Source organism: Paenibacillus eucommiae, from assembly GCF_017874215.1.
Classification (GTDB): Bacteria; Bacillota; Bacilli; order Paenibacillales; family NBRC-103111; genus Paenibacillus_AI; species Paenibacillus_AI eucommiae.
The window spans coordinates 115,344-173,014 of the sequence record NZ_JAGGLB010000021.1 but is presented as its reverse complement, the minus strand read 5'-3'; the positions used below and the strand labels follow the sequence as shown (position 1 = coordinate 173,014).

Sequence of the window (57,671 nt, the reverse complement as noted above, 5' to 3'; positions counted from 1 at the left end):
GTGATCCGATCAGACAAGTGAAAAATTTCATCGAATTTGTGAGAAATGTAGATAACGGTCATCCCGCTCTGCTTCAGCCGGCCTACAATCTCATACAGCTTCGCAACCTCGCTGGCCGTTAAGGGAGCTGTGGGCTCATCCATGATCAGCACCTTCGCATGGGCCGAAATCGATTTGGCAATTTCAACGATTTGCTGGAATCCAACGCTCAGCTCCTTCACAATGCTTTGTGGAGGAATATGCACACCAAGCTGGCTAAGTATACGCTCCGCTTGCTGATTCATTTCCCGTCTGTTCAAGAAAAAGCGGCCGCTTATTTCTCGTCCATAGAAAATATTTTCAGCAACCGTAAGACTGGGGATTAAATTGAACTCCTGGTAAATCGCGCTAATCCCTTCTTTTAGGGCAAAAATAGGGTTTACGCTTTGCATTTCCTTACCCTGGTATACAATAGTTCCCGATGTAGGTTCAATCGCCCCTGTTATCGTCTTGATTAAAGTGGATTTGCCTGCGCCATTCTCGCCGACAATCGAGTGCACTTCCCCACGTTTAAATTCAATCGACACCTGATCCAGTGCCTGGACACCCGGATAGCTTTTACTAATGTTTTTCAGTGTTAAAATGGACTCATCCAACAGCCTGACCTCCCTGAAAGCGGAATTCCTCTGTCATTATTCTTTGATGAAATCCGCGGCATTATCGATCGTTACCGTTTTCATATTGACTGCGATAGGTTCAGCGATGGGTCCGTCTTGCATCACTTTAACGGCTGTATCGACAATTTGCTTACCCATTCCATTGGGATCAATGTCTATCGTGGCGCGATAAATCGTATCTTCCTTAATTTTTTGCAAGGCTTCCTGCGTGGCATCCAATCCGCCAATGAAAAAATCAGGAGTGTCCTTTTTTGCCGCTTTCACGACTTCATACACACCCAGCGCGCCCGCGTCATTCACGGCGGCTACGACCTTAACGTTTGGATGAGCCTGGAGAATCGTTTCCATAGCTTTCATACCTTTTTCCACTGTGTTTGCAGATTGATTGGCAACGATTTTCGCATTGGGCGCATGCTTGATAATAGCCTCGCGAATGCCGTCAGCACGTTCAATAATCGATTTCAGCTCAGGAAAATCAATAATAGCGACTTCCGCCTCACCATTCAGCTTCTCAGCAATCCATTTACCCGCGACTTCGCCAATAGCCGAGCCATAGCCATGTTCAGGAACAGTCAGAAAGGCATCGGAGCCGACAATATTCTGATTCGAGCTAATCACCACGATATTCGCTTTTTTCGCTTCTTTCACAGCTGGTTCAAGCGCTTTCTCATCCACCGGACTAATGACGATTACATCCATTTTCTGCGTAATAAAGTTTTCTACAGCGCTTACTTGATTGGCCGCATCGCCTTTTCCATCATGAACGGTTACGGTGTATCCGAGTTCTTGCGCCCTGGTTTTCACACCCTCTGACAAGTCTACAAAATAAGTATTGGCCAAATTAGCTACGGTAAATCCAATTTTCAATTTTTTCTCAGCATTCGGTGTTTCCGTTTTAGTACCATTAGGTGTATTTCCCGGAGTACTGGTTGAATTTCCGCCGTTTCCACTTGAACAAGCTGCTAGCGCCAGTGCCATTACGATAATAAGTAGCGAAAATACGCTTTTTCTAATATTTCTCATGTTTACCATATGAACCTCCAATGTAATAGTCCGATTAATAATCTGAATTTTCAAATAATAACAACTAAAATGTGACCTTACTTTTCCCTTGCTGCTTCGCTTCTATCGTATTTAACGCAGGTTAATCACCCCCTTCATTTAATGCACTTTGAAAATAGCATGGAGTGAGAATGAAACAAGGCGGTAGCGGCCTTTGAAACTGTATGGTTACCGCCTCATCCATTCATTTAGAAAATTAGCTCATTTTAAAATAACTTTGTATTTATATTTGTCACGATTGACTACCCGGTAATTAAACTCAATGGGAAGTTCATTGAAATAAGTGATACGCTTAATTAATAAACCCGGCGAATTTTTCTTGATTTCCAGAAGATCGGCTTCCTCTTTATGAATCAGTATGGCGTCAATCACTTCTTCCGCGATATTAGGTGCGATATGGTAGTGCCCCTTCAAGGTTTCATAAAGAGAAACTTGGCCAAAATCAAACTGATCCAGGCCAGCAAACAGCTTGCAGGGCAAGTAGGAGCGATCTACTACTATTTTCTCATTGTTAGCCATTCGCAATCTTTTAATCAAATACACCTTATCTTCTTCGTTCAGCTTTAGCGCCAGGCGCACTTCTTCTTCGGGAGTAATCGTTTCCATAGCCAGCACGGCTGAAGAAGGTGTAAAACCTCTTCGCTTCACCTCATCGGTAAAGCTATAGAAACGAAACAGCTCCTGATTGATGCCAGAAAACTTAACAAACGTACCTTTTCCTGATTTACGCTCAATAACGCCTTCGTGCTCCAGCTCCGCTAACGCCCTTCTGGCAGTAATGCGGCTCACCTCATATTGCTCACACAGCTCCGCTTCTGAAGGAAGCTTGTCTCTTACCTTCCATTCTCCAGCCTCTATTTTATTTAAAAGAATTTGTTTCAATTGATGATACAATGATAATGGGTTATTTTTATCAATCATCTTATCAATCCTTCCACCCTTCAACCTGTTATAACATTATAATATTATAAATTTCAAAAAAGTCAACATTTTTTCGAAAGACCTCTTGTGGCGTCCTTTGAGGAGCGTGTTCGTCGCTTGAGTGCGTTGCGGAGGGAATGGCTGTGGGCTCCAGCCGCTGTTAAAGATTTGTTCCCTGAATGGGATGGATGAGGAGGTAGGAACAAATCTTTAAAGGCGGACGCTACCGCTCTTCCACCCACAGCCATTCCCTCTCTTTAGCTACAATCGCACGAACACCAAGCTCAAACGGACAGCCATCAAGAGTTTCTCTCTTGATTAGAGGAGACTTCCTAGCGGGCGCAGCGCTGGGAATGAAGAGCGCACAGCTGAGCAGGCTCTGCTAATTTAACGATGTTTTTCATCGTTAAAAGCATACGTTCCGCTCCAATCCTTACTTTAACGATGAAAATCATCGTTAAAATCCCTTTTTAACCACCCTGAGAGGCCATCCGGCCTCTTTTAACGATGAAAATCATCATTAACGTGACCGATTGACCTGGAACACTTGCTTTAAAGATGAAAAACATCGCTAAGCGGAGAACACGCTCATTTCGGCGGAGGGCGGGCTGCTGCTAACGCTCAAAAGGACTGCCAATAGAGGTTTGCTTTCTGAGGGAAGGGGATAATGGCGATAGGGAAACCTGTGCTTCCAGTAGAGTAGAGAACTGGAATTCATTGGAGGTCGAAACCATCTTTTTACTTTTCCAGCTCCCCCTGCATCAAACCGTACGTGAGGTTTTCCCTCATACGGCTTTCCGATGTTCTTCTTTCTTCCGCGTTACGGTACTTTCCTAGCCTACAAGTTTCTTTAATCCTGAATACTGTGCAACGATGCCTGCTAATCTGGAGTTACTATGCTTTTTACGACGATTGCGTTTCTTGTTCCAAAACAGCATCAGTCCTTTTCGAATATACCAGTCGCTTCGGATTTTCCTTGGCTTCAACCTTAGAATCTCTCCACCAGTTGCCTGTCAGCTACGAGACGACTTGGCTCTTACCTCGATTGATCTTTCATCAATTAGTTGTACCTAGCTTTGCTAGGCGCGCAAATCAAAAAAAGAGCCACTTGGGCTCTCCTAGCAATTAAATTTGAACGATATGAACATCTTGTCATCACTGCCGATTAACACCTTTTTAACACCTGCGTTTACACAATGAATCAGCCCTTTACCGCACCAGCCGTAACACCTTCGATAAATTTTTCTCTCGCAAACAAGAACACAACGAAGAGCGGAATAAATGAAAGAAACGTTGCTGCCATCATTTCCCCTGATGTGACCTGTCCAAATGATCGCATTCCCGCTATAGCGACAGGAAGTGTCTTCATCTTTTCTTCAGTCGTTATAATCAACGGCCACAGTAAGCTGCCCCAATTCAAAATGAAATGAAAAATGGCCAGTACCCCAAGCGAAGGCTGAATGATCGGCAGCACGATCCGGAAGAACATCCCATACTCACCGCATCCGTCCAGTTTGGCTGACTCTAGAAGCTCCCCTGGTAATACCCGAATAAATTGCATCATCATAAAAACGCCAAAAGCATTCGGTATAGTCGGCAAAATCAAACCTAGGTACGAATTCGTCCATCCCAGCTTATCCACAATCAGAAAGCTTGGAATCAGCGTCACAATGCCCGGAATCATCGTCGTCGCCAAGATCAAAGCAATTAATAATTGTTTTCCTGCAAATTGCTTTTTGGCGAAAGCGTAGCCGGCCATGGAGCAAAAGAGAAGCATGAACACCGCGCCCACGCCGCATACAACCGCGCTGTTCAAAAACCACCTGCCAAAGTGGTAGGTATTCCCCGTAAAAAGATTGATATAGTTAGAAAAGTCTCCGTCATCCGGCCACAATTTGGGCGGGTAGCTCAATAAATTTGTCGTCTGCCGGAATGAAGATACCAACAACAGCCATACAGGTAATAAAATGCCTAAGGCACTTACGATTAGAAATGCAAACCTAGCTATTTCACGCACCAGGCGATCACTCACCATCCGAGTTCCTCCTTCCTTACAAATCATTCAATATTCCGTATCCGATCTTAATGTCCTCATTTGAATTAGAGAGATCAGAAGTATAAAAGCCATAAAAATTAATGACATCGCAGCTCCAATACCAATCCTGTCATCCAATAATGTCACACGATAAATGAAAAATACGACACTCTCGCTTCCCCGCACTGGCCCTCCGTTAGTTAGAATAAAAATCGAATCAAAAATTTGCCCTATGAAAATGGTAGTCATAACAACGTTCAGCAGAATGGCGTTTTTAATCATCGGCAGCGTAATCCGCCAAATTTCCTGCCACCAAGAGCAGCCATCGATCTTGGCCGCATCCGAATATTCGGATGGAATACCACGCAGTGCAGCTACATAAATAAACGTAAAAAAGGTTGCACCCTTCCAGATTTCCAGGATACACACAGCCAGTTTTGCCATGAATGGGTTACCAAACCAATCCACTGCCGGCAAGCCAATTGTCATCAGCAAATAATTTAATGGGCCGTTCTGGGAAAGAACATAGGCGAATATCACCCCGCCTGCAACCATCGAAATAATTAAGGGCATGAAGAAGACCGTCTCAAAGACCGCATTCGTCCTGCTTTTTCTGCGAATCAAGAAAGCCAGCAGAAGAGACACGAATTGGCCTAAGGGAATGATGATGGCAATGTAGAGCAACGTGTTCAGAAATCCCCTCAAGTATATATTGGCATTGGAAAAGACTTTGAGGAAATTATCGAATCCGATCCACTCCATCGCCTTGAGATTCAGCAAACTGCCCTGAGTAAAGCTCAGGCAGACGATAAGGATCATGGGGAGAATGGAAAACAGCGCAGCCAGCGATAAATACGGCAGCACGAAGGAATAGGACACCAGCGTCTGCTTCCATTTCACTTTCATCGTTGACATATCAGCCCTCCTTAAATGCGTGACAAGCGAAGATAAATCCTGCTTCCCCGCTTGTCGAGTTTTCATGTATGCTATCGTTTAATTTTCATATTCTTTTATAGCATCCTTAATAGCCTGCTCCGGCGTTTTGCTTCCTAACAGGACGGCGTCCTTCATATTGCGTATGATGTCAAAGACTGTGCTGAATCGGTCGTTAGGCGGATATAACTGCAGATTTTTGATCGATTCTTTGACAACATCCATGATTTCGTCTCCCTCATACATGTCTTCGTTGATTTCAGGCAGCGGTGAAAGGAAATTCGCTTTCTCCAAATACAGGCCTGCATTTTCTTTGGAGGTCAAGAATTGGATAAATGTCCAAGCTTCGTCCTTATGCTTCGATTTTTCTGCAATCGCCAGCATACCAAGACCGCCGTAAGCTTCCCTCTGTTTATTCGGATCGCCGGCCGGACCCGCTGGATTCAAGAACGCACCAAGCGGAAAGTCAGGGGCATTGGTTCTAACTGTAGATATGTAACCAGCTTGAGCCATGATCATAGCTATTTTATTTTCTTTATAAAACGCCTGTCCCATTTGATCGTCGTTCGTAAACACAGTCGGCTTTGGCGCGACTTCGTATTTCAGCACCAAATCCGCCAAATACTGCAGCCCCTTGATGCCCTCCGGTGTATGGAAGCCCAACTTGCTCACATCCTTGTTCCCATCGCCGTACAAAAATGCTCCAGCCTGCCCCATCCAGGCAATCACGTTCTGCTCAGATATTCCGGCGACAGCATAGCGTCCGTCTGTGGCCAGCTTCTGTGACACTTCGACCATCTCCTCCCACGTTTGTGGAGGTTGAACATTCGCCTCTTTGAACAAATCTTTGTTATACAGCACGACAGAGCTGGCTGCGATATACGGCATTGTATAGATTTTTCCATTTATCCTCATATAATCAATGATGCTCTGCGAATATTTAGCCTGTTCTTCTTCAGAAAAATAGGTGCTCAGATCAGCTAATTGCCCATTTTTGGCGAATTTCACAAAGTATTCAGGCATATACGAAAGATCAGGCGGGTTTTGTCCGGCAAAAGCGGCGGTATACTTTTGATCCCAACCATCCCACGGCGTTTCTAGAAACTCAATATGAATGTTCGGATTCTCCGTTTCGAACTTTTGGATAATCGTGGCCCATACATCCTTCTCGTTAGCAAAATGAGGCGCTTTCCAGAAGGTGAGCGTCACCTTCTCTGCGGATGGTTCTCCCTCTTTTTCTTTGTCACTATTACTGCAAGCGGTAAATAGCATCATAACTAAGATACAAACAACAACCAGAAACCCCTTTTTAGTTTTCATAACCTACTTCCTTCCCCCATCATGATTTGGATTTTTTGCAGATGTTTCCGGCCAGCAGACGCTTGGCGTTTAATCCCAGAATATCGAGCTTCACGGAATCGGGAATTTTGGCAAACGCAACATGGCCGATTTCCCAACAAATATTGTTGAACATCGTGTCGCTGGAAAAAAGAATTTTGGCAGTATCCGCTCTCTGTACGATGTTCTCCAGCCAAATTCTCGAATAAATGAAGGCCCCATTCAAATCTAGATATATGTTGTCAAACTGGTTAGCCAATTGAATGGCAACAGAGATTTCGGGCTCCCTGCCGCCGCAATGGCCGAGTAAAATCTTCGTATTTGTATAGGTGGCAGCAATTTCCCGAAACATGGATGGTTCCGAATGGGCCCCCCAGGCATGTGCCAGTACGATCAGACCTTTGTCATTGGCATATTCCCACATGGGTATGTAGTTCTGGTCCGTGATCGGATAACGGTTAATCTCCGGGTGTACTTTGATGCCGATGTATTGTTTGGACAAAGCGAAACAGCGTTCTGCCACATCAAGGCTCTCGTTAACCAGGGATGGAATATACGTCACCCACCCCAGAAGCTTTTCATCGTTTTGCATATAGTTGTAGAGATCCAGGTTAGACCCCAATATCCCGCTTGCCAACCCTCTTAGCATAGAAATCGCCGAATAATTGACGCCCACACTCTCCATCGTCTTGTTGTATTGAATGATCTGCTCATCCTCGTCCAGATAGGGAATATACAAATTGTTATAAGCTCCGATATGACAATGCATGTCAATCAGCATGATTTCTTGAAGCGGGAGCCCGTTTCTCGCTAAATCTCTAATGTTCATTTCATTCCCTCCCCATCAGACGCTGCAGATTTTTATAGGAGATGTTAGCTTTATCGGTTTCTGAAATATCGGCATAAGCCAACATTGTGATGGAAGGACCAGGATGATTGAATGGCATGTTGCTTCCCAAAAGCAGCCTCTCGGAACCAAATAACCTAACGGTTTGCTCATAAGTCAACCAATTGTCGTTAGTTGACATTTCCACATACACATTGGGATGCTGTTCCAGATAGCTGTACCACATCATATTCCGCAAGTGGGGAGCTTCAGTCAAAATAAACCGTACATCTCTATACCTGCGGCAAAGCTCTTCGAAGTAAGGATTTTCTTCCCCGCTTTCTTGATAGATCATATTGTAACTCAACATAACGTTAAGATTCAGCTTGCGGGCTATATCCAGCATTTCTGTTACATGAACGGAAGTAAGCGTATATCCATGTTCTTTAGGGAATAACCTAACGAAGCGGACATCGTTTTCCATCAATAATTGCTCCATGAATATCCAGCCTTTATCGTACTTATAATGCGGAGAGATCACAAAGCACGGTTCGATAAAAGAGTGGTTTCGGCAAATGTCCAATAGCTTTACATTTCCAAATACAGGATTCAGGGAACGGGCGTCAGCATGGTATGCTAGCGTTTTTTCGATACCAATCTCCGATGCCAATTGAACAAATTCTTCTACCCCGTGAATGGGAACGTGTTCTCTTACATAAGTGCCGATCATGCAGTTCGCATCGTAAATCTTCACTTCTGAAGAACCTCCTTATGATTTTCCAGTTTAAAAAGTCGTGATACTGTATCGAATCCTTCCTTCTCCTGACGATCAATCGTTACCACCCCATACGGCCCATACGGCGAGTTCCACATAACCTCTCCATCGCCAATGAAACTCCTGCGATGATAATAGTCTGCCCAACACCAAACTACTCCTCCCTGCACACCGGAATGAATTACTGCAGTCCACACCTGTTCCAAATAGGCCGCTTGGTAAGTTTCTGAAAACCGGGTATTTCCCTTCAACCCCAAAATGCCGTGCGTTCCAAACTCCGTTAAGACAACAGGCTTCCCAGGGTATTCCTCCGCTGTCTCTTTGAGATGCTTTTCGGTCGGCTTCCTTACGAGCTCCTCAAGTTCCGAGATTTCCAAGGCTAACTTCTGATGGAACAAACCATAATAAAGATTGATACAGACAAGATCGGCTTCCTCGAACGCATCATGTCCCTTTGAACCTATCGTCACAAAAGTTACCAGTCGTGAAGGATCGAGTTCCTTGGCTCTTCTCATCAGTCTGCGTACAGATGCATCCCCGTCTTCCGAGTTCGTTCCAGACTCGTTGCACATACTCCAGGCAATGACGCATGGGTGATTCCAATCACGGCGGATCATCTCTTCAAGCGCCTTTTCTGCCAAGTCAACGACTTCAGGAATAAACGTTCTGTCCGCTCCTTCACTAAGCCACCAGTTCAAAGGAACTTCCTCCATAAACAGCAGTCCGATTTCATCCATAATATCCAGATGAACCGGAGCCTGCGGGTAATGAACCCGGACCAGGTTTGCACCCGTGCTCTTAATTTTCAGAAGATCTTCCCGGATTACGCTTTCCGGCACGTTAGGGCCATACTCAGCATATTCATCATAGCGGTTAAATCCTTTTATCATGATAGGCTTTCCATTCAACAAAATCTGGTTGCCCACACTTTCGATTGTTCGAATTCCGAACCGTTGACTAACCTCATCGAGAATCATTTGTCCACTAGTAAGCTTGACCCCCAACGTATATAGATAAGGGCTCTCTAAACTCCAAAGCTCGGCATTAGAGACCTCTATTTCAAACTGAACAATAGTACTCTCATTCGGTCCGCATTGTACGGCATGTTCGGATATTATCGTCTGCTTTTCTTCTGGAAGCTCTAGCTGTACAATTCCTTCCAGCGAAGTATCAGTGCGGTTCGCAATCTCCATTTCGCAAATGACGACCGCTTTATCAGCTTCCCCCATAGCTGTACGTATTTGGAGCGAGGAAACATGTTGAAAACCGATAGAATCTATCGTAACTTTTTGCAAGATGCCCCCATACTGAACCCATTCCACGACCGGTCCGCCTGGAAGCCACTCTTCCCGATGCCGGTTATCCACACGCATAACGATTTCATTCTTCCCATTCTGCTCTAAATAAGGGGTTATCCAAAATTCAAATGGTAAATAGGTGCCGTAATGCTCGCCTAAATAAGTACCGTTGATCCAAACCCGGGCATGGCCACTAACGCTGTTAAATACGATTTTCTGCAAGGAATTCAGATCTACCAGGTCTGTTGTAACTTCAGCCGCGTACCAACCTATCCCTTCGTAGCTCCAGAAAGCTTTCTCGTAATAGTCCCTTGGTTGTGGAGCTTCCACTTTAAGCCATCCGGATTTATCCCATTCGGGCTGGAACCAACCTCTTGTCTCTCCCAGATTGTCCTGATCAACTTGATATTGCCATTCCCTTAATTCAACTTGATTTCGTTTCATATTAGTTCCCTTCTCTTGCTGTTTTAATGGTAGCGCTTGCAATTGGTATCTCGTGATCATTGGCTTTCAGTACCCAATGTTCTGGTTAACCAACTCGGATGAAGCATTCTCGCTTTACAATTTCCAAAAAAATGATTCACTCAGTAATGTATTTATTTAACCCCTATAACATGTATAAAATAATGAAATCACTTCCTCTACGAAACAAAATAAATAATCATTTAAATAATATCTATATAATTGATTCACTTGATTAATCAATTATATTATCAAAAAATATAAATGTAAACCCCTTTTATCGATCAAATTTTCATTAGTGAAATGGTTTTCTTCAACATAAAGCTGTATAATTAATTCAACAAATCAATTCTTGAAAGGATACAGATATGAATCTTACCGAAACGCAGCTTTCTATACTCAAATTGATTAACTTGCATCGCGAGATTTCGCGGAAGGAGCTCTCTTTTCGTTCGGGACTATCTCAAGCAGCAGTTACAAATATTACAAAAGAACTAATCGAACAGAAGTATATTGTAGAAGGAAGAGAAAGGATCAGCAGCGGACCCGGGCGAAAGGAAGTTTTTTTGCATTCCAATCCGGACCGATTCCGTTACTTGGGTATTGATATCGGCGGCTACCGGGTTCGTTTCGCCATATCCGATAACAATTTAAACCTTCTGTATCAATTAGATGCCCCCATGGCCGACTATCTGCATGAACCTAATAAACTGGAAGCTCTAGTCAGTCGGATTAACGATTTCCTGCAGCAAAATGGTGTTTCCCCCCATTCCCTCGATGCTATTGGAGTTGGTGTCACAGGAATTGTAAATACGGAGCAAACGCGAATTCTGGATATTCCGAATGTTGCTTTCTGGGATGATTTACCTATTGTTTCCACACTGCAGCAAGCTTACGGCTGCCCCGTTTTTCTGGAAGAAGGCGGACGGACGATGGCGCTTGCTGAAAGACTTGTAGGACAGGCCAAAGATGTAGACAATTTTATGGTCGTTCACTTTGGTAAAGGCATCGTCGCCGGAATGATGATAAACGGGCATTTAATTAGGGGTGCCAGCAATGTTGGAGGCCTTCTGGGTCATATAACCGTAGACGAGAAAGGCCCTCGATGTATGTGTGGCAACTACGGCTGTCTGGAAATGTATGGGCCCTTTCAAATTATTGAAGAAAAATATCTGGAACTGGACAGCACCTATACTTCTCTTGTAGAAGCCTACGAACAAAACAATAAAATCGCCCTGGACGTTTGCATCGAAGCTGGCAACTCCATTGGTATAGCTTTGAGCAACGTCGTAAATCTATTCAACCCGCAATGCATTTATTTGGGTGGCCATTTGTTCGATAGCCTGCCTCTTGTACTAGATGAACTCAAAAGAACGGTCCGCAGGCGTGCCAATCGATTTGCGAATGTTATTCTCGAAATAGAAATGAACACTTTCGGTGATTTGGAAGGTATATACGGAGCCCTGACTCTGGCTAAATCAAAGCTGATCTCCTGAATTTCAGGATATATCATACCTTCCAGGTATGATATATAAATAAAATAGATATTTTATATATATAGAAATGAATGATAGTATTCAATTATTATAGAATCAAGGTCGTTATTTAAGATGATTAATTAGGAGTGATAGTCAGAATGGTGAACCCTTTGGAAATAAAAGTAGAGAGAAATAAACATAAGAAAACAAAGCCACCTCAGGATCAGCTTGGTTTCGGGGTTCATTTTACCGATCATATGTTTGTGATGGATTACGCTCAGGAGAAAGGCTGGTATCATCCCCGTATTGTTCCTTATCAGCCGATTGTGCTCGACCCTGCAGCCAAAGTGTTTCATTATGGACAAACCATTTTCGAAGGGCTCAAGGCCTATAGAACCGGGGATGGGAGAACACTGCTATTCAGGCCTCAAAAAAATATCGAGCGAATGAACCGCTCCAATGAACGATTAAGTGTGCCACAGCTGGATGAAGCTCTCTTTCTTTCAGCCTTGCAGCAATTGATTGCGGCCGATCAGGACTGGATCCCATCGGGGGCCGGGACTTCGTTGTATATCCGCCCTTTTGTGATCGCTACTCAACCTGCGTTAGGCGTATCTCCTTCTGAGCATTATCAATTTATCATCATCATGTCGCCGGTTGGCGCCTATTATCCTGAAGGGATAAATCCGGTTAAAATCTTTGTAGAGGCCGAGTACGTTCGTGCCGTTATTGGGGGAGTTGGCGAGGCCAAAACAGCGGGCAATTATGCAGCAGGTCTAAAAGCACAAGAAGCAGCCAAAGAGCTGGGTTATTCCCAAGTCTTATGGCTGGATGGCGTTCATCGGACTTATATTGAGGAAGTGGGCAGCATGAATGTGTTTTTTAAAATTAATGGCACCGTCCTGACACCAGCGCTGAATGGAAGTATTCTGGACGGCATCACCCGCAGCTCCATGATCCAGCTGTTAAAGCATTTGGATATTCCCATCGAAGAGAGAATGATTTCTATTGAGGAATTATACGAAGCTGGTAGAAACGGCACTTTAGAAGAAGCTTTCGGCACAGGAACAGCAGCCGTAATTTCGCCGATTGGCGAACTAAGCTGGAAGGGAGAAAAGCTTGTCATCCAGGACGGTCAAACAGGTGAGCTTTCCAAAAAACTCTACGATACCTTAACCGGCATTCAAAAAGGAAGCCTTGCTGATCCGTTTGGCTGGATGGTTGAAGTAAGTGAAACGCCTAGCGGCGTCCTTTGAGGAGTGTATTCGTGACGTTGGTGCGTTGCGGAGGAAATGGCTGTGGGCTCCAGCCGCTGTTAAAGATTTGTTCCCTTGAATGGAATGGATGAGAAGGTTGGAACAAATCTTTAAAGGCGGACGCTACCTCTCTTCCGCCCACAGCCATCCCCTCTTCTCTGCTACAATCGCACGAATCACACGAATACCAAGCTCAAACGGACTGCCAGCAAGGGTTCTTCACTTGGTTGGAGAGCTTTCCTGGCGGGCAAAGGCGCTGGGGATGAGGAGCGCCCCCGCAGCTGCGTGCGAGCATGTAACTGTGAAGGACCTGGTGCTTTTAACGATGATTTCATCGCTAAAAGCACCAGGTCCTCTCCACATCCTTGCTCCTACAAGAGCTTGTTTTACACGATTCTCCAGCGGTCGCTCTCTAATTGTTCAGCAAGGAACTGCATAAATTGTGCTCCGTCTGCCCCATCGAGTGGTCGATGATCAAACGATCCGTTCATTTTCATCATGGTTACAAGCTCAATCGAATCGCCTACTGCAACAGGTATTTTCTTGGCTCTGCCGATAGCCAGAATACCTGCCTCAGGAGGATTGATTAGAGCTACAAACTCGTCAACATCAAATGAAGCCAAGCTTGAAATAGTAAAGGTGCCTCCCTTGGTATCTTCCGCTTTCAGCTTACCAGATCTTGCATCCGACACAAGCTCATGACGGCGCTTTGCAATTTCTAACAAAGACAACTTATCCGCGTTATGAATGACAGGCACGACAAGCCCATCGGGCAGGGAAACCGCCAAGCCGATATTAATTTCAGTATGTTCCAAAATATAAGGATCACCGGCATCCGTCCGGAAGGATACATTTACCTTAGGGACCTGCTTTAGCGCTTTGGCAGCAGCCTGAATAATGAAATCCAGGACGGACAAGCGAATACCAGCCGTTTGCTCGACGCTGTTAACTAACGTTTCGCGAATTTTTAGGACGTTCGTCATGTCCGCACTGTTTTTCACTTGGAATTGGGGAATTTCACGAAAGCTGTAAGTTAATCTTTCTGAAATGACTTTTCTCATCGTACTCAGTGGCTTCTGGGAAGCTTGATTTTCCTGACGGCTTGGTTGATTAGCTTGACTGGCTTGGCCAGCTTGGTTCGCTTGACTAGTCTGAGTAGGTTGAATAATGGCGCCGGTTTTGATAGACTCGCTCGCTGGTTTGGACGGCTGAACTGCCGTCTGCTCAGCTTGATCGGGGCTAGCCATAATATCCCGCAGCAAAATTCTGCCTTGGGGACCGGTACCCGAAATGTGGTGAAGATCCAATCCCTTGCTTCTCGCCAGCTTTCTTGCCGCCGGTGAAATGCGGATTCTCTCCTGCCCTGTTTCTTGGATCGTTTCTTTGACCAATTCCTGAACTGATTCCTGGGCCGTTTCCTGATGTGCAGCATCAGAAAGGTAGCCCAGAATGCCCCCAACAGCAATTACATCGCCAGGCTTCACACTCTGTTCTGTCAAATACCCGTTTGCGGCTGCTTCGACTTCCATGGTTGCCTTATCGGTCTCCACGGTCATGATGACCTCACCCGCTTGGACGTTATCACCGATCTGCTTCTCCCAAGTGGCAATTGTCGCTTCTTCCATCGTTAAGCCCAATTTCGGTAACTTGATTTCGGTTTTCAAATCTTTCACCTCTCTTTACGCAATCATTTAAGTATGAATGGCATGCCCTGACACAGCATGGGCAGCTTCGCCGAAAATTTCCGCAACGGTAGGATGGGGATATACGTTCATTCCCAGTTCCCAGGCCGTACCCTCGAGGAAAATAGCCAGGCTGGATAGCGAAATTAACTCCGTAGCGCCGTCTCCGATCATATGTGCTCCAAGCAGCATATCATTTGCTTCATCCACGACCAGCTTGATAAAGCCTTCCGCTTCACCATGAATAAGCGCCCGTCCGTTGGCCTTCATTGGAAATTTTCCGATTTTAATCGAGTATCCTGCCTGTTTGGCCTGCTCCTCTGTCATTCCGATACTCGCAATTTCCGGATGGGCATATGTACAGCGGGGCACTCTATGCGATTGATAGGGCTCGATGTCCTGACCGCAAATCGTATCAACAGCTATAATCGCTTGCTGGCTGGCCACATGTGCCAACTGAAAGCTGCCTGCGATATCGCCAACTGCGTACAAACCTGATACTTCAGTCTGCATGTATTCGTTGGTCTTAATATAGCGCTCCCCATCATTAAGGCCCACACTTTGCAAGCCCAGTCCAGAAGTATTGTTCCTCCTGCCCATAGCGAGCAGCAATGCCTCCGTGCTATGCTTAGTTTCTTCGCCTGAAGCAGTCCGAAGCGTATATTCAAGCTTATCCGGTTCCACTTGCTTGATATCTTCAAATAGCAAATGACAGCCGGTTATCGTTTCAATCCCTTTGTTTTCAAATGAGCGCCTGATTTCTTTGGATATTTCCTCGTCCTCAAGCGGAAGCAGACGATGCTCTCTTTCAACAAGACGGACCGCACAGCCCATTCCCCGGAAATAGCAGGCAAATTCCACACCGATCGCACCAGAACCAACAATCGTAATATGGCTGGGCTTAATAGGTTTGGATAAAATTTCGTCACTGGTAAACACGCGAGACCCATCCACATGAATGCCAGGGGGCACACTAGGCTTGGATCCGGTAGCCAAAATCACATGAGACGCGCGGATCGTCTGTGCTTCCTTAGTGTCCCCTTCGGCTTCTATTCGAATAAGAAACTCCGATAAATGAGCAGGATCAACTTGCTCTACTGGATGAGCCTGCTGAGTAATTTGACCTTGTGGACCTTGCTGGCCTGCAAGCTGCCCTTTTCCCTTAAAAACCTCAACTTTATTTTTTTTCATTAAATATTGAATGCCTTGGTGAAGCTGATCCACAATTGATTTTTTTCTTAGAAATGCTTTTTCCACATTAAAATGTACAGAGTCCCCTTGAAGCTCAATACCAAACGCGTCCGCATGGAGAATTCGTTCGTACAGCTTGGAGCTTTCCAGGAGTGCTTTCGTCGGAATGCAGCCTTGATGCAGACAAGTACCGCCCAAAAGCTTGCTTTCCACGATCGCCACTTTTTTACCATGCTGTGCGGCCCGGATTGCAGCGACATAGCCTCCAGTGCCTCCGCCAATGATTACGATATCGTAAAGCTTGGCATTTTGTGCATCCAGCATCGCTGTTTCCCCCTAACCCTCTACGACTATTCTGCGAATCGCCGAGACGATATCGGATACCTGCGGCAGCATTTCTTTTTCCAGGTTTAGATTGTAAGGGATTGGCGTATTCTCTGCTGCTACGCGAACAATCGGTGAATCGAGTTCATCGAAAGCTTCCTCCTGAACACGGGCCAGTACCTCTGCCCCCCAGCCATATGTTCTTGTCGCTTCATGGACGATGATCAATCGATGGGTCTTTTTCACGGACTGAATGACCGTTTCCACATCCAAGGGCACAATCGTCCGCAAATCGATAATTTCCGCTTCAATACCTTCCTCACTCAGCAGCTCTGCCGCTTCCAGCGAAAATGAAACCATTCTGGACAAACAAACGACGGTTACATCTTTTCCCTCACGTTTCACATCCGCCACACCTAAAGGAATCAGATACTCTTCATCGGGTACGCTGCCTTTTTTGTTATACAGCATTTTGTGCTCGATAAAAATAACAGGACTGCCTTCCCGTACTGCTGATTTCAGCAGCCCCTTGGCATCATAAGGTGTACTTGGCACTATAACTTTCAAACCAGGAATGTGGGCGAACATCGTTTCCAGGCTTTGAGAATGCTGGGCGCCGTTGCCTCTTCCGCCACCGCCTTGCGTGCGTATGACGAGAGGAACCTTCGTCTGTCCACCCGACATGTACGTCATCTTGGCTGCCTGGTTAATAATTTGATCCATGGCAACCAGTGTGAAGTCGATCCACATGATTTCTACGATCGGCTTCATTCCGGTCATCGCTGCTCCAACTCCGGCTCCGATAAAGCCGGTTTCGGAAATCGGCATATCAAGGACTCTTTCAGGTCCGAATTCATCGTAAAGGCCTTTCGTTACTTTGAAGACGCCCCCGTAGGAACCAATGTCTTCCCCTAGCAATATAACATCCGCGTCCCGGCTCATTTCTTCGCGTAAAGCACTGTTAACTGCTTCCGCATAGGTCATCATTTGCTCAGTAGACATCCGTGAATATCTCCTCCATTTCCGGCTCGGCAGAGCGTTTGGCCTGCTCACAAGCTTCCGCGATTTGCTCCCGGACTTCTGCTGCGATTGCTGTGAGACGCTCTTCGCTCAGCAGCTTATGTTCCTTACATATTTGCTTGAAGCGAAGCAGTGGATCTCTGGTACGCCACTCCTCTACCTCGGAACGCTCACGGTAGGTTTCCGAATCGCCGAACATATGTCCAACCAAGCGGTACGTTTTGGCCTCGATGAATGTAGGGCCTTCACCAGCTTTTGCTCTGGCAACCGCTTCTTTACCGGCTTCATAAACAGCGCGCACATCATTGCCATCGACAATAATCGAAGGTATCCGGTACGCCGCCCCTCTTTCTGCTAAATGCTCGTTCAGAATTGAATCCTTGATCGGCGTCATTTCCGCATATAAATTATTCTCACACACAAAAACAACCGGGAGCTTAAACACAGCAGCCAAATTCAAGCCTTCGTGAAAAGCGCCCTGATTGGTCGCACCGTCTCCAAAAAATGTGACTGCAACCCGCTGCTGCCGTTTCAGCTTGGAGGTAAGTGCTGCTCCGACAGCAATCGGAATGCCTGCTCCGACAATGCCGTTAGCACCCAGAATACCTATTTCTGCTGAGGCGATATGCATCGGGCCCCCTTTTCCTTTGCAGTAGCCGTCGACCCGGCCCATCATCTCCGCAAACAGCCGGAACGGATCTGCCCCCTTGGCCAGAGCCTGCCCTCTTCCCCGGTAAGTCATCGTCATCATATCCTGATTATCCAGAACGAGTCCAATGCCAGTTGCTACTGCTTCCTGCCCGATATAGGCATGCAGCGATCCTCCCATTAGCCCTTCTTTGTAAACATCCACACTTTTTTCCTCGAAGGAACGAATCTTATTCATGATCCGCCAGGCCCGTTCCGCCAACTCCTTCTCCCAATGCCACGCATCTTCCTGAATCTTGTAATGGTACATGTTATCGGTCATCGTCGCTTCCTTCCCACTCGTCTTTTATTCTGGGTGTAAGTTGACCCGCAACAGCAAAGCTGCCTTCCTTCAATTCCACAAACTCAATGCGCACCTGGGAAGGATCTACCTCCAGCACTTCACACACCGTTTTCGTCATTTGCTCGGCCAAGCGTTCCTTCCGGCCCCGGCTTCTGCCTTCCATCAGCTTTATCGTAATATAAGGCATAACTTTTCCTCCTTTATGAGGCGCTTATGAATCGAGTCTGAAGCATTTTCAACTCGCTTATGAGGCATCCGTCCCACCGGTTACACCAATTGCTTCACCTGTCATATAACGGGCATCATCACTTGCCAGGAATGCAACCACAAAGGCAACCTCTTCCGGCGTCGCCATTCTGCCTAGCGGAATGATTTGTTCCCAGCGCTTCTGAATTTCCTCTTGAGAAATATCCAATAATTCGGAACGTGTTTCCCGCACTCGATGCATCATCTGGGTATCTATCAAGCCTGGGCAAAGCGCATTTACCCGGATGTTGTGAGGTCCGAGAGCCACAGAGGCTGAGCGGGTCAGACTAATAATTGCCGCTTTCGAGGCCGCATAATGAGCTGCTATCGGGCGAAGAAACCGGCCAGCCGTAGAAGAGAAATTGATAATGCTGCCTCCGCTGCCCTGACGAATCATCTCTTTGCTTGCCAGCTGCATCAGCTGGAGGCTCGTTTTTACATTAATGTTAAAAACCCTGTCCCAATCATCCATCGTGATGTCCAGAAACGGGCTCGTATGCATAACTCCGGCTACATTGGCCAAAACATCAATTTGGTTAAAATGCTCTATGGTCTGCTGGACAATTTCCTCCAAAGCGCTGGAGTCAGTCAAATTCTTGGCATATCCGACTACCGAATCCCCAAATGCGTTACATTCCTGAACCGTGCTCTCCAAATTCTTCTCATCGATATCCGTCAGAACCAGACTCGCTCCCCGGGAAGCTAGCAAATGACTGATACTCCTTCCAATTCCTCCCCCGGCGCCAGTAATTAAACAAACCTTCCCGCTTAAATTCCCCATACATAGCCTCCTCAAGATATACAACAATTCAGTTACTCTAATCATTCATAAATGTTAAAAAAATGCGACGTTCAAATAATGTGATGTTCAAATAATGAGAATGTTCATAATATGAACATTCTATCTTTTGCAAAATTAAATGTCAACATGAATCTGTAGATACTAGCTTAGCCGTATGTGCCTCCACAAATAATGAGTCTATCGTCAAGCCTAATCCAGGCAGATGATTAGGGTAAGCCACTCCATCCCGCAGCTCATAGCTAGCTCCTGCAATCAGATGAAAGCTGCTGTTTCTATTTTCCTTTGATACAACTTCGATCATTTTACACCCTGGAAACGCCATACCCAAATGAAAATGAATCGACGAAAAATAGTGAGGAAATGACGAAAGGTTATAGGAATCCGCCAAAGCAGCAATTCTTCTCCATTCCGTAATTCCCCCACAGAGGGTTGCATCCGCACGAACAATATCCATGCAGCCGCTGCTTATGTACTGTTTGAAGGTCCATCTGCCGGCAAGAAATTCCCCCACAGCAATAGGAACTGAGAGATTGTTCCGCAGCCATGAAATCGCCTCCATTTGTTCTGGGGGCAAAGGCTCTTCAACAAAAGAAATACCGCTTGTTGCACTTTCAGCTTTTTCAATCCAGCGTTTCACTGCTTTGACATCTTGCCAAGCTCCATTTGCATCAATGCCTAATGAGATGGAATCAGGAAGACATTTTCTTAAAGCTATAAAACGCTCCAAATCTTCCTCCATAGAAACGCCACCCACCATTAGCTTCAAATGCTTGAAGCCCTGCTCCACATAACCTGTAAATTCCTCGCACAGCTGATCCAGTCCCTTATTCTCCGCATAATAACCACCTGCCATAAGGAGTTGAATAGATTCACGATATCCCCCAAGCAGTGTATGAAGGGGAAGGCCCGCCTTTTTGGCTTTCAAGTCCCACAATGCGATATCCACCAAGCTTAATGCACGCATCAAAAAACCTTGTCTGCCATTTAATTTTTGACTGTTATACATGATTTCCCATATTTTTTCTGTATCATCGATATTACACTTCATTATATGAGGAGCAATTTCCCGGGTAATAGCTGAGCTTAAATCTCCACCTCTGGTAAACCCTAAGGAATAGCCCTTCCTTTCCATAGTCGTTGTAATCTCAACCAGACAATATTCTCTTTTTAATACTGCATAGCCCCCAATCCACACGGGTTGTTCCAATGGAACAACCAGGGTTCGGGCTGTAATACTGCGAATGGTTTCCTGCATCCTGATCACTCTCTTTTCATTTTATTTGTTCAAAAGCACAGCATAGGAGTTCTCCTGAAATAAATGATTAAAACGCTGTATGATCTGTTCAAGCGCCTTCATAATCATGGCATGCTTATCTTTTAGCGCAGAAGGAAAAGAAGTCGTTACACAACCAATAAGCTTGCCCTCCACAATAATGGGAAAACCATAGCAATCAATGCCTATCATAAACTCTTCCAAATCGGATGCGTATCCGTTTTTTCTGACTAACTCAAGTTCACTGTGCAGCGCCTGCTCAGATGAAATGGTTTTGTCAGTAAGAGCAACTAACGGATTCTCGCGGATATAAGCCTGCAGCTCTTCAGGAGATAAGGTGGACAAAAATAATTTCCCGGAAGCACGTGCATGCAAATAGGCAGGCTCATCCTGGTGCAGAAAAACCTGAACAACACGGAGCGCCCCTATACCCAGCACTGTATCAATCAGCGTCACTCCTTGATTAAACACAGCCAGATAACAGGTTTCTCCTGTCACATTGACCAAATCAAGCAGCATGCCATGAACAATATTGCGTAAGGTAGCATCCGAGGTGCCTTGAGCCATCTCACCAATAGCAGGACCAAGCTGATACTTGCCGTTTAAATTCATGCTAATAAATTCGTGTGATTGCAGCGTTGACATCAAATGATGCGTCGTGCTGCGATTTAAATTCAAATATCGGCTCACCTCAATCGTTGTAAGACCATTCTTGTTGACACTTAGCAATTGTAAAATTAAGCAAGCCCGGGAAACGGACTGTACTTGGGTTTTCTGAGACACTATCTGATCACTCCTTGGAAAAATTGTTATGAAAAACGCCTCATGCCGTCCTTTGAGGTGCTGTTCGTGACTTGGGTGCCGTGACGGGAGGGAATGGCTGTGGGCTCCAGCCGCTGTTAAAGATTTGTTCCCTTGCATGGAATGGATGAGGAGGTAGGAGCAAATCTTTAAAGGCGGGCGCTACCACTCTTCCACCCACAACCCTTCCCTCTCTCAGCTACAATCGCACTAAACACACGAACACCAAGCTCAAACGGACTGCCAGCAAGGGTTTTTCTCTGGATTGGAGGGGATTTCCCAGCGGCTTGGCCCGCGGGCAAGCCGCTGGGACTGAAGAACGGCCCCGCCAGCGAGCATGACCGAGAGGATCTGCTACTTTTACGATGATTTTGAGGCTGTCGATTAACTGTGGACAAAAAAATAGATGTGCCAAGCCCTGTTGATTAACATACATGGTTCCACTACTCTCTTTCCCTACCTAAAGCATACATGCCAATAAGAACCAACCATAGGGGACAAAAAGATGCAAAAGTACATCATTTTTGGACCTGAATGCACCCCTAAAAGGAAATTACTGCAAATCTGCAGGATTTTAGGCGTCTCTTGTCCGTTTGAGCGCTCCAAGTGACTATTTTCCTGCACTTTTGCAGCAATTCTCGGCCAATACCCGATTTCAGGTGAAAAATCCTGCACTTTTGCAGCATTTACTATGGGTAGAGTCCAAGACTTTGGCCTCCAAGGCTACTAAGAGGCGAGTTTTGATCGATTTCAGTGGGAGTTTGAGTTGTACCCATTATGTCGACAGCCTCTTTTTCATCGTTAAAGCATCAGATCCGCACCACAACCTTACTTTAAAGATGAAAAACATCGTTAAATGAAGCATACGCTCTTTTCAGCGGAGGGTGGGCTGCTTCGGGCTATGCTCTTCCCTCTTTTACGCTTTATCACTGTAAAGCACTTAAACTTTCTTATCTTGTAAAGAAAAACTCCTTGTGACATCCTTTGAGATGCGTGTTCATGGCTTGGGTGCGTTGCGGAGGGAATGGCTGTGGGCCAATGTTGTCAGGATAAGACAGCCAAAATGTGGTCGATTTTCCGCCTACATGTGGTCGCTTCGGTCCCGAGCAAGCACATTGTGATCGGTTTTTCGCCTACATTCGGCCGCTACGGCCCCACGCTGTAAGCCCAGCCGCTGTACTTTCAAATACAACCAAAAAAAACCTAACACGTTCATTATATGAACATGTTAGGTTCTCAGCTTGAAAAAGTCAAGCTATATATGATTGATCAACAGCAAGTCAAAGTAGCTTACGAACACTATGTCCACTATGAGCACTCTATGTCTGCTATGAGCACTATGCCCGCTAAAAGCGCTATGAGCTGTTCCCACATAGTCGACATTTTCAAGCTGCAGCCTACCTGTTATTTCTATACCACTCATTAACTTCCTTCGTCATCTCGTCACCGCCAAGCTTTTGCCACTGGGCTACGAAATTGTCAAACTCTTCGATAGGGGATTTCCCCATAATAATTTTGGTAAACGCTTCTCTTTGCATTTTTTCCAGCATCGCCGCTTTCTTCACCATGGTAGGCAGTGGTAAAGTGACGAATTCGCTAAACATATACAAGTTATTTTTTTTGTAATAATCCGTTGTGTGCATCGAGCCCCCGTTTTTCGTGTACATCACATGCCAGCCGTAATTGTTCAAGTCGCCTTTTTTGTATTTGCTGATTTTGTCTACCACACCTTTGTCGTTAGCTGTCAACTGGGACATATCGTTCGTCTCAAATGCTTCATTGAAGCGGTAATACGTTTCCAGGTTAGCGTAATCTTTATACACTTTAATCGCCGACAGTGGAAAATAGGGAATTCCGTCCTTCCTGGTGTGGTACTCATAATAAACGTCTTCAGACTTACTGTCATAAGCAATATTAAGCCAGAAATCGAGCAGCTTGAAAATCGCCTCCGCGTTCTCGGCACCTTTCCTAACCACCCAATACCCATTAACACCAAGCGCGACCTGCGGTTTGGCTGGCTGTCCATCGATGGAGGGAAGGGGAAATGACTTCCATTCCGCTTTCGGATCAAGCTCCTTATTTTGCGAAATCTGAGAAGTCGCATCATACGGTAAGCCAAAAAACATGCCGATTCGGCTGCTTATGATAAGCTCATTTTCTTTATCTGTTATTTTTGCCCCAAAATCAGGATCGATTTGCCCGTCTTGAAACAGTTCTCTCAGTTTCTTCAGTGCGTTTCTCATTTCCGGTTGGATCGTACTGTTCACCAAAGTGCCGCCGCTATCTTTCATCCAAAGGTCGTTATAGGCATGGAATCCGTTGAAAAAAGACTCGGCAAAGCTAAATTCCTTATCAAGCGCTAGCCCATACGTATCGTTCTTGTTGTTCCCGTCTGGATCAAGCTTTGTGAAAGCTTCGCTGATTTTGAACAGATCCTCCATCGTTTGGGGCTCAGACAAACCAAGCTTATTCAGCCAGTCCGTGCGGACATACAGCATTTTGGCCGATTCACGGGCTGTCCATGTGAACGGGATTGCCATGAGCCTACTATTGAGTGTCGCTGATTTGAGCGGCATATCACCACCAGCGGCTAAGGTTTGTTTCGTCATATCAGAGGCATACTTGGCGTACAATTCCGTCAAATCCTCGATCATCCCGGCGTCGGCCAGTTGTTTGAACTGAATACCATTTACCATGAAGAAGTCAGGAATATCGTTGGAACTGATCGCCAAATTCAATTTTTGCGTATATTTCCCCTCTTCGACTGCCCACAAAGATTTGATTTTGATACCGTATTCATGTTCATAGGCCCTTGTCCACGGGTTGTTGTCTATTGAATCTCCAGGAGCGAACTTAACAGCTGTATTTTGGGATGTAACGGTCGACAAGGTAATCGCCGGATCGAATTTCTCGTTCTTGCTTCCCGCTTGCGTCCCAGTTATCTCACCAGTCTGTTTATCCACACCCACCTTCTCGCTTGTCTTAGGAGATGTTATTTCTCTGGTATCCTCTTCTCCGCTGCGGCAGCCTGAAAGCAACAGTACGAGTATAAAAAACGGTATGATTACTGCCTGTCCTATTTTCAACATAAGAAAACCACCCTTCTATAAAGCAAACGGATTGTACGGATCGGTCGTAAAGAAGACAGCAAAAATGAAGATTCCCTGTTCACTGTATATAAGCTATTATAGATGTAGGAAGCGAATTCGCAAACGTATTTGTAAGAGGGAGATTACCGATGAACCCAGGCAACTATAACTTGAAACGAAACTCACTGTTCTTGAAGTTGATGCTCGGTTTCACGATTATTATCTTGATCTCATTTCTGTTCAACGCTCTGTCCTTTAACTTTTATACCAAAAACATCCGTAACGAAATTATAAGATACAATCACTCCAATATGAGTGGAACCGTTTCCAATTATGAAAAACAATTCCGGCTGCTTGAGGATGTGACAACCAATTTTTTCTATAACCCGAATGTTGCCGCAATTGATCGTGACCCCACCGATGTACCGGCTATGAACCTGCTGGCGGAGGAATTTTCTGCATTAGTATCCGGCTATAACAATCTTTATTTGCATAATATTATTTTATATCATAACGGATTTTCTCTCATTGTTGATAAAAATGGGCTGAGTTATACCGAAGATTTGTTTGCCAAAGATTATGTAAACTCGCAATACGATGTCAGCTTCTGGAGAGAACAAGCCAGTGCAGATTATCATATGAAAATTTTCCCCGCAGCTTGGTTTGAACGTAAAAATATGCTCAATAAGCTGGAGCCGCTCGGATCTTTTTTTCCGGTGATTGTAAAAAGCACACTCCATAAACAATTTTACATGATTGCACTTATTGATGCCGCTGCTGTCTTTGAGAATACCCACCATTCCGTCAATGATAATTTCTATATGATAGACGATGCAGGGACACTTTTTTACAGCACTGAGCAACGGGACGAGAAAGACATTATTCATAGCTTCGATTTAAGTCAACGCTTTTTTATTGAAGGCAGTGATTACTATTTTTTCGAAAAAGGAGCTGCGACCGGAATCACTTATGTCAACGTGATACCGACTGAAAATATCGCTTCACAGGTGTCCCGTATGAACATTGCTCTCATTGTTTTGCTTGCTTTTTCCGTCTTGATCAGTCTGTTTATATCGATCTTACTCAGCTACAAATTCAAGCATCCGATTCAACGTATTGTGGAGTCTCTGCAAAGGATGAATCCGAACTTCCAACTGCATAGCAAAATCAATGAATTCAACTTGATCGGAAGCAATTTGAAGACCATGATGCTTACAAACCAGAATATTCGCCAAGACTTACAGCACAAAACCACACTGCTGCAAAAGTATGGCTACCTCGATAAAGTAAAAAGCATCAATTACAGCAACAAAGATGTGCACAGTCTGATCGATACCTCTAAGCCGTTTTATTTTGTTATGTACCGCCTTCATCTTACCCGCCAGTTTCACGAGCTTGTTTACGAAGAGCAGAAAAAAACATCTTACTTTTTTGAATTTATCAATCTCAATATGCAGCAGCGATTTCCGGAATCGGTTACCCTGCAAAGTGAAAAGGAGCTTATTTTCTCCATCGTCTTTGCCGATGAGGGGAGTTCCACGGAGCCTCTTTTGGAGACGCTGCATTTTATGAAGCAGGTGTTTGAAAAAGATGTTGATTATTATTTCTTATCGATCGCTGTGCATCCTGAACTGCGAAGCCCGGCACAATTTACAACAGCGTATGAAGAAGCGGAGCAAATCATCCGCCTGCGTCAGCTGAACAATCAGACACAAATTATTACCGGAACCGATATTCCACCAATCAGTTATTGCTTCTCCCCTACCGAAGAGAGCCAATTCGCAGCCCATTTGCAGGCTGGTAAAGAAGCGGATATGCTCGAATTAATTGAGCGGATGACGGATCATTTGCATAAGCATCATGCGCCAGCCCATTTCTTCAAGCAGTTTGCCAACGAAGCCGTTTCCAAAATATTGGTGGGATTATCCGCGCAGCAGATTGATATCAGCGAACTGCAAAGCGAATTTTTTCCTTATGAACAAATAAAAGAAATTGTCACGCTAGAACAATACATAGACTTCTTTAGACAACTGATCGGGCGGGCTGCTGCTTTGGCTAATGCGCGGATAACGAATCAAGACCCCATTGTTACATTCATCCTTAATTATTTCCAGCAGCATTACAGTGAAGAAATTTACCTGGAAATGGTCGCTGACCGATTAAACATTACAACCAGCTACATGTGCAAATACATTAAACAAAAAACCGGCAAGACGTTCGGCAGCCTTCTAGATGAAATACGCATCAACAAAGCAAAGGAGCTGCTCGAAGCTGACGATTGCAAAATCCAAGAAATAGCCGCTCAAGTCGGATACCAGAATGCCAACTCCTTCACACGCATGTTTCGAAGACTAACCGGAGTGACACCAGGAGAGTACCGCCGCGATCCACATAAAACCTGAAAATGGACCAGTACGTAAACAAACACTGCCGTGATAGTGGCTTATCCACACGAGCTGCCCTTGCGGCTGGTTTTGGGCTTTTAATGCCTTTTAGTGATGTTTTTCATCGTTAAAAGAGGCAATTGCAATATTTCAGGCTATATAGCGATGTTTTTCATCGCTAAGTACATATTGACTCCCCTTTTTGACTGACTGGCTACTTCTTTTACTGCTAGTGCTACTGCTACTTCTACTTCTACTTCTATTACAAACTACTTCTACTTTACTTCCACCCTTCTCTTCTACTCCTGCTACTCCTACAACTACCCAATATCCCCAACATTTGGATACCCAAAGAGGGAGGTCTGTGACCTCCCTGCAATCTTTTTCGTCGCGCACCCTTCAAACCGAAATCTTGTTTTGTCTTGCTCTGTCTTGCTTGAATAAAATGGTTCTACTGCTGCACTTTGAACAGCTCTACATCGTCAAAGTAAATGGTATCCCCTTTATTGAAATTATTCATCAGAACGAAGACCCGAAGGGAGCTTACCCCTTCTTCAACGTCAAAATTGAATTCGAAAGGTATCCAATTTCCTTCTGAAGCTGACGCCGCTCTTTTATCCGAGCAAACATTTTTGACGACTTCGCCACTGCTGTCCTTCGAATGTACACACCAGGATACAACTCCTGCGGTGTTGACTGTTGTGTTGAAGCGAACAACGCCTACATAATGACCGGGTGCCTGGACGGATACCTCTTGTATAGCGCCTCCGCCTCCAGCGTCATTCTGTCCTGGCTGCAGCCCGTCAGCTACCAGGCTGTGGCTGCCGCTGCGCTTGATTGTGTCTGAGCGGGTAAATCCCTCCCCCCAGAATCCCCAATTTGCCGCCTCGCTGACCGTATTCCATTGCTCGAAGGATGCATTTAGCATGATTTGTTCAAGACCTTCCGTGTCGCCAGACAGCAGGATTGGAGCTGCTTTAACAGCTGCTGCATCTTTGTATCTCACGCTATATACTGCGTGCTGCTCCCACACCTGCTGGGTTAACGCTGGAATAGTCAATGCTGCCGTTTGATGATTCACATCCCAGGTTATGCCTATAGGTGTAACGGGCTCAGCAGTGGCTCCATTTATGACCCGCTCAATCGTAAAATCGCCGGCTAGCGGTTCCTGCCCAGGCACCGTTTGAAATGTTACGGCCAAATTTCCGTTCTCAGCTGCCACGCTTGAAATCGGGTTCTTAGGCTCAGGAACAGCAATGCGGTAGATCTCCACATCGTCAAAATAAATGGTGTCACCCTTTTTGAAATCGTTCATTAATACAAAGAACTGCAGCGAGGTTACTCCTTCGTCAACCTTAAATTCGAATTCTAACGGGGTCCAGCTCCCCTTGGATAAGGCAACCGGTCGTTGGGCTGATGTCACTCTTTTGACAACGCCCCCATCGCTGTCCTTCATAATAATCGACCACGACAATACGCCTGAAGTTGCTGCCATCGTGTTGAAGCGGACAACCCCTGCGTAATCACCAGCCTTCGTAATTGGCACGGTTTGAAAAGGGCCTCCGCCTCCCGCTTCATTCTGCCCACCCTGCAATCCGTCAGCAACCAAGCTGTAGCCGCCGCTGCGCTTTGTGGCCGAAGAACGCGTGAATCCTTCACCCCAGAAGGTCCAATTCACTGCATCGCTCTCTGAATTCCACTGTTCGAAGGAAGCGTTTTGCACAATTTGTTCAAGCCCCTCTGTCACAGCAGGCAGTACCAGTGTAGCTGATTTAACAGGAGCTGTGGCTTTATAAGTCACGCTATAAGCAACATTTTGCTCCCAAACTTTGCCGCCCACATAAGGGAAGGTTAAGACAGCTTTATTTTCCTCAGAAATCCAGGATATAGCCGTTGGGACTGCTCCGGTAGCTTTACCATTAATTTGCTGGACGATAGTAAAATCTTCAACAACAGGTGTTTCATCCGGATTTTCATGGAAAAATACAGCTAGCGCCCCATCCGCCGTTTCAACTCCAGACACAACTACCGGCAGCGGAGGATCTTGTTCCGCAGATTGGTATACTTCAAAATCATCCATATACATTTGCGCACCCTGTTCATGGAAGCCGTTAACCGTATTCGTAACCTTAACCTGCTTGACGGCTACACCATTTACGGTTTCAGGCACATAACCCATAACAGAAACTTCATTCCAATTTCCCCGTGAGGAAGAGTAAGCCTGCTGACCGCTCTTGAAAGTGGACAATACGGACCCATTTTCATCTAACAGATCCATCTGCAGCCACGTATCACCTACGGTTTGGGTTTGTTTCGTGACGTAGTATTTCATTTTGGCAATAATGAGTCCCGGCTTTACGGGTAAGGTTTGACTCAGATCACCGTAATAAAAATGATTTAAATAAATGCATGCACTACCTGTGTAACAGTTCTCTGGTTGTTCCACGCGCTTGAAATCACCATAGTTGAGTACCCAAGTATCCCAATTATCCGCAGTAGTCGTACCAGCTTCAAAGGATGAGTTAAGGTTTAGTGTTTCTGCGTTAATGATTCTTCTTAGCAGCTTGGCATAATTACGTTCTGCTTCATCCTGGCTGCTTTCCATTTCAGCAATACGTGCAAGTACAGGAGCCGCCTGCTGTTCATTTTGTTCGATATATTCAATAAGACTCCACACTACAGACGGGCTCCAGCCTGACCACAGCAGCCCTTCATTAACCGGATTTATGGAATGCTCCATTAACGGATCACCCTTGAATTGTTCAATAAGGTCCAGTCTTTTTTGTGCATAATCGGCCTTTATCTGGCTTTTAGCTCCTTCTTCCAATAATTGCAGCGCGGATTGAAGGTCTGTAGGCGCCTGAACATTCTTAGGATAACTAAGAGCAGAAGCCTCGTAGTATTCAAATTGACGAAGCAGGATTTCAGCTCTTGCTTGCTGCTGTGGTGTCTTTGCTTTGGCCATAACCGACTCTAACAGCAGCCTGCTGGCCGCAATCTCTTCATCCGTGATCGCTTCCATATAAGTTCCCCAATAGTAGGACAAATAGGTAATATCCTTGCGGTCCTCAAACCAATCCGTAGCTTTAACCCGCTCGGTCCAGAATTGCTCCCAATGATCGAAATAAGCTTTTAAATCAGCCGCAGCCTCTTCACCAACTGCCCGGACATACCAGTCATTCAGCAGCACATCCACATCCTGATCCGGATTCCAGAGCAATTTGGCCATCAACCAAGCTTTGGGCCCTTCTCCCCAATTCTGCAGCAGCTCAGCGAAAAAGGCGATAACGCCATGCTCCTTGCCGTAACGCAAATACTCAGCCATTTGATGCGGGTACACTCTCGGCACCATATACGGAGTGCCATACACATAATCGTAGAAAGCTAAATGGGTCGATACTTTATTCCACGATTCTATCGTTGCTTGGTCCTTGGTACGAATACCTTCGTCAATCCAGGCCATGCGGTCTTTTGTAAAATAAGGAATGACACGCGGGTTCAGCTGGAATGAAGGCGGATCGTTCACTTCCAGATAGGCTAGTACACCAAACCATTTGTCTGGATGCTTTTCCAGAACACCTTCAACTACCTTGTTCACCCAATCATAATAAATATCCGACATGTAAGGGTAACCGATTGAATTCATTTTATGAGGATTTTTCGGATGATCCGGTTCAGCCTCACAGTAACCCAGCCCGTCATTAACCGCGAGTGAAAACGACGTTTGCTCCGGATGGGCATCGAAATAGGCATTCACTGTACCTATAGCCAGCTCCACCGCAATCGGCTCCGAGAAGCACGGCTGCCACAAAATCTCCGTCGTCGGGATGAAGCGCTCTCCGTTTCGCATCGGGTATACCTCTGGATGCTCAGTTGGGTAATTCTCTGCGGGATAGCCTTTCAGCGGAAAAAATAAATACGACATATTATGCTGATAACCAGATATTCTATCATGCATACGATTGCGGATACCCCACTCATAATTGAGTGTATTGTCCGCTGTTGTGAATTTAAAATCCGGTGTATGCAGACCAAACATTTGTCTGGAAATGATAGCAGGCTCTTCCTGAACGATTCCCCGTGGAATATACAGATTGTCTGTTTGCGGTACATCCTCCCCGTCAGGACCCGGAAGCAGCCAGCGTACACCTACGTATCGCTCAAGGAATTCATAGATACCATATTGCGTTCCATAAGAAGTCGGACCCATAATGGTGATGTTCTCTTCTTTGGAATCGATTACAAAGCCATCGTCATCCATGTCCTTCAGCATCCCGGTATACAGCGCCTTATCCTCGGATCGGCTTATACCCAGGTAAATCTTGATGGCAGAGCTATACAGTTGTTCATTAGCAGCAAGCTGCTGATCCGTAATTCTAGGCAGATCCGCTCCAGTCGACTTCTTTACATATTCAGTTAGCATGTCGGCTGCATCTAGAATTTGCGCTGATGCTCCCGCTGAGACAACGACAACGGCTTGTGCCTGTCTGTCTCCTACAATCTTAATGCTTCCCGATACTACAAAAGAAGAAGAATTTACGGCAGTACTCCCTTTATATGAAATACGGTAGCTTACATGCTGCTCCTCTAAGGCTGCTGCAATAGCCGGAATGGTTAAGACAGCCTTTTTGTCTGCTGCAGACCACGATATCAGGCTTGCTGTCACCAGTGTCTCGGGCGCATCATTTATTTTCTGTTTCACTACAAAATCACTGATTACAGGACTTTCATATGGAATCGTCCGGAACAAAACGGTGATTGCACCGTTCACTGCCGAATAAGAGGCAATTTCCGCTGTAGCTGGAGGATTAGGTGTATTCGTAGAAGGTGAGCCTGACGACGATCCTGATCCAGGAGCACCTGCTCCTTCCAGCAGCTTCGGCTGCTTTTCGAACGTTGTTCCTTTCGCTTGTTCGCTAACAGTTGCTTTCTCGATAGATCCTTGTCCAAGAACCTTAACTATAGCCTCAAGAACAAGAAGAAGGATCTTCGCATCCTTTTCCGTTTTCAGCTCTATTCCTTTGGCCGCCGCCAGGATGATCAGCTTATCTATGCTGCCTTGCATCTGCTCGATAATTATGTTAGATGCTTCTACATCTACTTGTTTAAAATGTCCCTTGAGAGTCACTTTGCTGCCGGACGGCAGTTCCGATGTAATCCGAACGTTCGTAACGCCACTTGTAGAAGACGACGTTGTTTCCTCTAAAATAACAGAAGAGTGAACTGTAATAATCCCAGTCGTTGTACTTCCTTCCAGTACGATCCTTACTGTGCCCGTATTTTTCTTAATGATCACTGCTGCCAACACGGAATCGCGAATATGAACGCTGTTTGCTCCGCCGCCGTTTAGCGTCGTTGCTCCCTTTACAGTTACCTGATCAAGCACTACATCGCCTTCGCCAATGCCTTCAGCCAGCAATAAATCACCTGTGATGGTCATATTGCGCAAAGTGACTCCCTTGGCTGTAATAGCTGCATTACCCGTAATGGTTTGCGCTTGATCAGCAGAGCCGTATTCACCAGCTTGATCGAAGCTTCGATCACTTAACTTGTTACCACCTGTCAATGCCAGCGCTCTGTCAAGGATAGTCACCGCTTCAGCGCGTGTCATCGAGCCCAGCGGTTTAAAGCTCCCATCCTCATAGCCACCCAGGATCTTGTGGTCAGCAAGCTGCTGTACCGCTGCTTTGCTCCATGCCGCGATCGATGCTGCATCGGTAAAGACTGGGGCAGCTTCCGCTTTCAGATCTGCATAACCTGCAAGAACTGGCGCTAGAATCCGCTCTAGCATAACGGCAGCTTCCTGCCTGCTAATCTCGTTATGTACGCGAACAGTTCCATCCTCATAACCGCTGAGGTATCCTTCCTTCACTGCAATGGACACCTCATCATACTGCCAGTCACTAGTAGATAAATCCGTAAACTGAATCTCCGCCTTCTCCTTAAATCCGAAGGAGCGGTTGATCAATGCAACCAGTTCCCCTCTGGCAATTTGACGGTCTGGAGCCACTTGGCCATTTCCATATCCTTGCAGCAATCCGGCTTCCAGCCACTTCTTTAACTGGACCTCAGCCCAATGGCCCCCAATATCGGAATCAGCCTTGACGTCCGCATCCGCTGCTGTCTGAACGTTAGGATCGGCTGCCGCGCTTCCAGCTGCCATTCCTAATGAAGAAAAAATCAAACAAAAGCTTAATAACAGCGCAAGAACTTTCGAAGACGTTTTACTAACCTTCATTTTTCAACCTCATTTCTTGTAGTTTTGCTTTAATTCGTAAGGCCTACTTCACCACTAGAAAACGCTTTCTTTTTTCTGTTACAGTCAGTAATAATTCCCCATAAGAAGTTGTATTCATGAAATCTGGAACTATTTAAATGGCGATTCCGCTCCTCCTCTCAACTAAAAAAAAGTAAATATTGCTGGACACCTGTAGAGTAACATGATAACTCCTAGGCGGTATATAGAGCATTTGATACTTGATAGACAAAAAGGAAACACACTTTTCTTGCTCAAAAAGAACAATTTAAGTATAGGAAACATAAATAGGCAGGACATTTGCCATACCTTTTCGTTTCACTCTCTCTTAATTGGGAGATGGTGACGATGAATGTATGATTAAGTCCTGCCCATATTTGGAATATCGTCAGAGTTTCAGTCTGCAGCACACAGACGAAACGTCTCGAATGACAAATGCTGGGGTACGCTGTCTCCTTTAAGGATTAAGCGAATCCCCCCATCCGGATGATCGGATGTCATGTAATCGGCTGCCTGCCAGTTTCCGTCATGCCCTAACTGCTCAAGGGAAACGATCTGGCGTTTACCCGGAAGCCAAAGGCTCACCTCGGAAAACTCTTCCATGCCGAAATAGCACAGCCCGAGAACGGCCTCTTGACCATGCTCCCACCACACTGGATATAATTCCAATATCCCATCTACCATCACCGGGAAATTGGAGCGCGTTACCCGCTTGATCAGCTTGTAAATCACATCCCAATTTCACCCATTCATTTAAGGTGACATTACGAAGCAGTTCTGCGATTTTATCGGATTCACCGATTTTTTTAGAAAGCAATTTTTCGGATTCGATACAGAACTGTTCCCACATAAGCGATAAACCAATGGAAGGTGGAATTGTTGGTTTGATTCGTTCGGCAAGCAACTGCTCGTACTCAGATTTCTTATCATCAATTAGAGGAGTATATGTATTGGATTGAACATTCTGAATATCATTCAACAATCTTGTTCTGTTATAGTTTGGTTCTCCAAACCTATCCAACTTGTATTTAATACCGTTTTCCCTACCCGTTGCCTTTTCAGCAAGTTGTCTATCCAAAGTGCTAGCTACTTGCTCATAAGCAGCTTTCACTTCCTCATACACCTTCGTATAAGTTTTCAAATGTGCATACAGCCCAGTTTCTTTGCCTTCTTCTTTTGAACCAACTTGACTTTCAAGTACAGCAATTTCCTTTTCTAGGGTATTGTTTTCATCACCAAGAATAGCAAATGGCTTTATTGTTTGATCCGAATTGCTAATAAAACTTAAATTGTCTTTTACAAAATCCTCATTAAAAACTCTTATTTTTTTATTGCATTCGGATAATTGGTTCTGATTGATGCTTGTACCATCATCAAAAATAACCGAAAAAATTGGATTTTCATATTTCTCTGAAATCTTACCCACTTCCAGTACTCGTAAAATACGAGATAGCGTTGTTTTAAAAGAGTAATTTCTTCCATACAAAACATTCACTTTTTCAAAAAGTATAGGTCGACCATCTGTATTCAAAACAGTCTTATCCCATTCAAAGTCCTTAAAAACGGCAAGATTGTTAATTGTTGAAATCTTCTTAATCATTGAAACCCTCCGGATTTCCCAAATAATAAAATATCCTAACCCTGAAAAATATTAATAAAATTATAAATTCAAGACCAATTTCCCAACATTTTTTTAAGCCGCGGGCTAGGAGAAGACTTGTGATAGCGGCGCAGCGTGAATATGGTGTTATACGAGCCATTCCGCGAAAACCTCTGACCTTAAAAATGCCCAAAAACCCTTATATATCAAGGGATTCCGGCGATTTCTGAGGAACACGAATATCCTTCAAATAACCCGGTTTTTCGTACAAGTTATACGAAAGTGTATAACTGATTGTTATACGAATCCCTCTCCCCTCCTTCGCATATCCGCTTTGGTTCGCATAACTCCATAGGGAGGAAATGCGAAGTGCCAAACAAGGAAAGCTTTAAATTAAACTCGGATTGGAACGATGCTGTACAGTTATTTCTTCAAGATTGCAAAGTCAGGAACTTCAGTAGGGAGAGCATTCGCCGTTATCACAAAGGCTTGGAAAAACTCCAACAGCATCTCAATAGTTTGGAACTGCAACTACGGGAACTCTCACCTGCCCTCTTCAAAAAGCAGGTGCTACCCAGCCTGCTTGACGAGGGTCTCGCTTTACGCACTCTTAATTGTAACCTGCACATCTATAAGTCCTTTGCTCAGCTTTTATGTGAAGAAGGATGAATTGCCGAGCCCTTTGGTGCAAATATTAAGCCATTTAAACTACAGCCGCCTTCTGCCCACACGTTTACCGACGAGCATCTATACCAGTTGTTTGCACTGCCTGACCGTACAACGTTTACCGGATTACGCAACTACGTGATGATGCTAACCCTTCTCGATACCGGTATACGATTGAAAGAATTGGCCAATCTTCAAGTCACAGATGTTTTACTGGATGAGGGTTCCCTGCGGATTAACCATGGGAAAGGAAGGAAGTCACGTTTGGTTCCGATTGAACGTATTGCCGCGGGAGAAATGGAGCATTATTTGCTGGAACGCGGCAATCTGGAGCATAATGCCCTTTGGGCCAATTTGGATAATAAGCCCTTTTTGCCTGGCGGCATTCGCACGATGATTGCCCGCTATTGCCAATCTGCCAAAATTAAAGGCATTCAATGCTCCTGCCATACGTTTCGACATACGTTTGCCAAAGAAATACTTGTTAAATGGCGGCGACGTCTTCACGCTCAAGAGCATAATGGGGCACGCGCAAATCGAGACGACTGAAATGTATGTCGAATTATTTGCCAGCGACTTGCAAGCCCAGCATGAGAAGTTCAATCCTATCGAACATTTAGCCGAAGCTCTTCACCTGCTGACAGAAAGTGAGGTGAATGGCAAATGAATGTTCGTCGCCGACAGAACAAACTGGAACACGCAGAGAATCCAAGCAAGGCCAAACAGCAACTCAGTTTTGAAGATCTGCTACATTCTTTTATTCTCGATTGCAAGGCCAAAAACCTTTCACCGCTAACACTTCGTTTCTATCAGGATAGCGCCAAGCAGATGAAAGAAGCCTTTCTGGCGCAGCAAGTGACGTTTGATATCTATACGGTATCGATCCGCGAAATCAAGAATCATTTTATTGCCTATCTATTTGACCAACGCAGGTCGGACAATACGGTTAACGGACGAATCAAAGCCATAAAGCAGTTCTTCAAGTACTTATTTGAAGAAGGCTGGCTGACAGAGAACATCGTAAATGATCTCCATTTGTGGTCAAGGCCAAGAAGCTGATGATTCAAACGTTTACGAAAGAACAAGTGGTCTCCATCTTCGAGCAACCGGATAAAGAGACATTTACTGGATACCGGGATTTTACAATGATGATGGTGCTACTTGAAAGGGGGATGCGAATCAGTGAGCTATGCAATTTGAAGACAGGTGACATCTTCTTCAAAGAGTCGGAGATTCGAATTACAAATGGAAAAGGCGGACGGGCACGTAGAGTACCGTTTCAACAAACCTGCGGGAAAATCATTCGCAAATACTTGGACATACGAGGTGACCTGGAGACTGATGCCATGTTTGTCAACATTGATAGCGATAAAATCAGTACACGAGCCTTGCAAGACAAAATGCAGGTCTACGGTTGTGCGGCGGACATTACCGGTGTCAGAGTCTCCCCGCACACGTTCCGGCATACAATGGCCAAGTTCTATATTCTAAACGGCGATGACCCATTTACTCTTAGACGTATCTTAGGGCACGCATCGCTTAAAATGGTGGATTATTATGTGGAAATATTTAGCAGCGACATTAAGCAGCAGCACAAGAAGTTTAGCCCTGTTGAGAATATGAAACGAATCTTATGAACGCTCAAAGAGAAGGCATACGTCGCCTGCTCTCTGAAGAAGCAATTCGTTTCAACTACACTTATAATGCGTGGTTCGTGAGCATACCCGTTGAGAAAAGGCAGACGATCATTCCCGGCGTATGTAGCGCCGGGGATGCCGCTATTGCTTCTTATTATGAACATTATCATAAGCTTCTATCCACTTGAAAAACGGGGAGGGCAATGGGAATTCTTGGTTTTGCCGCGATAAGAAACACGCTCTGAAATCACCAAAGGTCTGCCTCCGAAATTACATTCGCGTCACTGGCGATTCACGAGTTCCTTTCCTATTTACCAGCCATATTCCCGCGAGTACGAATAGCATTCCTACCAACGTCATCCATTCCAAAGCTTCATTTAAAAATAGACAACCTGAAATAACACCCACAATAGGAACCATAAGTAATGAAATCGACGCTTTACTTGCTTCTACATGACTTAAAACATGATTCCATAGCATAAATGCGAAAGCAGAGGCAACAACCCCTGCAAACAAGATATAAACAACTGGCATAACTCCCCACTGCATTTCCCCGCTTTCAAAGAAAAAAGACACCATCAATAATCCTACAGCTCCAATAACCATCTGCCAGGTCGTATAGCTCAGGGTATCGCTGTTCTTTAGCTTCACTTTAAAAAGCACGTTTGCGGCCGCCCAAGAAATCGCAGAACTTAATGCCAGTAGTATCGCCCATGAGGAACCTTCCAGCCCAATATTCATAGACATGCATAGCCCCAATAGACCCAGTCCAATGCCAAGCATTTTTTTAAGCGTTAGTTGCTCTCCAGGAATCCATTTATGAGCCATGATAGATAGAAATAGCGGCATGCTGTATGTCAGCATGGAAGTAAGTCCGGCACTGATGTAATTAAGTGAAATTTGAATTGCAATGTTGAAATAAGTGGTTTGCAGCAAACCACAGAGGACATACCACTTCCATTCTGATTTATTTGGCATTGGAATTTTCAATGCAGCACACACTCCAAGAAGAACAACAGCTCCTGTTAAAAAACGTAATGCTGCGAACATGACCGGCGGGACCACACCATTTCCTAATTTCATAATTATAAAATTAAATCCCCACACTAAACATAATATCGTCATCAAAGCTTTCATGCCAAACAACCTTCTCCCTAGTGATTGCATGCTTCACTAAACATGTCCTTGTTAACGACACTTTACAACGAAACCAAAATACTGTCTAATATATAAATAACAACTTATTAAGTCGCAAATCATATCAATCAGAGGAGGTTTTAGGATTGGAGCTGCGCCAGATTGAATATTTTATTGCCGTCGCGGAGGAACTGCACTTTGGTCGTGCAGCAAAGCGACTGCAAATGACACAACCCCCACTAAGCCAACAGATTCTGCAACTTGAAAACGATCTTGGCGTGACGTTATTTGAGCGCACGAGACGGCATGTGGAGTTAACAAATGCGGGGAAGGTCTTCTTGCAGGAATCCAGACAAATTCTCATCCAATTGGAACGGGCAAAGACGGTAGCGCAAAGGGCTCAGAAGGGAATGCTTGGTCGGCTGGCCTTGGGCTTTGTAGGATCAGCCACATTCGATATCCTTCCAAACATTGTTCGAGCATTTCAGGATCAGTATCCATCCGTAGATTTGATTCTGCACGAAATGCCCACCCCCATGCAAATCGAGGCATTTCATAGAAAACACATTGACATTGGCTTTGTAAGAACACCTGTCGACGATCGGCTCCTCACCCTTCTGCCTGTTCATCAAGAGACATGTGTCGCAGTAGTTCCAAATCGTCACCAGTTGGCGCAACACCGTTCCCTGTCCATGGAAGATCTGAGTGGGGAGCCATTTATTTTGGTAGAGAGAGAAGTTTGGCCAAGTTGGTATGACGACATTGTTTCAAAATGTCGTGAAGCCGGTTTTAGCCCAAACATACGTCAAAACGTAAAAGAAATACAAACCGTAGTTGGCTTGGTCGCCGCGGGACTCGGGATAAGTATCGTGCCAAGCTCCACATCCAATTTACATGCTCGTGATGTTACGTTCATGAACATCAGGGGGAGCGCACCGCAAATAACTATGAGCCTTGCCTGGCGGACCGATAACAACTCTCCTCTCATCCAACACTTTCTGGAGACAGCAGTACAACTGACAAAATCTTGCGATTAACCCGTAACTAATCCTTACTCATTGCGGCCAAGTCAGTTTGAAAATCACTTCCCTCCAATCATCAGCAAGTAAGTCCTTGTAACTTCCCATTCATTTTGAAAGTGATTTCGGACCCTATAACAATTAAAGCCAGTCACCACTAAAACCTCGGTAACTGGCTATTCCACAGCATTTAATTCTTTTGTAGGCACTCATAAACGGTTAATTTCACCCGTAATAATGTTCACTTAAGGGTACCGTAAAACAACAAATTCTTATTTCTAGGAGGGATATCTCGTACACCATTGAGTAGTATTCAAGTTCGTGCATAACCAATAAACTGGACACCTTCAATCGCAAACCCTTTCAGAAAAAGCCGGGCAGCAGGCATAGTGCGTTTCTTAACGAGGAAAAGCACACCCTGCAGCCGCTGCCCCTTACTGCGTACGAATGCGCCACCTGAAAGAAAGTTGCCACTGTACAGTTTAATTATCACATAGCTGTAGACAATATGCATTACAGCGTTCCCTATGAATATATCAAACACAAGGTAGATGTCCGAATTACGAGAGGCGTCATCGAAGTATTCTACAACCATCATCGCATTTGCTCGCACCCCCGGCTCTATGGGCAGCCTGGGCAGTATCACACTGTGTCCGATCACATGCCGGAAAAGCACAAACAATTTGTAGAATGGAATGCAGAACGCTTTGTATCGTGGGCTAAGCAAGTAGGCCCCCATGCAAGCGCCGCAATTCAGGCTATTCTTGCAGGCCATCGTGTGGAGCAACAAGGATTTAAAGCATGCATGGGCGTACTAAAATTAGCAGACCGGTACTCACTGGTTCGGCTCGAATCCGCTTGTGCATGGGCTCTTAGCTATACGCCGAGTCCAAGCTACAAACAAATCAGTACCATACTCAAATCAGGCCAAGACACACTTGAGGAAGCCGCAACAATCGAACAACCAGGTCCTCCATCCGTTAGTCCGCACGGCTTCACTCGCGGCTCAACCTACTATGGGAGGAAATCATAAATGCTAACCAACACTACCATGGCAGATTCCTTGCGTGAACAGATGCAAAATCCCTCGTACTCCAGTTTGTCGTTTGAGGAGCGCTTCGGTCTGGTAGTAGATGCGGAGTGGGCAAGGCGTAAGTCGAATCAATTAAGTAGACTTATTAAGAAAGCAACACTTCGTTTTCCAAACGCTTGCGTAGAGGACATTGAGTATCATACTGACCGACGTTTAGAGCAATCCCAAATCCTAAGGCTCGCTACGGGTAATTACATTCATGAAAAGTTAAATGTCATTCTCATGGGGGCATCAGGCGCGGGTAAAACTTTTATCGGCTGTGCGCTTGGAAACGGCGCCTGCCGCCATCTCTATGCAACCAAGTACATTCGCTTACCGGAGCTATTAACCGACCTGGCCATAGCCCGAGGAGAAGGGAATTACAAAAAAGTTATCGCCAACTACAAGAAAGTGAGTCTTCTCATCATTGATGAATGGCTTCTGGTTCCTCTGACCCTAACGGAGTCACGAGATCTGCTGGAAATCATTGAGGCTCGGCATCAGAATGCTTCAACGATTTTCATCTCTCAATTTGCTCCCGAAGGATGGCACGATAAAATCGGAGAACACACCATGGCAGACGCTATCTTAGACCGTATCGTTCATAATTCCTATCACATGCTCATCGACGGCGAAGATTCGATGAGAAAACGAAAAGCACAGTTGATTTAAACCCAAGCATTACCAATGAGGGCCATCTATTCGCGGTGGCTCTCACCTCCGAGAGGGTGGCTCTATTTCATTAACAACGTGGCTCTCACTCATTAACCCAGCGGCTCTGCCGCACCGAAATATTCACCAAGGCGCTTTTTTCTTTTTTTTCTACGACTGCATAATTAATTAACTAAATAACTAACTAACTAACTAATGAGTTCCATTTCTGCTCTAAGTCGTTGAGGTAGTCTTCCGTATTTCAATTAAATTTCTTTCGTAATATGACGCCGGTTAATCGCTGGTCCCACAGTGCCTTACGGGATTTATAGCGACTAAATGAAACGGAGCACAGGCGTGAAATGACATGTTCTTGGCGAAGTGCATCATTCACTAATACGATCATTTCACCATTGCGTATGATGTAGCTGTTCCAGCTACGAAGTCCTGTAATACGACGGTGACTAGCCTTCGTCTTTCGAAAAAATCGCTCTAAGTCGTTGTTCGTTCTTGGAATGTAATAATGGTCATAACACGTGAATAGACCCTTCCAAAATCCTCTGGAAAAGTTAAGTAAATTGTTAACCAAGAGCTCGTCACTTTGAAGCGTGTAGGTTTGTTTCACCCAACCCAGTAGTATTGACATTTCCCATTCAACTGTCTCACTACTTTTGTCTTCACCGGGGGTAAGGATGGTAGCGATTTGCTTCAACAGTTTCACTAGCCGCGAAACCGCCGTATACAAAGGTTCCATCCCACCCAGCTGGTTTTTCGTCCCGAAACACAGATGTCAGATCTATTGCCGCATCGTCCCAGAAAAACGGAAAGGGCATCATTTTCTTAACATTCACTTTTACTTCCCCCTCTAGTAATTAAACACTATCGTTTTGGAAATTCCATTTCCTATTATCATAGAAAATTGAATTTCTCTTTCACTAAACATTCGTTTTATTTACGTTTTAATTACTTTTATATTTTATATAATTTTCATTTAGTTGTCAAAGTATTTTTTAGCAATCTTTCCCACACTCTATTCGGTTTGGCCGGAAATAAAAATGGTATTATTCAAACTCACTTCTTAGAACTTTGCTGCAAAAGCAAAAGACTGGCCACTCCCGTATCAGTAACGGAAAAAGACCAATCTTCACAGCAGCTAGCAGTGTTCATTCGCGAGCTACTTCTTTTTATCCATTTGACGGATCGTGTTCTTCGAATACTTTCTCCAGTGACTCCTTATCATTTGTCAAGCTGTAGCATTCCATTCCAATTAAAACATCATAAAGGTACATCGTCCTTTGAATATGCTGAAAGGACAGCGACAAAGGACCCAGCCTAGGCCGAGCCCTCACAATACTATTGATCATCTCAACCGGAGATTTAATCACACTTGTTAATTCTCAAACAAATACAACTTGGAGGCCTCATCTTTACAAACATAGCTGAAATCAGATGTTTTTCCGATCAGCAGCAGCTTCATTACGATCGTATTGATACCAGACTTAAGCTTAATAAAAGTTTCATCGTTTTAGGCAACCATATCGCGGAGCTTCTTCCTTCCAGCGCTAATTTACCAGTGATCCAAATTTTGTAGAGTCCCTCGGTTCCAATAAACAGCTCAACATTTTCCCTATCCTCTGGATACGATTTCATGGACCAGGTAGATGCAGCTTGGTCCTGCATAATGAACAAACGTATGGGGGGGGTGATTAAGTCTTCATGAATATTCACATACTCGCCTTCCAATTCGTTCAAATCTGCAAACGATTTATTCGATACACTTGTAGTCTCTTCGTAACCAATACTAGAAAGTTGTCCATGGTAACTTACATTTAGCTCTAATTGCTCGATCGGGACTGGCAGGGACAGGGAAGGATTAACATCTGCTGGCAGATCAGTAAATCTCCCCGAGAAGTTAATTGTAATTTTGTCCAAGTCATCTTTTCTCCCATTCGCTATCTGATTACGTAGGCATCAACCCAGACTCGTCCTCATCAAATAGCCCATTCAATAAAATAGAACCTTTTTCGATTAATATCGATTCACATTGTGGATCAAAGGCGGCTGGCATAGCATATCCTCGATGTGAAACGTTTGGTTCATATCCACCGTGAGGATATTCTTGGGCAGTAGGGAAGTACCCGAGTATACCGTTAGAATAACCACAATATAATGTCAGTTTCGCTTTTGAATGTGCTTTTACTGCTAATCCTATCTCGTTGAAGATTCCTCCAGGAGCGGCACAAATCCCGAGATTTCCGATTCTTATGGATTGCAAAGGCGCATCCACGTATGGTTTTAAGGAACCTTCGTCCATTCTTTTCAATATGGCCTTCGCCCAATCGATGTGGTACTTGATTGTATTTGTGGAATTACGAGCATACGGGTTTTCTTTCAACAAAGTCATTTCCTGCTCGCGTCGTTCAACTTCTGCTTCCAATTCATTACGGGTGGGCAGAGATCGAAATGGAAAGCGGACCCATTCTTCTTTTGCGGAAATCATGGGCTGCGATTGTGAGAAAGTAGTTTCCATTGGTTTTCTGCGATATACTGAAATAGGCGTTGTCGATGCGAAATCGTGTTTTTCAATCACTATTTCTGGCTCGATCGGGTTAATTATGGACTCTATTGCCTTTATCGCTAATTTTGTTCCAAATTCCACTTCCAAACCCTTTGTTTCGCTAAACCCTTCCAATGGCAGAATATTGCCGGCAGCCCCTTGCAGGAACAAACACTCTCCGCCCAGTACCTTTTTTACCATTTTTCTAAGCGGTCCAACAAAATCGGAGGAATATTCGGATATTTCTTTGCCCAATACAACAGGATGGCATGCAAAATTCACAAGTGTCGCAATGACCGATTGATCCTTTCGTCTAAAGCAAACTGTTTGGACGCTGCGATCGCAAGCATCCTCTGGATTCCAGCCGAGAATGGTACTGCCATCGATCGTCCGCTCCCTGCGATTTACAGAAATTCCTTCCACTTCAGAAATGCCTAATCCCATTTCAGCCGCTTCCAAATTGGATACGGTCAGTTCCACCGCTGAAGCCACCATCAATACTACATAGTCAGCAAACAAATGCTCCTCCTTCGTATAGCCGGAGTGTTGTCCACCCAGCTTAACGTCAGCGGGAAAACCAGGCAAACCATGACTGTGATGAAATTAATCAATACTGCCTGCTTTGGACAGGAAGTAATATTCGAAATCTTCATTCTGATTTCTTCCGCTTTCTCAAGAGGACAGACCACCATATCAATCGAAACGATAACAACGCGCTGATTCTCGCTATCTACAACAATGGCGCCAACTTCCATAGGTTCCCCATAGCACTTGCCTGCTATCATTCGATTGACGAATCCCAACATATCGATTCCCAAAGGTGGATTAATCGGAAGAACCGCCGCACCTACCCGCAAATTTGTTTTACTCATATGTCGCTTCTCCTCTTATCCTTCAATGATGGCTTGCGCCTCAATCTCAATTAATAGGCGAAAATCCATGAGCGCCGAGACCTCCACCATGGAGGTAACCGGAATAATTTCACTAAAATATAGACTATGGGCTTTCGCTACTTCTTCCCACTTCGTTATGTCCGTGACATATATTCTCGTGCGAATGACATCCTTGATATTGCCGCCGACTTGCTCTATCGCCTTTTCAATAATTTGTAGGATACATAAGGTTTGTTGATAAATATCCCCTTCCCCTACGACTTCCCCATCTTTCATCGCTGTCGTCCCAGACACTTCTACTATATTTCCGACCCGTATCGCTCTACAATATCCAAAAAGCGATTCCCATGGTGCTCCTGATGTTACTTTCCTTCGCTCCAACATCGTTGTCAGCTCTCCTCTCCTCTCTTGTTTTCCTTGCTTTACTCCAAATAACCCAGCGGATAAATCGGACACTTAACCTGCTGGCATGGAAGTTCACGCAAATTAGAACCACAGCATCCCGGAGTATCGAAAAGGGGGCAACTAGGTGAGAACGGAGTTATTGGCTTCGTTCATGAAACAAACACTCTTGCCGCTCAAAATATGAAGAGCGGGACGGCAACGGAACTGAAAACGCTTATTGACCCCATCATAGAACTTGGCTACCCGATCGTCGGTATTGTCAGCGATGGTCAGCAGTCGATTCGTCTAGCGTTTGAAACCTTGTTGCCGGATGTGCCTTACCAATACTGTCAATATCACTATTTAAAAGACATCGCCAAACCGGTCGTGGATGCGGACCGCAAACTGAAGATGGAACTTAAAAAAAGTATACGCGGCATCCGAGACATCGAAAGGAAAATCGAACAGGCGCAGACACAAGCAGCCGAAACCGAGCATACGAAATCGGAGCAACCAAATCCAGAAACAACGGGAGAAGAATCACTGGAGGTCACCGAAGCACAAATTGCCAAGGGGTATGTGGCAGCGGTCCGCGCTTTGCTTTTAGAAGATGGAGATCCGCCACTCGAACTGCCTGGGATGCTCATCTATGAACGTGCGCGAGCGATTCAAGCATCGTTACAACGATGCTTGGATAAAAAAAGAGCCCAGCCTACTTCATAACGTTTTCAGAATATTCAGTAAAGTTGACGAGATGCAGCCCGTTTATGAATCCGTAGCGCGACTGATGAAGCCGATCGATCATATTGCTGCACTACTGGCACCGGATGTGGATAAGAGTAACGAAACCGTCGAATGGGAAATGACGGCGTTATTGACGTGGGTGAAACAGACCTACACAGAAGAAAGCGACGAGCTCATGGTCGACAATTTGTCCCGCTACTCCAAAGGGTTTTGGAGGGGACTATTCACCTGCTACGATCATTACTACATACCACGAACCAATAACGACTTAGAGCAATTTTTCCGACAGATATAAGCTTGTCATCGTCGGATTACGGGCCTGCGCAACTGGAACACCTATATCATCCGCAATGGAGAGATGATCGTATTAGTGGACGATGCGCTTCGCCAAGAGCATGTGATCTCACGTCTACGTTCAGTTTCCTTTGACGCCTACAAAGCACGGAAAGAGCAATGGGATCATCGGCTATCCAGCGTCATCCAACGAAAACAATTTAACCGCGATCCCGATGCGTACCTAAGTGCTTTGGAACAAAGGTGGGAATTTTTGATATGTTAGTTAATTATGCTGTAGTAGAAAAAAAAAACGACTTCCAATTCCAATTAGGAATTGAAAATCATCCTTTTCGACTGTATTTAAATAGGTTGAGGCAAGGACTATTACGTCACTTAATTCGATAGCTTATACAAAGCAACATCATCGATATATATTTGTTCGCCAGGCTTAAAACCCCAAATCGTGAAGGCCAATCTTAAATTTTGGCTCATGGCTCCGTTATAAGCTGGAATCTCAAAAGTATGCTCGAACTTTTCCCATCGACCTTTATTAGATGTAATCTCAGCAGGGGGAGCTATAGAACCTCCAATATTGACCCCCCAGTCTGCGTCCATGACATAATTGATAATCTCAATCTTTCCTTCAGCACTGGACTCCAAAGGTACGTAATAATAAAAGACTTCTTTATACATCCCAGGTGTAAGTGTTATATCCTGAAAGGGTCCTCCGCCATTATCAACTCCGGTATTCAAAATGCTATAGCCCCCTGTGCGCGCAATTGCTGAGGTCCGTTCAATGGTTTGAATGCTGGGGTCTACAACCCACTGTAACCAAGACGAGAACTGCACCTCATTTCCGGATTCAAATGACGAATTCTTTACCAGATTTTCTACAAGTCTGTAACTTGCATCTCCTGGATGATTGGGATCCGCAGTTGCCTCATACTGGTTTTCCATATCAATAACTGCAGTCTCCGTTCCACTGGTCCAAATGGCGACGTTCTCGCTATGTGTACTGCGTCCCTTCACGGTAAGCTCCGACTTGTTTGTTACGCCTGAGCCTCGTGATACTTCGATTCCACCCCAAGCATTATTTATCGTCGTGATGGCATCAGCGGTTACTTCCGACCCATTGATAAGCAATCCGCCTTTATTTGCCCCTTCCACCGATACATTTTTCAGCGTGCCGGATGCCGTTCTGTACTGGATCGCATATCCCAATGAACCTTGTATTTTCAAGTTGCTAATATTCACTGCTGCATTCACAATCTCTATCCCATTTGTGCTTCCCCCGGTTCCACTGGAAGTATGGCCCTTGATCGTTTTGTTATTGCCTTCCACGTTGACATCTCTGTTGATTTGCAGCGTCTCGGTTAGCGTGATGTCTTCTGTAATTACAATTAGCGGAATTGTACTGTCGGCTACCGCAGCCTTGAGCTCAGCTTCGTTAGAGACGTAACTATTTAAATTCTCAAGTTTATACAAAGCGACGTCATCAATATAAAGCTGTTCGCCAGGCTTAAGTCCTGAAATGCTGATGGCCATTCGCAGATTTCGGCTTATGATTCCGTTGTACTCGGGTTTGATTTCGAAAATATGCTCGAACTTCTCCCAGCGGCCTTTGATTAAACCAAACTCGGCAGGTGGAGAGATCGAACCCCCGATATTTGTCCCCCAGTCCGGATCCATGACATAGTTGATAATTTCGATTTTCCCTTCGGCACTGGACTCCAACGGTACATAATAATACAAAACTTCTTTGTACCTCCCAGGTGTAAGTGTTATATCCTGAAATGGCCCTCCGCCTGCATCCACTCCAGTGTGCACAATGCTGTGGTCTCCTGTGCGCGCAACGGTCGATGTCCGTTCGATGGTTTGAATGCTCGGGTCTACAACCCACTGCATCCAAGACGAGAACTGCGTTTCATTTCCGGATTCAAATGACGGATTCTGCACCAGATTTTTCGCATCGACGAGATATATGGGGTTAAAATGCTCTGCTCTCCAGGGTGCTCCACCGCCCCAGCCCAAGTACACTTGGTGACCGTGATAATTCCTGAAGAAAAGCCCCATTAAGGTCTTAGTCACATTCGGATCAACGCCAATGTCCGAGAATGGAATGACTTGAATCAAATTCCAACGGTCGTTTTCGATTCGAGTGCTGGACTCCCATACTGTGTTTGGATCGTTTACCGGACCCGCAAGTGGTTGTTTCTGATAGATTAAATTGATTGCATTCGGATTTGTCATGAAGCCGGTAAAAGCTCCTTTTGGATCTCCGGTTACAAACGTTTCATTCGCATCATCCCCTCCGCTTCTCCACCATCCATTCGTCGTATCCTCACTCACAACCATCTTAGACATGTCACTGTCAAAGTTTTCATAGCCGACATAGAGGTTATCGTCATCCCACAATAAGTATACCTTCGTTTCTGTCGGTGGTTCTTTTTTCGAATTTATCACCAGGAAATCGGAGAACGGCGCCGCTTCCACCCAAGGCCCCATGCTGAAATCGAGAGAATTTAATATTTCAGTTTTGCTGGCAGTCGTTTTAACAGCAGTTGCAGAAAAATCTACGAGACCAATTTCTGCTATAAGCTCGTTCAGAAGGATCCCAACCATCCCGTTCGCCGGCTCGGTCTCCACATACTTTTTCAAAATAGAAATATATTTAACCTGTACGCCGTCCCAAACTCCATAACCTAGATAGTCTGATATTTCCAGAATCGGATCACCCTTAAATTGATTCCTTAATTCGACCCGTTTCTTGGCCATTACCCTACTTTCCTTGATGAAATCAAGCATCTTCAACGCTTCCTGTTCATTGGAAGGAATGGCTGTATCTTCGACACGCGGGTAGGAAAGGGCTGAAGCTTCATAATATTCGAATGTGCGCAGGAGCAGCGCGGCACGTTTCTTTTGTTCAACAGTTTGCGCTTTAGCAACTACCTCTTCCAAAAGCAGCCGGCTGGCAGCCATATCTTCTGCGGTAACAGCTTCAAAGTAACTATAATCGTAAAAAATCATAAAATTAGAACGGGGAGCGCTGTTCGCCCAGGTTTTGAACCATTTGGTATCCAGTATACGTGTGGTCCAGAACTCCTCCCATTGACTATAATATTGTGCTAAAAATGGCGCGGCTTCCGTACCAACGGCCCGTTCGTACCATTCATTCAAAAGCTCATCGGTATCTAGATTTGGATTCCACTGGAGCTTAGCTGAAACCCACGGCTTCGGACCTTCACCAAAGTTCGGAAACAATTCCGCAACATGACCGATTACGCCTAGCTCCTGGGCATATTTGTAGACTTCATCCATCTTATGCATATAGACGCGTGGTAAATTATATAGCGATCCGAAGAAATATTCGTAAAATCCTAGATTTGTAGCTGCCTCATTCCAGTTTTCTGCATGCTGTTTTCCGGCCTCTTCCATTGATGGATCACTCCAGGACATGCGGTCATCCGTAATATAAGGAACGACATGGGAATTAAGTTTCACCGTTGTTGGGGGATCAAATACATTCCAATAGGCCAGCAGCCCAAAATATTTGTCCTTGTATTTTTCATTCTCCAATACACCCTCAACTACTTTATTGACCCAGGGATAGTAGATATCTGACATATCGACAGCGCCTACTGAATTCATTTTTCCCGGGTAATCAGGATGATTGGGATCCGTTTCACAAAATATTTTACTATCATTAATGCCTAAGGAGTAGGACATTTCATCCGGATGCTCTTCAAAATAATCCATAATACGCTGAATTGCCGCTTCTGCTGTTTGGTCATTAAAGCATGGCTGCCATTCGTATGCATGTGTTGGTACGACCCCTCCCGGATAATATTCCGGATGATCCGTAAATACTTTCGGATCGAACAATGTGTTCATATTGTGGTGGAATTTGAGATTATCATGCATGCGATTGCGACGTGCCCACTCTGCATTATTCAATAAACCCAACTCTGCCTCCGTACCAAAAAAATGACGGGAAATTGTTGCGGGTTTCTCAACTGCAGTTTCAGGTGAAATGGCAATCGTTTGCTGCTGAGGCACATCCTCGCCGTCTAGTCCGGGCATCAGCCAGATGACTCCAACGTATCGTTCAAGAAACGCGTAGACACCGAATTCCGTTCCCCATGGTGTGGGTCCAATAATTGTGATCGTATTGTTCTCTTGCGCATCGATAATAAATCCATCACTGTACATATCCTGCAATAATGTCTGATGATTGGCCTCATCTTCCGCCTGGCTGACACCGATGAAAATGTTCGTATATTCCATATTCGACGGTTCGATTCCAACCAATTGTTCCATGGTTTTGATCTCCAGCTCGGCTCCTGTTGATTTCTTCACATACGCCTTTAACGTATCTGCCGCTTTACGTATTTGCTGGCTGGCATCTGCTGCAACAATAATCTGTGCACGAGCCACTCCATTTTCGACTACCTTGATCTTATTAGGGCCAACTACAGGCTCCGCTGGTACAATAAACGCCGCCGCTTCTACTGCTGCTGCTTGTTTATAACTCACTCGATAAACAACAGATTGCTCGATTTCTCCCTCCGAAACGGTCGGCACCGTTAATGTGGCAGTCTTGGTTGCTGAATCCCAGGCAGTAAGATTTGCTGCTAAAGCTATTGGTGCGTTATCATTAATCATTTGCTCAACCGTAAAATCAGCACTCGTTGGTGCTTCATACGTACTCATTGAAACGCTGATGGATCCATTCTCCGCTGATACGGATACAATCTCGATTACCTCAACAATTTCCTCGTCTGGCACAATAAATGCCTCGGATTCAATCGCTGTTCCATTTTTATAACTCACTCGATAAACAACAGATTGGTCGATTTCTCCCTCCGAAACGATCGGAACCGTTAACGTGGCAGTCTTCGTTGTTGAATCCCAGGCAGCAAGAGTTGCTGCTACAACTGTAGGTGCATTACTATTAATTATTTGCTCAACCATAAAATCTGCACTCGTTGGTGCTTCATGCGCACTCATTGTAACGCTGATGGATCCATTAACCGCTGATACGGATACAATCTCGACTACCTCAACAATTTCCTCGCCTGGCACAATAAATGCCTCTGATTCAATCGCTGTTCCATTTTTATAACTCACTCGATAAACAACAGATTGGTCGATTTCTCCCTCTGAAACGATCGGTACCGTTAGCGTGGCTGTCTTCGTTGCTGAATCCCAGGCAGCAAGAGTTGCTGCTACAGCTATTGGCGCGTTATTATTAATTATTTGCCCAACCACAAAATCAGCATTCGTTGGTGCTTCATACGTATTCATTGTAACGCTGATGGATCCATTCTCTGCTGATACGAATACAATGTAATCGTCGTCATCTCCACTATTTTCTTGACCGCCACCGCCGCCTGTTCCAACCCAGCCTCCTTGATACACAACTCCAGGTCCTTCCAGCAGAAGCGGTTGCTTCTCAAACGTTGTTCCCTTAGCTTTCTCGCTTAGGTTTACCTTGTCAATTTTTCCTTGACCCAAAACCTTGATAATTGCATCCAGGATCAGCGAAAGAATATGAGCATCCTTACCTACAGTTATGCTTGTATCCGTCGCACCTTCAGTAACTGTTAAGTTCTTTATAACACCTTTGGAAAATTCGATAACAATCCCTTTTGCAGCGACAAGGACATCATCGATATAGCCACCAATCAGCGTTATCTTTGAACCTTTAGGAAGCTCCTTACTCAGCTTCAACAACTTAATTCCGGCCGTGTCCGCCACATTCAGCTGCTCCAAATTTACAGGAGTCTCCACAATCAGTTCGGCTATTGTCCCCTCATCCTTCAAAACAATTCTTACTGTTCCAACTGGTTTATTTACAATTACTTTGCCTAGAACACTATTTTCAACATGTATACTATTCATGCCTCCGCCATTTACGCTTGTCGTTCCTACAACCGTTACGTTCTGCAGGAACACATCTCCCTCCTTAATGCCTTCAGCTAATAACAAATTACCCGTGATTTTCATATTCTGCAAAGTCACTCCGGAAGCGCTTACAACGACATTGTTATGAATCGTTTGAATACCTTCATCCGGACCATAAGTACCCGCCTTCTTGTACTCAAACGCTGTTTTTGATTGGAGAGCACGCTCCAGAATAACAACAACCTCAGCACGCGTAATGGCGTTTACTGGTTTGAAGCTTCCATCCTCATAACCTTCCATTAATTTAGCCAACGCTACAGCTGCAATAGCCCCTCTGCTCCACTGCGGAATTTGCTTCGTATCTGTAAAAACATTCGCAGCTGAACCTTCTTCAGTTACCTCCAATCCCAGTAAACGTGTGATGATTACAGCCGCTTCTTGTCTGCTTACGGGCTGCTTGGCACCGATTGTGCCATCGGCATATCCCTCGACATACCCTACCTTTACCGCCTTCCCCACATCTTCATATTCCCAGTCGGAGACTGAGAGATCCGAGAAAAGGATAGGTGATTGTTCGCTAAATCCAAAGGAGCGATTGATGAGCGCGATAATCTCCCCTCGATTGACCGTACGATCCGGTCTAAAAGTCCCGTCTGAATAACCCTGGATTAGACCCGATGATGTCCATTTTTTCAATGATTGCTCCGCCCAATGGCCTTCCACATCTTTGAATTGATTTTGGGATAAAGCAGCACTGTCAACCGGATCCGCCTCTGCACTCCAAACCGTAGTGATTACTGAACCGAATGAAGAATAAATAAGACAAATCATTAAAAAAAGGTTGAATATTCTTTTGACTCGCTTCTTCGAAACCATGGTATTCCTCCTCATTTTTCAATTCATATGATTGATTCCTAAAAAAGTGCTGTAAAACCAATTACCAGTACTATTTCTAAATACCTAATCATTTTATTATTTGAAAATAATCCCTCCTTTACAGTGTATTTAACAAATTAACTTTTAATTCGCTATATTATATATAATATAGTAAACATCATATTTAATTAAATTATAGTTCAACGTCCTCCTTAATTCGCGGTCGATCAGGACAATTGCATTTGCGATTAGGACCATTTGAAGATGAGCGACCGTGTTAAGAGGTAATTTTTTTGCCAATAAGAATAAGAACCAAGAGTTTGAATTTCAAATTAAAAAGGCAGGACATTTGCCATACCTCTTCGTTCCAATCTCTCTTAGATAGGAGACGGTGACGATGAAAGTATGATTAAGTCCTGCCAATGAGGTTTATAAAAATGTTAATTTTGCAAAATCAGCTCGACATCATCCAAATAGATTCTTTCGCCAATCTGGAAATTTTCCATAAGCAGGATAACCCGCCCTGCCGCCGTTAGTTTGCCGTCATATTGTGCAGCTACGTTGAACGTGAAGGAGGCTGTCCGCCATTTGCCACCCGATGCCCCTCCAGGAACGGCCGTCTCTGTCACAGTTGCCGGAATAGTGGCAATCTGGGCGCCAGTGGCATCTTTGGCAATCAAAATGAATTTCAGTGTTCCTTCTGTCTGCGCCTCAGTCAGGTAGTGGAATACCCCGACATACTCACCCGGCTGCAAGGCTGCCATATCTTGAACAGGACCTCCGCCTCCCGCCAGGTTTTGCCCTTCGGAAAAGCCATTAACGGTCAGTGCTTTTTGTCCGCTGCGCTTAACCGTACTCGAAGGCTCGAAACCTTCACCTAGAAACCACCAGCCGTCCGTATCTGCACCGGTCCACTGCTCAAAGGAGGAATTAGTCATCACGGATGTATATCCTGCCTGCCGCGATATGAGGACGGCATTCGTAGGAATGATGTCCTCACTGCCGTAAGCAATTTCGTAGACAACATGCTGCTCCCATGGAAGTGGAGCAATATTCGGAACCGTAAGCGTTGCAGTTAAAGTCTCAGCATGCCATTGCACCTCTGTTGGAGTGACTGCATCGCCGCTATCTCCCCGCTTTATCGTAAAATCAGTAACCACTGGCGGCTCCTCTGGAGCTGCATTCATGATGACCCTAAGCTTGCCGTTTTCGGCTTCAGCCGAGACCAGCGCTGGCGAAGGTGCATCATCCTTGCGAATCAGCTCGACATCATCCAAATAGACTCTTTCGCCATCCTTAAAATTTTCCATAAGCAGGATAACCCGCCCTGCTGCCGTTAGCTTGCCGCCATATTCAGCGTCAACGTTGAACGTGAAGGAGGCTGTCCGCCATTTGCCACCCGATGCCGCTCCAGGCACGGCCGTCTCTGTCACAGTTGCCGGAATAGTGGCAATCTCGGCGCCAGTGGCATCTTTAGCAATCAAAATGAATTTCAGTGTTCCGGCCGTCTGCGCCTCGGTCAGGTAGTGGAATACCCCGACATATTTGCCTGGCTGTAAGGCTGCCATATCTTGAATAGGACCTCCGCCTCCCGCCAGGTTTTGCCCTACGGAGAAGCCATTGACGGTCAGCGCATATTGTCCGCTGCGCTTAATTGTATCCGAAGGGACGAAACCTTCACCTAAAAACCACCAGCCATCCACATTTGCACCGGTCCACTGCTCAAATGAGGAGTTGGTCATCACGGATGTATATCCGGTTTGTCTGACAATGGTAAGACTATTTGTACGTATTAAGTCTTGATTGTCATAAGTAACTTCATACATAACCTGCTGTTCCCAGGGAACAGAGGCAATACCCGGAACCGTAAGCGCTGCTGTTAAGGTCTCGGAGTTCCACTGCAGCGCAGATGGCATTACTGCGTCACTGGTGTCAATTCTTTTGACCGTGAAATCACTTAGAACTGGCGCTTGCTCAGGTGTTTCATTAAATATGACGCGTACCGTACCATTGTCTGCCTCAGCTGAAGCCAGAACGGGCACCTCTCCCGGTTCTGGGGCCTGATACAGCTCAAAATCGTCCAGGTACAAGGTACCACCCTCGAAGAAGCCGTTTACAGTGGCTGACATGTTGATGCTTTTTACCGGAATACCATTGATTCTGCTTGGGATAACATCCATGATTTGGATTGTCTCCCACCTGCCCATGGAATTGTAGAAAGGCTGCTGGTCGCTCTTGATGGTCGCCAGCTTCTGCCCGTGCTCATCCAGCAGGTTCAACTCCAGCCAAATATCGCCAATGGAAACAATGTCATCGGACACATAATAGTTCAGCCTGGAAATAACGAGGCCGGATTGGGCAGCGACTGTTTGATTCATATCGCCGTAATAAAAGTTCTTCACATAAACACTGGCAGTTCCCGAAGTGGAAGGGCCTATTTTCTGTTCAAACTTGCCGTAATTCAGTATATTTGCATCCCAATGCTTGGCTGTTACTTTACCATTATCGGTATCCGACGCCTCTTCAAAGGAAGCATTCAGGTTAACCGGAGCCCCGTCCGCGGCTGTAAGCAATAAATGTGCATAGTTGCGGATCGTTGGAGAACTTCCGCTAGCGGCGAGCTCTTCGGCCCTTTGCCGGACCGCGCCTCCCGCGGTTTCCGCTTTCAGATAAGCGACAAGCTTCCAGAATGCATCCGCATTTAATCCAGACCATTTCAGTTTAAAGGTACTGGCATTATATAGAGGATGCTGAAGAAGAGGATCGCTCTTGAATTGCTCAAGCAAGGCAAGCCTTTTCTTAGCATAAGCCATACTCGACTCGAAATCCACCGATTTCTCCAGCAAATCGAGCGCTTCGCTGGTGTTCTGAAGCTGATCTATCGCTTTGGGGTAGCTCAGCGCTGAGGCTTCATAGTACTCAAAGGCGCGCAGCAGGTTGTTGGCTCTTGCTTTTTGCTGATTCGTAACTGCCTTCGTTACCACTGTCTCTAGCAAGCTGCGGCTCTGTGCGATCTCAGCATCGGTGACAATGGATAAATAAGCAGGGGAATCGAAGTTAAAATAGGTTGTATTTTTCCTGCCATCGAACCAGCCCGTCTGTTTAATCCGATTTTCCCAGAAATCGTTCCAGTGGTCATAATAAGCCTTAAGGTAAGGCGCTGCTTCAGCACCTACAGCACGATTGTACCAGTCCGCCAGCAAATCGTCGGCGTTCTGTTCCGGATTCCACATCAGCTTCGCCATCAGCCAAGCCTTTGGACCTTCACCCCAGTTCGGAAACAACTCCGCAAAGTAAGCATTCGCCTTATTGTCCGCCCCGTATTTGAACATATCCGCCATCAGGTTATTATAGACCCGAGGAAGCGCATAAGGCGAACCGTAGGTGTAATCGTAAAACCCGATATGTTCGGCTTTCAGCTTCCATTTATCGACGGTTGACTGATCCTTGGCCTTGACAGCAGAGTCGCTCCAAGCCATCCTATCCTTAGCGAGATAAGGAACTACACGTTCATGCAGTGGGAAAGACGGCGGATCGTAAACTTCCTGATAGGCAAGTAAGCCAAACCATTTATCCGCAAATTTGCCATTGTCTGCGGCGAGTACTCTTGTTACAACTTCATTTACCCAACTATAGTAAATATCCGACATATCTGTCAGGCTAAGCGAGTTTTTCTTGCTTGTATAATGCGGATGTACCGGATTTTCCTCACAGAAGCTGCCGTTGTCATTCACTGCGAGTGATGCAGACGGCTCATTCGGATTAGTGTTGAAATAGTTCAGAATCCAGTCGACTGCAACCTGTATCGTATCCGGATTGCTGTAGCATGGCTGCCAGCCCCAGTTAGGTCCGGGAATAGAAGGAACTCCATTTTTTTGTGTAAAATAATCGGGATGCGCTGCCAAATATTCTGGTGATGTGGGGAAAAAGCGCCATACGTTATGCTCCCATCCACTGTTTTGCAGCCTCAACCGATTGCGGGCACCCCATTCGAACTGTGTCGGATTGCTTCCTGCCACATCGTAATATTGCAGAGGAAACATAACTCTGGACAAGTATGCGGGTTCATCGCGTACATCCGCGATTGGTACATATAAATCCGTACGCTGTGGAACATCTTCACCATCTGCGCCAGGCATCAGCCAGCGGACACCGGCATAACGCTCCAGAAATTCATAGACTCCGTATTGGGTTCCATGGGATTTCGATCCTAATATGGTGATAATCCCTTCTCTCGAATCCAGAACAAATCCATCTTCGTTCATGCCTTCTAGCAGACCTTTATATAGCGTCAAATCCTGAGCACGGGTGGTTCCAACGTAAATTTTCGTGAATCTGCTATACAATTGTTCATCCGCAGCCAGCTGCAGCTCTGTAATTGCTGGCAATTCAGCCCCTGTCGACTTCTTCACGTAGGCAGAAAGTGTTTCTGCAGCATCAAGAATAGGCTCTGCTGCTTCTGCAGGAACAATCACTACTGCCTTTGGTTGACCATTCTCCACAATAGGTACACTGGCAGGGTCTTCAGGATCTGGATGATAAATGCCTGCTGAGCCCGACCATCCGGAGTTTGGAGCCCCTGCTCCTTCCAACAGCCTGGGCTGCTTTTCAAAGGTTGTCCCTTTTGCTTTTTCACTTAGTGTAGCTTTCTCAATCATTCCCTGTCCCAATAGCTTTGCAATCGCATTCACAATCAGCGAGACGATCTTGGCATTCTTATCAACTTGTATACTTGTACCAGTCGCTTGCTCAGTAACTGACATTTGATTGATCTCGCCCTGCGTAAATTCGATAACAATAGTTTTAGCCTCAACCTCGACATGGTCGAAGCGTCCGTTCAAAGTGATGACTGAACCTGAAGAGAGCGCACTCATAAGCTTCACTAAAGGGAAGGCGATCCAGCTTTTCAAGCTATCCGACTCCGTCTGCTCCAGGATAACCGGAGATTTCACAATCACTTCTGCAATAACCGTATTATCCTTCGCAACGATACGTACCACACTCGCCGCTTTATCAATTACAACGATAGCCAAAACACTATCTTCAACGTGTATGCTATTCATTCCACCGCCCTTAACGGTTGTCGTTCCGAGAACGGTTACATTCTTAAGGAAAACATCTCCTTCTGCAATGCCTTCAGCTAACAGGAGATCCCC

At 45.2% G+C, this 57,671-nt stretch carries 44 protein-coding genes (2 of these 44 cut by a window edge); 13 read left to right on the top strand and 31 right to left on the bottom strand.

Annotated features, from left to right (window positions below; translation table 11 throughout):
- The 10 genes from J2Z66_RS26410 to J2Z66_RS26365 all read right to left on the bottom strand — a co-directional run.
- A protein-coding gene (locus J2Z66_RS26410; protein ID WP_209975730.1) for a sugar ABC transporter ATP-binding protein crosses the window boundary here: on the bottom strand, positions 1–635 show its 5' portion. 865 nt of this gene lie to the left of the window's left edge; only the first 635 of its 1,500 coding nucleotides appear in the window; its start codon is at positions 633–635; the stop codon falls past the left edge of the window.
- A 36-nt stretch (positions 636–671) separates the two neighbouring features.
- Positions 672–1,688: a sugar ABC transporter substrate-binding protein gene (locus tag J2Z66_RS26405; protein WP_209975729.1), complete on the bottom strand. Its 1,017-nt coding sequence runs from the start codon at positions 1,686–1,688 to the stop codon at positions 672–674.
- Between the two features lie 231 nt (positions 1,689–1,919).
- Positions 1,920–2,639: a GntR family transcriptional regulator gene (locus J2Z66_RS26400; protein ID WP_209975728.1), complete on the bottom strand. Its 720-nt coding sequence runs from the start codon at positions 2,637–2,639 to the stop codon at positions 1,920–1,922.
- Between the two features lie 833 nt (positions 2,640–3,472).
- Complete coding sequence (locus tag J2Z66_RS26395) at positions 3,473–3,625, bottom strand: hypothetical protein (protein WP_209975727.1); 153 nt, start codon at positions 3,623–3,625, stop codon at positions 3,473–3,475.
- A 215-nt stretch (positions 3,626–3,840) separates the two neighbouring features.
- The gene (locus J2Z66_RS26390) at positions 3,841–4,674 is read right to left on the bottom strand and encodes a carbohydrate ABC transporter permease (RefSeq protein WP_209975726.1); all 834 of its coding nucleotides are present in this window, start codon (positions 4,672–4,674) and stop codon (positions 3,841–3,843) included.
- A gap of 27 nt (positions 4,675–4,701) precedes the next feature.
- Entirely contained in the window at positions 4,702–5,589 is an 888-nt protein-coding gene (locus tag J2Z66_RS26385) for a carbohydrate ABC transporter permease (protein WP_209975725.1), read from the bottom strand.
- A 78-nt stretch (positions 5,590–5,667) separates the two neighbouring features.
- Positions 5,668–6,927, bottom strand: coding sequence for an ABC transporter substrate-binding protein (locus tag J2Z66_RS26380; protein ID WP_209975724.1), 1,260 nt, complete (start codon positions 6,925–6,927; stop codon positions 5,668–5,670).
- Positions 6,928–6,946: 19 nt separating this feature from the next.
- Positions 6,947–7,774, bottom strand: coding sequence for an amidohydrolase family protein (locus J2Z66_RS26375; protein ID WP_209975723.1), 828 nt, complete (start codon positions 7,772–7,774; stop codon positions 6,947–6,949).
- 1 nt (position 7,775) lies between these two features.
- Positions 7,776–8,525, bottom strand: coding sequence for an amidohydrolase family protein (locus J2Z66_RS43890; protein WP_209975722.1), 750 nt, complete (start codon positions 8,523–8,525; stop codon positions 7,776–7,778).
- Positions 8,522–10,288 (bottom strand): glycoside hydrolase family 2 protein, encoded by a 1,767-nt coding sequence (locus J2Z66_RS26365; RefSeq protein ID WP_209975721.1) that lies wholly within the window; start codon positions 10,286–10,288, stop codon positions 8,522–8,524. Before J2Z66_RS26365 ends, J2Z66_RS43890 begins: the two co-directional genes overlap by 4 nt.
- Positions 10,289–10,674: 386 nt before the next feature.
- Between J2Z66_RS26365 and J2Z66_RS26360 the strand changes: the two genes are divergently transcribed.
- Positions 10,675–11,802, top strand: a complete 1,128-nt coding sequence (locus J2Z66_RS26360; RefSeq protein WP_209975720.1) for an ROK family transcriptional regulator — start codon at positions 10,675–10,677, stop codon at positions 11,800–11,802.
- Positions 11,803–11,942: 140 nt separating this feature from the next.
- On the top strand, positions 11,943–13,040 hold the full coding sequence (locus tag J2Z66_RS26355; RefSeq protein WP_209975719.1) for a branched-chain amino acid aminotransferase: 1,098 nt from the start codon (positions 11,943–11,945) through the stop codon (positions 13,038–13,040).
- Positions 13,041–13,426: 386 nt separating this feature from the next.
- On the opposite strand, the gene J2Z66_RS26350 is transcribed toward J2Z66_RS26355, so the two are convergent.
- From J2Z66_RS26350 to J2Z66_RS26310, 9 genes are all read right to left on the bottom strand, one after another.
- Positions 13,427–14,704: a dihydrolipoamide acetyltransferase family protein gene (locus J2Z66_RS26350; RefSeq protein WP_209975718.1), complete on the bottom strand. Its 1,278-nt coding sequence runs from the start codon at positions 14,702–14,704 to the stop codon at positions 13,427–13,429.
- A 27-nt stretch (positions 14,705–14,731) separates the two neighbouring features.
- The gene (gene lpdA / locus J2Z66_RS26345; RefSeq protein WP_209975717.1) at positions 14,732–16,237 is read right to left on the bottom strand and encodes a dihydrolipoyl dehydrogenase; all 1,506 of its coding nucleotides are present in this window, start codon (positions 16,235–16,237) and stop codon (positions 14,732–14,734) included.
- A 12-nt stretch (positions 16,238–16,249) separates the two neighbouring features.
- Positions 16,250–17,239 (bottom strand): alpha-ketoacid dehydrogenase subunit beta, encoded by a 990-nt coding sequence (locus tag J2Z66_RS26340; protein ID WP_209975716.1) that lies wholly within the window; start codon positions 17,237–17,239, stop codon positions 16,250–16,252.
- The gene (locus J2Z66_RS26335; protein WP_245375852.1) at positions 17,229–18,227 is read right to left on the bottom strand and encodes a thiamine pyrophosphate-dependent dehydrogenase E1 component subunit alpha; all 999 of its coding nucleotides are present in this window, start codon (positions 18,225–18,227) and stop codon (positions 17,229–17,231) included. Before J2Z66_RS26335 ends, J2Z66_RS26340 begins: the two co-directional genes overlap by 11 nt.
- Complete coding sequence (locus J2Z66_RS26330; RefSeq protein WP_209975715.1) at positions 18,217–18,435, bottom strand: tautomerase family protein; 219 nt, start codon at positions 18,433–18,435, stop codon at positions 18,217–18,219. Before J2Z66_RS26330 ends, J2Z66_RS26335 begins: the two co-directional genes overlap by 11 nt.
- 57 nt (positions 18,436–18,492) lie before the next feature.
- Positions 18,493–19,275, bottom strand: a complete 783-nt coding sequence (locus J2Z66_RS26325; protein WP_209975714.1) for an SDR family NAD(P)-dependent oxidoreductase — start codon at positions 19,273–19,275, stop codon at positions 18,493–18,495.
- A gap of 142 nt (positions 19,276–19,417) precedes the next feature.
- The gene (locus J2Z66_RS26320) at positions 19,418–20,551 is read right to left on the bottom strand and encodes a mandelate racemase/muconate lactonizing enzyme family protein (protein ID WP_209975713.1); all 1,134 of its coding nucleotides are present in this window, start codon (positions 20,549–20,551) and stop codon (positions 19,418–19,420) included.
- Between the two features lie 21 nt (positions 20,552–20,572).
- Positions 20,573–21,352 carry an IclR family transcriptional regulator gene (locus J2Z66_RS26315; protein WP_209975712.1) on the bottom strand — a complete coding sequence of 260 codons (780 nt, stop codon included), beginning with the start codon at positions 21,350–21,352 and terminating at the stop codon, positions 20,573–20,575.
- Between the two features lie 1,415 nt (positions 21,353–22,767).
- Complete coding sequence (locus tag J2Z66_RS26310; RefSeq protein WP_209975711.1) at positions 22,768–24,459, bottom strand: extracellular solute-binding protein; 1,692 nt, start codon at positions 24,457–24,459, stop codon at positions 22,768–22,770.
- Positions 24,460–24,608: 149 nt separating this feature from the next.
- Between J2Z66_RS26310 and J2Z66_RS26305 the strand changes: the two genes are divergently transcribed.
- A complete protein-coding gene (locus tag J2Z66_RS26305) occupies positions 24,609–26,861 on the top strand; it encodes a helix-turn-helix domain-containing protein (RefSeq protein WP_209975710.1) in 2,253 nt (750 codons plus the stop codon).
- 433 nt (positions 26,862–27,294) lie between these two features.
- Here the strand turns inward: J2Z66_RS26305 and J2Z66_RS26300 are convergent, their stop codons facing one another.
- The 3 genes from J2Z66_RS26300 to J2Z66_RS26290 form a co-directional block, all read right to left on the bottom strand.
- Positions 27,295–33,081, bottom strand: coding sequence for a DUF4838 domain-containing protein (locus J2Z66_RS26300; RefSeq protein ID WP_209975709.1), 5,787 nt, complete (start codon positions 33,079–33,081; stop codon positions 27,295–27,297).
- 414 nt (positions 33,082–33,495) lie between these two features.
- Positions 33,496–33,684, bottom strand: a complete 189-nt coding sequence (locus J2Z66_RS26295) for a hypothetical protein (protein ID WP_209975708.1) — start codon at positions 33,682–33,684, stop codon at positions 33,496–33,498.
- Entirely contained in the window at positions 33,662–34,699 is a 1,038-nt protein-coding gene (locus J2Z66_RS26290) for an AAA family ATPase (RefSeq protein WP_209975707.1), read from the bottom strand. The genes J2Z66_RS26295 and J2Z66_RS26290 overlap by 23 nt, the downstream gene beginning before the upstream one ends.
- A 369-nt stretch (positions 34,700–35,068) precedes the next feature.
- Here J2Z66_RS26290 and J2Z66_RS42960 point away from each other — a divergent pair, with 369 nt between their 5' ends.
- The 5 genes from J2Z66_RS42960 (at position 35,069) to J2Z66_RS26275 (ending at position 37,190) form a co-directional block, all read left to right on the top strand.
- A complete protein-coding gene (locus J2Z66_RS42960) occupies positions 35,069–35,368 on the top strand; it encodes a site-specific integrase (protein ID WP_245375850.1) in 300 nt (99 codons plus the stop codon).
- An 87-nt stretch (positions 35,369–35,455) separates the two neighbouring features.
- Positions 35,456–35,914 (top strand): tyrosine-type recombinase/integrase, encoded by a 459-nt coding sequence (locus tag J2Z66_RS42955; protein ID WP_245375849.1) that lies wholly within the window; start codon positions 35,456–35,458, stop codon positions 35,912–35,914.
- A 114-nt stretch (positions 35,915–36,028) separates the two neighbouring features.
- Entirely contained in the window at positions 36,029–36,424 is a 396-nt protein-coding gene (locus tag J2Z66_RS42950; protein ID WP_245375848.1) for a site-specific integrase, read from the top strand.
- On the top strand, positions 36,403–37,002 hold the full coding sequence (locus J2Z66_RS42945) for a tyrosine-type recombinase/integrase (protein WP_312894776.1): 600 nt from the start codon (positions 36,403–36,405) through the stop codon (positions 37,000–37,002). Before J2Z66_RS42950 ends, J2Z66_RS42945 begins: the two co-directional genes overlap by 22 nt.
- Positions 36,999–37,190 carry a hypothetical protein gene (locus J2Z66_RS26275; RefSeq protein ID WP_209975706.1) on the top strand — a complete coding sequence of 64 codons (192 nt, stop codon included), beginning with the start codon at positions 36,999–37,001 and terminating at the stop codon, positions 37,188–37,190. The genes J2Z66_RS42945 and J2Z66_RS26275 overlap by 4 nt, the downstream gene beginning before the upstream one ends.
- An 82-nt stretch (positions 37,191–37,272) precedes the next feature.
- Here J2Z66_RS26275 and J2Z66_RS26270 read toward each other — a convergent pair whose 3' ends face one another.
- Positions 37,273–38,139, bottom strand: coding sequence for a DMT family transporter (locus J2Z66_RS26270; protein ID WP_209975705.1), 867 nt, complete (start codon positions 38,137–38,139; stop codon positions 37,273–37,275).
- A 146-nt stretch (positions 38,140–38,285) separates the two neighbouring features.
- On the opposite strand from J2Z66_RS26270, the gene J2Z66_RS26265 reads away from it, so the two are divergent.
- Positions 38,286–39,176, top strand: a complete 891-nt coding sequence (locus tag J2Z66_RS26265; protein WP_209975704.1) for a LysR family transcriptional regulator — start codon at positions 38,286–38,288, stop codon at positions 39,174–39,176.
- A gap of 295 nt (positions 39,177–39,471) precedes the next feature.
- Here the strand turns inward: J2Z66_RS26265 and J2Z66_RS26260 are convergent, their stop codons facing one another.
- Positions 39,472–39,672, bottom strand: coding sequence for a hypothetical protein (locus tag J2Z66_RS26260; RefSeq protein ID WP_209975703.1), 201 nt, complete (start codon positions 39,670–39,672; stop codon positions 39,472–39,474).
- Here J2Z66_RS26260 and J2Z66_RS26255 point away from each other — a divergent pair.
- Complete coding sequence (locus tag J2Z66_RS26255; protein ID WP_209975702.1) at positions 39,667–40,191, top strand: Mu transposase domain-containing protein; 525 nt, start codon at positions 39,667–39,669, stop codon at positions 40,189–40,191. The genes J2Z66_RS26260 and J2Z66_RS26255 overlap by 6 nt on opposite strands.
- Complete coding sequence (gene istB / locus J2Z66_RS26250) at positions 40,192–40,902, top strand: IS21-like element helper ATPase IstB (protein WP_209975701.1); 711 nt, start codon at positions 40,192–40,194, stop codon at positions 40,900–40,902.
- 656 nt (positions 40,903–41,558) lie between these two features.
- Here the strand turns inward: istB and J2Z66_RS26245 are convergent.
- The 5 genes from J2Z66_RS26245 to J2Z66_RS26225 all read right to left on the bottom strand — a co-directional run bounded on the left by J2Z66_RS26245 (position 41,559) and on the right by J2Z66_RS26225 (position 44,715).
- On the bottom strand, positions 41,559–41,732 hold the full coding sequence (locus J2Z66_RS26245) for a hypothetical protein (protein ID WP_209975700.1): 174 nt from the start codon (positions 41,730–41,732) through the stop codon (positions 41,559–41,561).
- Between the two features lie 625 nt (positions 41,733–42,357).
- Positions 42,358–42,813 (bottom strand): hypothetical protein, encoded by a 456-nt coding sequence (locus tag J2Z66_RS26240; protein WP_209975699.1) that lies wholly within the window; start codon positions 42,811–42,813, stop codon positions 42,358–42,360.
- 28 nt (positions 42,814–42,841) lie between these two features.
- Complete coding sequence (locus J2Z66_RS26235) at positions 42,842–43,957, bottom strand: hypothetical protein (RefSeq protein WP_209975698.1); 1,116 nt, start codon at positions 43,955–43,957, stop codon at positions 42,842–42,844.
- Positions 43,939–44,310 carry a hypothetical protein gene (locus tag J2Z66_RS26230; RefSeq protein ID WP_209975697.1) on the bottom strand — a complete coding sequence of 124 codons (372 nt, stop codon included), beginning with the start codon at positions 44,308–44,310 and terminating at the stop codon, positions 43,939–43,941. The genes J2Z66_RS26235 and J2Z66_RS26230 overlap by 19 nt, the downstream gene beginning before the upstream one ends.
- A 15-nt stretch (positions 44,311–44,325) precedes the next feature.
- Positions 44,326–44,715, bottom strand: coding sequence for a RidA family protein (locus J2Z66_RS26225; protein ID WP_312894775.1), 390 nt, complete (start codon positions 44,713–44,715; stop codon positions 44,326–44,328).
- A 201-nt stretch (positions 44,716–44,916) separates the two neighbouring features.
- On the opposite strand from J2Z66_RS26225, the gene J2Z66_RS26220 reads away from it, so the two are divergent.
- Positions 44,917–45,438, top strand: a complete 522-nt coding sequence (locus tag J2Z66_RS26220) for a hypothetical protein (protein ID WP_209975696.1) — start codon at positions 44,917–44,919, stop codon at positions 45,436–45,438.
- 31 nt (positions 45,439–45,469) lie between these two features.
- The gene (locus J2Z66_RS26215) at positions 45,470–45,754 is read left to right on the top strand and encodes a hypothetical protein (protein ID WP_209975695.1); all 285 of its coding nucleotides are present in this window, start codon (positions 45,470–45,472) and stop codon (positions 45,752–45,754) included.
- 374 nt (positions 45,755–46,128) lie between these two features.
- On the opposite strand, the gene J2Z66_RS26210 is transcribed toward J2Z66_RS26215, so the two are convergent.
- On the bottom strand, positions 46,129–52,515 hold the full coding sequence (locus tag J2Z66_RS26210) for a DUF4838 domain-containing protein (protein ID WP_209975694.1): 6,387 nt from the start codon (positions 52,513–52,515) through the stop codon (positions 46,129–46,131).
- 440 nt (positions 52,516–52,955) lie between these two features.
- Positions 52,956–57,671: the 3' portion of a DUF4838 domain-containing protein gene (locus tag J2Z66_RS26205; protein WP_209975693.1), read on the bottom strand. The gene runs 786 nt beyond the window's last position; only the last 4,716 of its 5,502 coding nucleotides appear in the window; the start codon falls outside the window, past its right edge; it ends in the stop codon at positions 52,956–52,958.

Excerpts from the sequence above, each read along its gene's own strand:
- J2Z66_RS26405 (WP_209975729.1), bottom strand. The coding sequence starts at position 1,688 with ATGGTAAACATGAGAAATATTAGAAAAAGCGTATTTTCGCTACTTATT.
- J2Z66_RS26400 (WP_209975728.1), bottom strand. The coding sequence starts at position 2,639 with ATGATTGATAAAAATAACCCATTATCATTGTATCATCAATTGAAACAA.
- J2Z66_RS26390 (WP_209975726.1), bottom strand. The coding sequence starts at position 4,674 with ATGGTGAGTGATCGCCTGGTGCGTGAAATAGCTAGGTTTGCATTTCTA.
- J2Z66_RS26385 (WP_209975725.1), bottom strand. The coding sequence starts at position 5,589 with ATGTCAACGATGAAAGTGAAATGGAAGCAGACGCTGGTGTCCTATTCC.
- J2Z66_RS26380 (WP_209975724.1), bottom strand. The coding sequence starts at position 6,927 with ATGAAAACTAAAAAGGGGTTTCTGGTTGTTGTTTGTATCTTAGTTATG.
- J2Z66_RS26375 (WP_209975723.1), bottom strand. The coding sequence starts at position 7,774 with ATGAACATTAGAGATTTAGCGAGAAACGGGCTCCCGCTTCAAGAAATC.
- J2Z66_RS26365 (WP_209975721.1), bottom strand. The coding sequence starts at position 10,288 with ATGAAACGAAATCAAGTTGAATTAAGGGAATGGCAATATCAAGTTGAT.
- J2Z66_RS26360 (WP_209975720.1), top strand. The coding sequence starts at position 10,675 with ATGAATCTTACCGAAACGCAGCTTTCTATACTCAAATTGATTAACTTG.
- J2Z66_RS26355 (WP_209975719.1), top strand. The coding sequence starts at position 11,943 with ATGGTGAACCCTTTGGAAATAAAAGTAGAGAGAAATAAACATAAGAAA.
- lpdA (WP_209975717.1), bottom strand. The coding sequence starts at position 16,237 with ATGCTGGATGCACAAAATGCCAAGCTTTACGATATCGTAATCATTGGC.
- J2Z66_RS26340 (WP_209975716.1), bottom strand. The coding sequence starts at position 17,239 with ATGTCTACTGAGCAAATGATGACCTATGCGGAAGCAGTTAACAGTGCT.
- J2Z66_RS26335 (WP_245375852.1), bottom strand. The coding sequence starts at position 18,227 with ATGACCGATAACATGTACCATTACAAGATTCAGGAAGATGCGTGGCAT.
- J2Z66_RS26330 (WP_209975715.1), bottom strand. The coding sequence starts at position 18,435 with ATGCCTTATATTACGATAAAGCTGATGGAAGGCAGAAGCCGGGGCCGG.
- J2Z66_RS26325 (WP_209975714.1), bottom strand. The coding sequence starts at position 19,275 with ATGGGGAATTTAAGCGGGAAGGTTTGTTTAATTACTGGCGCCGGGGGA.
- J2Z66_RS26320 (WP_209975713.1), bottom strand. The coding sequence starts at position 20,551 with ATGCAGGAAACCATTCGCAGTATTACAGCCCGAACCCTGGTTGTTCCA.
- J2Z66_RS26310 (WP_209975711.1), bottom strand. The coding sequence starts at position 24,459 with ATGTTGAAAATAGGACAGGCAGTAATCATACCGTTTTTTATACTCGTA.
- J2Z66_RS26305 (WP_209975710.1), top strand. The coding sequence starts at position 24,609 with ATGAACCCAGGCAACTATAACTTGAAACGAAACTCACTGTTCTTGAAG.
- J2Z66_RS26300 (WP_209975709.1), bottom strand. The coding sequence starts at position 33,081 with ATGAAGGTTAGTAAAACGTCTTCGAAAGTTCTTGCGCTGTTATTAAGC.
- J2Z66_RS26290 (WP_209975707.1), bottom strand. The coding sequence starts at position 34,699 with ATGATTAAGAAGATTTCAACAATTAACAATCTTGCCGTTTTTAAGGAC.
- J2Z66_RS42950 (WP_245375848.1), top strand. The coding sequence starts at position 36,029 with ATGAATGTTCGTCGCCGACAGAACAAACTGGAACACGCAGAGAATCCA.
- J2Z66_RS26275 (WP_209975706.1), top strand. The coding sequence starts at position 36,999 with ATGAACGCTCAAAGAGAAGGCATACGTCGCCTGCTCTCTGAAGAAGCA.
- J2Z66_RS26270 (WP_209975705.1), bottom strand. The coding sequence starts at position 38,139 with ATGAAAGCTTTGATGACGATATTATGTTTAGTGTGGGGATTTAATTTT.
- J2Z66_RS26255 (WP_209975702.1), top strand. The coding sequence starts at position 39,667 with ATGCATTACAGCGTTCCCTATGAATATATCAAACACAAGGTAGATGTC.
- J2Z66_RS26260 (WP_209975703.1), bottom strand. The coding sequence starts at position 39,672 with ATGCATATTGTCTACAGCTATGTGATAATTAAACTGTACAGTGGCAAC.
- istB (WP_209975701.1), top strand. The coding sequence starts at position 40,192 with ATGCTAACCAACACTACCATGGCAGATTCCTTGCGTGAACAGATGCAA.
- J2Z66_RS26230 (WP_209975697.1), bottom strand. The coding sequence starts at position 44,310 with ATGAGTAAAACAAATTTGCGGGTAGGTGCGGCGGTTCTTCCGATTAAT.
- J2Z66_RS26225 (WP_312894775.1), bottom strand. The coding sequence starts at position 44,715 with ATGTTGGAGCGAAGGAAAGTAACATCAGGAGCACCATGGGAATCGCTT.
- J2Z66_RS26220 (WP_209975696.1), top strand. The coding sequence starts at position 44,917 with ATGAAGAGCGGGACGGCAACGGAACTGAAAACGCTTATTGACCCCATC.
- J2Z66_RS26215 (WP_209975695.1), top strand. The coding sequence starts at position 45,470 with ATGCAGCCCGTTTATGAATCCGTAGCGCGACTGATGAAGCCGATCGAT.
- J2Z66_RS26210 (WP_209975694.1), bottom strand. The coding sequence starts at position 52,515 with ATGGTTTCGAAGAAGCGAGTCAAAAGAATATTCAACCTTTTTTTAATG.